54 protein-coding genes and 1 pseudogene (2 of these 55 only partly in view) are annotated in these 56,464 nt (G+C 63.0%); 35 read left to right on the top strand and 20 right to left on the bottom strand.

What is annotated here, in order from left to right; all coding sequences use genetic code 11:
- Both NP945_RS30610 and efp read right to left on the bottom strand, forming a co-directional pair.
- Positions 1-3,266, bottom strand: partial view of an NACHT domain-containing NTPase gene (locus NP945_RS30610; RefSeq protein ID WP_256748391.1) — the 5' portion only. 895 nt of this gene lie to the left of the window's left edge; only the first 3,266 of its 4,161 coding nucleotides appear in the window; the start codon lies at positions 3,264-3,266; the stop codon falls past the left edge of the window.
- Between the two features lie 502 nt (positions 3,267-3,768).
- The gene (efp, locus tag NP945_RS30605; RefSeq protein ID WP_027038615.1) at positions 3,769-4,338 is read right to left on the bottom strand and encodes an elongation factor P; all 570 of its coding nucleotides are present in this window, start codon (positions 4,336-4,338) and stop codon (positions 3,769-3,771) included.
- A gap of 117 nt (positions 4,339-4,455) precedes the next feature.
- Here efp and epmA point away from each other — a divergent pair, with 117 nt between their 5' ends.
- Together epmA and NP945_RS30595 are read left to right on the top strand one after the other, a co-directional pair.
- Positions 4,456-5,496 (top strand): EF-P lysine aminoacylase EpmA, encoded by a 1,041-nt coding sequence (gene epmA / locus NP945_RS30600; RefSeq protein WP_256748390.1) that lies wholly within the window; start codon positions 4,456-4,458, stop codon positions 5,494-5,496.
- 113 nt (positions 5,497-5,609) lie between these two features.
- Positions 5,610-6,860, top strand: a complete 1,251-nt coding sequence (locus tag NP945_RS30595; protein WP_256748389.1) for an FAD-dependent oxidoreductase — start codon at positions 5,610-5,612, stop codon at positions 6,858-6,860.
- Positions 6,861-6,883: 23 nt separating this feature from the next.
- Here the strand turns inward: NP945_RS30595 and NP945_RS30590 are convergent, their stop codons facing one another.
- Positions 6,884-7,300 (bottom strand): VOC family protein, encoded by a 417-nt coding sequence (locus tag NP945_RS30590; RefSeq protein WP_127266861.1) that lies wholly within the window; start codon positions 7,298-7,300, stop codon positions 6,884-6,886.
- A 166-nt stretch (positions 7,301-7,466) separates the two neighbouring features.
- Between NP945_RS30590 and NP945_RS30585 the strand changes: the two genes are divergently transcribed.
- The 6 genes from NP945_RS30585 (at position 7,467) to lpxK (ending at position 13,086) form a co-directional block, all read left to right on the top strand.
- A complete protein-coding gene (locus tag NP945_RS30585) occupies positions 7,467-8,810 on the top strand; it encodes a TldD/PmbA family protein (protein WP_256748388.1) in 1,344 nt (447 codons plus the stop codon).
- On the top strand, positions 8,797-9,600 hold the full coding sequence (locus NP945_RS30580; RefSeq protein WP_256748387.1) for a 3'(2'),5'-bisphosphate nucleotidase CysQ: 804 nt from the start codon (positions 8,797-8,799) through the stop codon (positions 9,598-9,600). The genes NP945_RS30585 and NP945_RS30580 overlap by 14 nt, the downstream gene beginning before the upstream one ends.
- Positions 9,601-9,703: 103 nt before the next feature.
- On the top strand, positions 9,704-9,949 hold the full coding sequence (locus NP945_RS30575; protein ID WP_127257990.1) for a DUF4170 domain-containing protein: 246 nt from the start codon (positions 9,704-9,706) through the stop codon (positions 9,947-9,949).
- A gap of 5 nt (positions 9,950-9,954) precedes the next feature.
- Positions 9,955-10,746: a lysophospholipid acyltransferase family protein gene (locus NP945_RS30570; RefSeq protein WP_127266858.1), complete on the top strand. Its 792-nt coding sequence runs from the start codon at positions 9,955-9,957 to the stop codon at positions 10,744-10,746.
- Entirely contained in the window at positions 10,743-12,059 is a 1,317-nt protein-coding gene (gene waaA, locus NP945_RS30565; protein WP_027038607.1) for a lipid IV(A) 3-deoxy-D-manno-octulosonic acid transferase, read from the top strand. Before NP945_RS30570 ends, waaA begins: the two co-directional genes overlap by 4 nt.
- Before the next feature lies 1 nt (position 12,060).
- Positions 12,061-13,086: a tetraacyldisaccharide 4'-kinase gene (gene lpxK, locus NP945_RS30560; RefSeq protein ID WP_256748386.1), complete on the top strand. Its 1,026-nt coding sequence runs from the start codon at positions 12,061-12,063 to the stop codon at positions 13,084-13,086.
- Here the strand turns inward: lpxK and NP945_RS30555 are convergent.
- The gene (locus tag NP945_RS30555; RefSeq protein WP_128288671.1) at positions 13,083-13,316 is read right to left on the bottom strand and encodes a DUF2093 domain-containing protein; all 234 of its coding nucleotides are present in this window, start codon (positions 13,314-13,316) and stop codon (positions 13,083-13,085) included. The two genes, lpxK and NP945_RS30555, sit on opposite strands and share 4 nt — an antisense overlap.
- Positions 13,317-13,441: 125 nt before the next feature.
- Between NP945_RS30555 and NP945_RS30550 the strand changes: the two genes are divergently transcribed.
- Complete coding sequence (locus tag NP945_RS30550) at positions 13,442-14,029, top strand: hypothetical protein (protein WP_128308912.1); 588 nt, start codon at positions 13,442-13,444, stop codon at positions 14,027-14,029.
- Positions 14,030-14,071: 42 nt separating this feature from the next.
- Here NP945_RS30550 and NP945_RS30545 read toward each other — a convergent pair whose 3' ends face one another.
- Entirely contained in the window at positions 14,072-14,998 is a 927-nt protein-coding gene (locus tag NP945_RS30545) for a LysR family transcriptional regulator (protein ID WP_127381835.1), read from the bottom strand.
- A gap of 91 nt (positions 14,999-15,089) precedes the next feature.
- Between NP945_RS30545 and NP945_RS30540 the strand changes: the two genes are divergently transcribed.
- The 4 genes from NP945_RS30540 (at position 15,090) to NP945_RS30525 (ending at position 17,463) form a co-directional block, all read left to right on the top strand.
- Positions 15,090-15,983: a DMT family transporter gene (locus NP945_RS30540; RefSeq protein WP_256748385.1), complete on the top strand. Its 894-nt coding sequence runs from the start codon at positions 15,090-15,092 to the stop codon at positions 15,981-15,983.
- An 85-nt stretch (positions 15,984-16,068) separates the two neighbouring features.
- Positions 16,069-16,944, top strand: coding sequence for an alpha/beta fold hydrolase (locus NP945_RS30535; protein WP_256748384.1), 876 nt, complete (start codon positions 16,069-16,071; stop codon positions 16,942-16,944).
- Positions 16,945-17,001: 57 nt separating this feature from the next.
- Positions 17,002-17,328, top strand: a complete 327-nt coding sequence (locus tag NP945_RS30530) for a hypothetical protein (protein ID WP_256748383.1) — start codon at positions 17,002-17,004, stop codon at positions 17,326-17,328.
- A gap of 12 nt (positions 17,329-17,340) precedes the next feature.
- Positions 17,341-17,463, top strand: coding sequence for a hypothetical protein (locus NP945_RS30525; RefSeq protein WP_256748382.1), 123 nt, complete (start codon positions 17,341-17,343; stop codon positions 17,461-17,463).
- A 133-nt stretch (positions 17,464-17,596) separates the two neighbouring features.
- Here NP945_RS30525 and mutL read toward each other — a convergent pair whose 3' ends face one another.
- On the bottom strand, positions 17,597-19,465 hold the full coding sequence (gene mutL / locus NP945_RS30520) for a DNA mismatch repair endonuclease MutL (RefSeq protein ID WP_256748381.1): 1,869 nt from the start codon (positions 19,463-19,465) through the stop codon (positions 17,597-17,599).
- 147 nt (positions 19,466-19,612) lie between these two features.
- On the bottom strand, positions 19,613-20,515 hold the full coding sequence (locus tag NP945_RS30515; RefSeq protein ID WP_127269035.1) for a LysR substrate-binding domain-containing protein: 903 nt from the start codon (positions 20,513-20,515) through the stop codon (positions 19,613-19,615).
- Between the two features lie 90 nt (positions 20,516-20,605).
- Between NP945_RS30515 and NP945_RS30510 the strand changes: the two genes are divergently transcribed.
- The 5 genes from NP945_RS30510 to NP945_RS30490 all read left to right on the top strand — a co-directional run bounded on the left by NP945_RS30510 (position 20,606) and on the right by NP945_RS30490 (position 25,923).
- Complete coding sequence (locus NP945_RS30510) at positions 20,606-22,156, top strand: trimethylamine methyltransferase family protein (protein WP_127330649.1); 1,551 nt, start codon at positions 20,606-20,608, stop codon at positions 22,154-22,156.
- Between the two features lie 42 nt (positions 22,157-22,198).
- Positions 22,199-23,848 carry an ABC transporter substrate-binding protein gene (locus NP945_RS30505; protein WP_128308610.1) on the top strand — a complete coding sequence of 550 codons (1,650 nt, stop codon included), beginning with the start codon at positions 22,199-22,201 and terminating at the stop codon, positions 23,846-23,848.
- Positions 23,849-23,944: 96 nt separating this feature from the next.
- Positions 23,945-24,424: a DUF3828 domain-containing protein gene (locus tag NP945_RS30500; protein ID WP_256748380.1), complete on the top strand. Its 480-nt coding sequence runs from the start codon at positions 23,945-23,947 to the stop codon at positions 24,422-24,424.
- Between the two features lie 4 nt (positions 24,425-24,428).
- Positions 24,429-25,040, top strand: a complete 612-nt coding sequence (locus NP945_RS30495; RefSeq protein WP_256748379.1) for a hypothetical protein — start codon at positions 24,429-24,431, stop codon at positions 25,038-25,040.
- A gap of 7 nt (positions 25,041-25,047) precedes the next feature.
- Entirely contained in the window at positions 25,048-25,923 is an 876-nt protein-coding gene (locus NP945_RS30490) for an alpha/beta hydrolase (protein WP_127272152.1), read from the top strand.
- A gap of 7 nt (positions 25,924-25,930) precedes the next feature.
- Here NP945_RS30490 and queF read toward each other — a convergent pair whose 3' ends face one another.
- The gene (queF, locus tag NP945_RS30485) at positions 25,931-26,392 is read right to left on the bottom strand and encodes a preQ(1) synthase (protein ID WP_010915503.1); all 462 of its coding nucleotides are present in this window, start codon (positions 26,390-26,392) and stop codon (positions 25,931-25,933) included.
- A gap of 101 nt (positions 26,393-26,493) precedes the next feature.
- On the opposite strand from queF, the gene NP945_RS30480 reads away from it, so the two are divergent.
- Together NP945_RS30480 and NP945_RS30475 are read left to right on the top strand one after the other, a co-directional pair.
- On the top strand, positions 26,494-28,539 hold the full coding sequence (locus NP945_RS30480) for an NADH:flavin oxidoreductase (RefSeq protein WP_256748378.1): 2,046 nt from the start codon (positions 26,494-26,496) through the stop codon (positions 28,537-28,539).
- A gap of 212 nt (positions 28,540-28,751) precedes the next feature.
- Positions 28,752-29,489, top strand: coding sequence for a hypothetical protein (locus tag NP945_RS30475; protein WP_256748377.1), 738 nt, complete (start codon positions 28,752-28,754; stop codon positions 29,487-29,489).
- A gap of 55 nt (positions 29,490-29,544) precedes the next feature.
- Here NP945_RS30475 and NP945_RS30470 read toward each other — a convergent pair whose 3' ends face one another.
- A complete protein-coding gene (locus NP945_RS30470) occupies positions 29,545-30,285 on the bottom strand; it encodes a polysaccharide deacetylase family protein (protein ID WP_256748376.1) in 741 nt (246 codons plus the stop codon).
- Between the two features lie 131 nt (positions 30,286-30,416).
- A complete protein-coding gene (locus NP945_RS30465; protein ID WP_306283336.1) occupies positions 30,417-32,483 on the bottom strand; it encodes a bifunctional diguanylate cyclase/phosphodiesterase in 2,067 nt (688 codons plus the stop codon).
- Positions 32,484-32,814: 331 nt separating this feature from the next.
- Here NP945_RS30465 and NP945_RS30460 point away from each other — a divergent pair, with 331 nt between their 5' ends.
- Positions 32,815-34,002 (top strand): glycine C-acetyltransferase, encoded by a 1,188-nt coding sequence (locus tag NP945_RS30460; protein WP_256748374.1) that lies wholly within the window; start codon positions 32,815-32,817, stop codon positions 34,000-34,002.
- Positions 34,003-34,054: 52 nt separating this feature from the next.
- Positions 34,055-35,089: an L-threonine 3-dehydrogenase gene (gene tdh, locus NP945_RS30455; RefSeq protein WP_013533376.1), complete on the top strand. Its 1,035-nt coding sequence runs from the start codon at positions 34,055-34,057 to the stop codon at positions 35,087-35,089.
- Positions 35,090-35,096: 7 nt separating this feature from the next.
- On the opposite strand, the gene NP945_RS30450 is transcribed toward tdh, so the two are convergent.
- Together NP945_RS30450 and NP945_RS30445 are read right to left on the bottom strand one after the other, a co-directional pair.
- On the bottom strand, positions 35,097-35,603 hold the full coding sequence (locus tag NP945_RS30450) for a DUF2380 domain-containing protein (RefSeq protein WP_256748373.1): 507 nt from the start codon (positions 35,601-35,603) through the stop codon (positions 35,097-35,099).
- A gap of 154 nt (positions 35,604-35,757) precedes the next feature.
- Positions 35,758-36,231 carry a MarR family winged helix-turn-helix transcriptional regulator gene (locus NP945_RS30445; RefSeq protein ID WP_256748372.1) on the bottom strand — a complete coding sequence of 158 codons (474 nt, stop codon included), beginning with the start codon at positions 36,229-36,231 and terminating at the stop codon, positions 35,758-35,760.
- A gap of 88 nt (positions 36,232-36,319) precedes the next feature.
- Between NP945_RS30445 and hmgA the strand changes: the two genes are divergently transcribed.
- Genes hmgA through NP945_RS30420 form a run of 5 tightly spaced genes read left to right on the top strand, consistent with a single transcriptional unit; the run spans position 36,320 to position 40,375 of the window.
- A complete protein-coding gene (gene hmgA, locus NP945_RS30440) occupies positions 36,320-37,633 on the top strand; it encodes a homogentisate 1,2-dioxygenase (RefSeq protein ID WP_256748371.1) in 1,314 nt (437 codons plus the stop codon).
- A gap of 11 nt (positions 37,634-37,644) precedes the next feature.
- Complete coding sequence (locus NP945_RS30435; RefSeq protein ID WP_189526191.1) at positions 37,645-38,532, top strand: MBL fold metallo-hydrolase; 888 nt, start codon at positions 37,645-37,647, stop codon at positions 38,530-38,532.
- Entirely contained in the window at positions 38,529-39,542 is a 1,014-nt protein-coding gene (locus NP945_RS30430) for a fumarylacetoacetate hydrolase family protein (RefSeq protein ID WP_256748370.1), read from the top strand. Before NP945_RS30435 ends, NP945_RS30430 begins: the two co-directional genes overlap by 4 nt.
- A 4-nt stretch (positions 39,543-39,546) precedes the next feature.
- Complete coding sequence (locus NP945_RS30425) at positions 39,547-39,834, top strand: hypothetical protein (RefSeq protein ID WP_256748369.1); 288 nt, start codon at positions 39,547-39,549, stop codon at positions 39,832-39,834.
- Positions 39,835-39,838: 4 nt separating this feature from the next.
- A complete protein-coding gene (locus NP945_RS30420) occupies positions 39,839-40,375 on the top strand; it encodes a DinB family protein (protein ID WP_256748368.1) in 537 nt (178 codons plus the stop codon).
- Here the strand turns inward: NP945_RS30420 and NP945_RS30415 are convergent.
- Both NP945_RS30415 and hppD read right to left on the bottom strand, forming a co-directional pair.
- On the bottom strand, positions 40,372-40,560 hold the full coding sequence (locus NP945_RS30415) for a type II toxin-antitoxin system Phd/YefM family antitoxin (protein WP_127270132.1): 189 nt from the start codon (positions 40,558-40,560) through the stop codon (positions 40,372-40,374). The two genes, NP945_RS30420 and NP945_RS30415, sit on opposite strands and share 4 nt — an antisense overlap.
- A gap of 57 nt (positions 40,561-40,617) precedes the next feature.
- On the bottom strand, positions 40,618-41,733 hold the full coding sequence (hppD, locus tag NP945_RS30410; protein ID WP_256748367.1) for a 4-hydroxyphenylpyruvate dioxygenase: 1,116 nt from the start codon (positions 41,731-41,733) through the stop codon (positions 40,618-40,620).
- A 139-nt stretch (positions 41,734-41,872) separates the two neighbouring features.
- Between hppD and NP945_RS30405 the strand changes: the two genes are divergently transcribed.
- Positions 41,873-42,340, top strand: coding sequence for an Lrp/AsnC family transcriptional regulator (locus NP945_RS30405; protein WP_023762149.1), 468 nt, complete (start codon positions 41,873-41,875; stop codon positions 42,338-42,340).
- Between the two features lie 12 nt (positions 42,341-42,352).
- On the opposite strand, the gene NP945_RS30400 is transcribed toward NP945_RS30405, so the two are convergent.
- The 4 genes from NP945_RS30400 to aztA all read right to left on the bottom strand — a co-directional run bounded on the left by NP945_RS30400 (position 42,353) and on the right by aztA (position 45,495).
- On the bottom strand, positions 42,353-42,691 hold the full coding sequence (locus NP945_RS30400) for a TIGR01244 family sulfur transferase (RefSeq protein WP_127321732.1): 339 nt from the start codon (positions 42,689-42,691) through the stop codon (positions 42,353-42,355).
- Positions 42,692-42,841: 150 nt separating this feature from the next.
- The gene (gene aztC, locus NP945_RS30395; protein WP_256748366.1) at positions 42,842-43,783 is read right to left on the bottom strand and encodes a zinc ABC transporter substrate-binding protein AztC; all 942 of its coding nucleotides are present in this window, start codon (positions 43,781-43,783) and stop codon (positions 42,842-42,844) included.
- 27 nt (positions 43,784-43,810) lie between these two features.
- A complete protein-coding gene (gene aztB, locus NP945_RS30390) occupies positions 43,811-44,686 on the bottom strand; it encodes a zinc ABC transporter permease AztB (protein ID WP_031212890.1) in 876 nt (291 codons plus the stop codon).
- Entirely contained in the window at positions 44,686-45,495 is an 810-nt protein-coding gene (gene aztA / locus NP945_RS30385; protein ID WP_127322948.1) for a zinc ABC transporter ATP-binding protein AztA, read from the bottom strand. The genes aztB and aztA overlap by 1 nt, the downstream gene beginning before the upstream one ends.
- A 226-nt stretch (positions 45,496-45,721) precedes the next feature.
- On the opposite strand from aztA, the gene NP945_RS30380 reads away from it, so the two are divergent.
- The gene (locus tag NP945_RS30380; RefSeq protein WP_127271894.1) at positions 45,722-46,066 is read left to right on the top strand and encodes a RidA family protein; all 345 of its coding nucleotides are present in this window, start codon (positions 45,722-45,724) and stop codon (positions 46,064-46,066) included.
- 148 nt (positions 46,067-46,214) lie between these two features.
- On the opposite strand, the gene hutC is transcribed toward NP945_RS30380, so the two are convergent.
- Both hutC and NP945_RS30370 read right to left on the bottom strand, forming a co-directional pair.
- Complete coding sequence (gene hutC / locus NP945_RS30375) at positions 46,215-46,952, bottom strand: histidine utilization repressor (protein ID WP_127329851.1); 738 nt, start codon at positions 46,950-46,952, stop codon at positions 46,215-46,217.
- Positions 46,949-48,301, bottom strand: coding sequence for a formimidoylglutamate deiminase (locus NP945_RS30370; protein WP_256748365.1), 1,353 nt, complete (start codon positions 48,299-48,301; stop codon positions 46,949-46,951). Before NP945_RS30370 ends, hutC begins: the two co-directional genes overlap by 4 nt.
- A 98-nt stretch (positions 48,302-48,399) precedes the next feature.
- On the opposite strand from NP945_RS30370, the gene hutI reads away from it, so the two are divergent.
- The 6 genes and pseudogenes from hutI to NP945_RS30340 form a co-directional block, all read left to right on the top strand.
- Positions 48,400-49,635, top strand: coding sequence for an imidazolonepropionase (hutI, locus tag NP945_RS30365; protein ID WP_256748364.1), 1,236 nt, complete (start codon positions 48,400-48,402; stop codon positions 49,633-49,635).
- Entirely contained in the window at positions 49,632-51,173 is a 1,542-nt protein-coding gene (hutH, locus tag NP945_RS30360; protein ID WP_256748363.1) for a histidine ammonia-lyase, read from the top strand. The genes hutI and hutH overlap by 4 nt, the downstream gene beginning before the upstream one ends.
- The gene (hutG, locus tag NP945_RS30355) at positions 51,173-51,991 is read left to right on the top strand and encodes an N-formylglutamate deformylase (RefSeq protein WP_256748362.1); all 819 of its coding nucleotides are present in this window, start codon (positions 51,173-51,175) and stop codon (positions 51,989-51,991) included. The genes hutH and hutG overlap by 1 nt, the downstream gene beginning before the upstream one ends.
- A gap of 26 nt (positions 51,992-52,017) precedes the next feature.
- On the top strand, positions 52,018-53,688 hold the full coding sequence (gene hutU, locus NP945_RS30350; RefSeq protein WP_256748361.1) for a urocanate hydratase: 1,671 nt from the start codon (positions 52,018-52,020) through the stop codon (positions 53,686-53,688).
- A 12-nt stretch (positions 53,689-53,700) separates the two neighbouring features.
- Positions 53,701-54,289 (top strand): annotated as a pseudogene (locus NP945_RS30345) (HutD family protein).
- Between the two features lie 267 nt (positions 54,290-54,556).
- A protein-coding gene (locus NP945_RS30340) for a GH36-type glycosyl hydrolase domain-containing protein (protein WP_256748360.1) crosses the window boundary here: on the top strand, positions 54,557-56,464 show its beginning. The gene runs 6,675 nt beyond the window's last position; 1,908 of the gene's 8,583 nt are visible here — the first part of the coding sequence; the start codon lies at positions 54,557-54,559; its stop codon lies off the right edge, out of view.

Below are 56,464 nucleotides of genomic sequence, written 5' to 3'. Positions count from 1 at the left end.
ATCAGGCTCTTGAGAAGCTCTCGTTTCGAGAGAACGGGAAGTGTTAGATCAACTAGTGACGCTATGAGGTCTGATTTGTCCGCATACGGCATCGCTGTCGCTACTAGGGCGAGTTTCAAGGCTTGCCTTTGCTCTCTTTCTGAACATCCCGGTTGAACGAGCTCCTGAATGACCGCGAAAATGGCCTCACCAAACGGCGAAGTCGATTCCGAAGCGTTCGACTTCTCATTGCGTCTGGTCTTTACCTCAGAGAAAGTCCGCCCGCCCATAGATCGTGCAAGGGGAATCACACCCTCTCGATCAAGCCAGATCTGCAGAAGAGCAACTGCCGCTTGATGCCCAAAGAGTGGATCACGAAGGAACTCTATTAGCGAATTGACAGCATGGTCGTCTCCGATTGCAGCGAAGGCACTACAATACTGTCGCGAGTAGTCCATCGCTGCATCGCTGCGGTCTCCGTGGCTGCGCGCAAATTCGTCCTGCGCCGCGCGCCACTGCGTCAAATCTTTCGCCACCAATTTCTTGAGAACGTCAATCAATTCGGCGCTTCTTATGCGTCCTATAGCCCGCGCGAGCTCTGCAAGATTGCTGCGGTTGATCTCCGACTCTGCCAATAAGATATCTGCGTGCCGCCTCAAAGCGACAGCCACATTTCGTTGTGATGATTTTTTGAAAGGCGGACCTTCCATATCTGTGCCACGCCCGTGACGGGCGATCAAATCGCTAAGAGCCGCTATTGCAGTCGGGTCGTCAGTGTCAGATTGTGCAAGCCATGCTTCAACGAATGCATCCTGACGCGAACGCTGAAGCAAGTCGCGTATCCGGCGATCCTTATCCACCTGGCTTTCCAACCACCTGCCACGAGATCCATGCACATCGCGGCGTAACTCCAGCAACTGTTCAATAAGAATAGCTAGCGACCTTGGACCGACGATCCCTGCTGAATCGCGGGACACGCTTTCAGGATTGCCCAGATTGGTTACATAGGCGGCGATCGGACCCGCATCGACAAGAGCGACCTCTGTTAGCAGTTCATCGCTGCCGTCTGGAATGGTGAGTCCCTTCTCCAGGCGCGCTAACAGTCCCAGCACCACAGCATTTGGATGGTGTTTACTGGCTTCGGCAAGAGCCCAACCAATCTCTGGTATGTTCGTGGAAAATGCATCCGATGCGATGAGCGCAGAAATCGCCTTGTCCGTCTTGCCGTTTCCCGTGCGTGATAGATACTCAAGGCGACGACGGGGATTAAGATCGCGCTCTGCGATTGCGTGCTCTTCACGTCGCAGTCGTGCCACTGCTTCAGGGTTCGAAACCTCGTCAGCGTAACCCTTCGCAGCAAGTTCCGACCATACTTCCGGCGGCGCAGTATCTAGCATCTTGCTAACCAGCCGGTCGCCACGCCTGAATTGCAAAGCCTGGATGACACCGACTTGGACTTGGGGGTTGGGATCGGAGCTTGCTACTGTCGCGGCGAGTTCCATACCCTCCATGCCGCTGTTTGACGCTATCTCGCTAAGTACATGCTGACGAGGCACATCTGCCAGCCGAGATAGCCGTTTCGCAGCGTCGCTGCCAAGCGCGCTCGGCATGAACAGGTCGGCGAGGCTGAGAGCCTGCAAATACACCTGATCGTCGGTATTCTCGATCAACCGCCATATCTGCTGTGCGAACTCTTCCTTTCCGGTTACGATCATGAAGCGCGCTGCGCGATCGACGGTGCCTTCTTTATGCCACCGCATCGCGAAGTCGATGACGTGGTCCCTGATCTGCTTCCATGTAGCTGCTGATGACCGATGGATCATTTCTGCCGCAAGCATCGGATCAATCGTCAACGCACTAAGTACGGCAGTGGCAATCGCGGTTTCACCGGTGGGGTCAGCACGCGATGCCCGTTCGCAAGCGAACAATATCGCCTCTCCCCACGACGGTAAGTTGATGATCGTTTCCGCTAATGTTCTTGCGGCGCCCTGGTCGTTTGCCGCCACAGAGCGCATGAGCCTTTCCGCTTCAAATGAAGCATACCACTCCTGAATCTGCTGATGCTGGAAAGACACCCCGCCCTTGCCGCCTGGCCGAGTGAGTACGTGATGGTTCACGAGGGTATCCAGTGCCAGGCTAGGTTGGGGCGGAGTGGTCCACTGTCCTTCGTTCTTCAAGTGATTTCCGACCATGCTAACGACGGTACGCGCTCGCGTGTCAGAGATTGCGGTATTGGAGGTCGTCGTGGCTTCCACCGCCAGCCCGACTAGCAACTGGTCTTGGAAGTCATGCAGATCCGCGTAAAGAACTTCGGTGTGCGCTCGTTCATATTCTGTCACAAACAGCCGAAGGACTTCTTCCTTCGTCGTCGGCATCGCACCGCCTGGCACCTGTGTGAGCAGCGCGTTCAGGTAAAGAGGGATCGAAACAAGATCGCGCAACCCAGAGATGCGCCACGCGTGATCAAGCAGCGCTTCTCCCTTCGTCCCCGCTACCGCCCTTGCAATCTCTAACTGCTGCTCATCAGAGAGTGATTGAAGTTCGATCCTTGGGCCCGCAATAGGCACGTCCAGCGCCTGTCGGCGCGTGCTTACTGCCAAATCCAAGAGCGGAAAGTCCCGGCGCAGACGCTCAATATCCGCGATGGCGCGCTTCCTGGACGCAAGGTCTAGCTCGTTCCAACCGTCCAAGACGAGCACGAGCCTTCCATGCAGTGCGAGCAGCATGAAATCTTGCTCGCGTACAGCGCGAAAGGAGGCGCGGTGCGTAAGTGACTGCAGGATGCCGTCACTTTGCCCCGACCATTCGTTGAGGGGCACGAAAACCGCGACCTTTCTTTCAGAAGAAAGCACTGCACTAGCGAATTGCACCAAGGTCGTTGACTTGCCCGTTCCCGGTGGTGCGACGATGGAGAGCTCGCCGCTCGCATCGACACCTGCCGCACATGCGGCCACGTCGAATCCCGGTCCATCTCCGCCGACTATCTGCAAATTGAGAGATATGGCATGTCGCGGCCAACTCGTCCCTGCCTTGAACCCAGAGAGGTCTGAGATTGCTGCTTTGTGAAGACGGGCGATCAAGTCCTCCAGATCGTCGCCGGGCGACCATCCAAGTTGCCTTAGCAACTCAGGATCGACATCCAGCTTCACGATTGGAGCAGGAGCCACGCGGCCATAGGTTAGGGCTTGGTAAGCTTCATTCTCGGCGCTCTCCTTCCACTGTCGCAGAAGTGGGATGGTGAAGTTCTTTTCATCTGAATCCACCTGCTTGGCATGGATAGCGCACATCCAAATGCCGTTGGCATAACTACGCCTCTCCTCCGTCGTTAGGAATCTATCGTATCGTGGACCATCGGGCGCCGCCGCTGTTATATGTGCTGCTTCACCAATGCTTACGGCTTTTTCTTCGCCCCGCGCAGGGCCAATTGTTGGGCGCGTACAGCCTCGAAACGAGCATTGGTATCCCACACGCTTCGCGAGAAGCGCTTTGGTCGGTGCGGTAAATTCGTCCCGTCTCGTCATTGGCTGGAGAGTGGTCGTTGTTAGGCGGGTTAGGGCAAGAACTCCGGCCCAGCTGAATTGCGCAAGTGGGCATGCGAAGCCGACGACAATGCCAAGGAAGCTACCGCGTGAACAATTTTAAAACTACTAAAAGTTGACGAGTTATTTGCTCGTGCCGTGCCGACTAGTGACGCATCTTCATGCCACCGTCAGCTGCACCAGAGGCACAGCCATCACAACAGCAGGCAATCACTCTCCCAGGCCGTCGTCACCCGGACATCACGGTAACTCAGTCCTTCGCCCGCTCCACATAAGCCCCATCGGCCGTCATCACCACCACGCGGGTGCCCGGTGCGATGTGCGGCGGCACCAGCGTACGCACGCCGTTGGACAGCACGGCTGGCTTGTAGGACGACGAGGCCGTCTGGCCCTTGGTCGTCGGCTCGGTTTCCACCACTTCGAAGGTGGCGCGCTGCGGCAGCACCAGGGAAATGGCAATGCCGTTGAACTGCGACACCTGCACGGCCATGCCTTCCAGCAGGTAAGGCGCCATGTCGCCGACCACGGCTTCCGACACCGCGACCTGGTCGTAGCTTTCCGGGTTCATGAAATGAAAGCCTTCGCCATCACGGTACAGGAAGGTGTGCTCGCGCTCTTCCACATAGGCGCGCTCCACCTGCTCGGTGGTGCGGTAGCGCTCCGAAACTTTCACCCCGTCGCCGATGCGGCGCATGTCGAGCTGCGTTACAGGCGTGCCCTTGCCGGGGTGGATGTTTTCGGCAAAGAGGATCACATAAAGCTTGCCGTCCTTGTCGACGACATTGCCTTTGCGGAGCGAACTGGCGATGACTTTCACCACGGTTTTAAATCCTGCAAGAAGAGTTGACTGGCATTTGCCGGCTAGTGCGGCGCTGGATGGGGGCCTAGCGCATCTTGGCCGCCGCCGCCAGCCCCCTTGCGCCATGAACCGAGCCGCATGACCGAAGCTTCGCCCTGGTGGACGCCTGACGTTCATGCCGACCGCCGCCCGCGGCTGATGCTGCGCAACGGCATCGCCGCCAGCCTGCGCGACTGGTTCGCCGCCCATGATTTCGTCGAGGTTGAGACAGCCGCCCTGCAGGTCTCGCCCGGCAATGAGGCGCATCTGGCGGCTTTCGCCACGGAGGCGGTGGGGCCGGATGGTGCCCAGTCGCCACTCTATCTCCACACCTCGCCGGAATTCGCCTGCAAGAAGCTGCTCGCCGCCGGTGAGGTCAGGATATTCAGCTTCGGTCCGGTCTATCGCAACCGCGAGCGCGGCCCCTTGCACCATCCCGAATTCACCATGCTCGAATGGTATCGGGTCGGCGAAGCCTATGAGAGCCTGATGCTGGATTGCGCCGCGTTCCTGGCGCTCTCCGCGACAAGGGCAGGGGCTACTCTCTTCTCGTTTCGTGGCCGCGACTGCGATCCGTTCGCCGAGCCGGAACGGCTGAGCGTGGCGGACGCCTTCACCCACTATTCCGGCATCGACCTGCTGGCCACGGTCGCCGCCGACGGAAGCACCGATCGCGACGCGCTATACGCCGCCTTGATCCGGGCCGGCATGCGTACCGCGCCCGACGACAGCTGGGCCGACCTGTTCAGTCGGGTGATGGTGGAAAAAATCGAGCCATTCCTCGGGCAGGGACGAACGACCATCCTGTGCGAATATCCGGTGGCCGAGGCGGCACTGGCACGGCCGAGCCCACGCGACCCGCGCGTGGCGGAGCGTTTCGAGCTCTATTGCTGCGGCGTCGAACTCGCCAACGGCTTTGGCGAACTGACCGACGCCGACGAGCAGCGCCGGCGCTTCGTCATCGAGATGGACGAGAAGCAGCGCATCTATGGCGAGCGCTATCCGCTGGACGAGGATTTCCTCGCCGCCCTTGCCATCATGCCGCCGGCCAGCGGCATCGCGCTCGGCTTCGACCGGCTCGTTATGCTGGCGACAGGCGCGCAAAAAATCGAGGACGTGATCTGGACGCCTGTTGCCTGAGGCGCGGAAAGATCTGGCCTATTCGATTCCAGGGATCAAGACTGGACCGTGATCCCGAACCAAGAGACCACATGATCGGTACTGGATTTCAAGGTCAATCGGGAAGTTCTACAGTGGCTGCTTCTGAAACGGTCGAAATCGCCATTGTCGGCGCCGGAGTTGTCGGGCTGGCGACGGCACTTCGCCTTGTCGCGGACGGCCGCGAAGTCCTGCTCATCGATCCGAACGAGCCGGGCTCCGGCGCGTCATCAGGCAATGCCGGAACGATCGCCGAATATGCCTGCATGCCGGTCGGCACTCCTGCGGTGCTGCGGGCGTTGCCAAAGCTGCTGCTTGATCCCGACAGCCCGTTTTCGCTGCGCTGGCCGGCGCTGCTGCAGCTGGCGCCATGGCTCGTTCGGTTCATGCGGCAATCGCTGCCGGCGGCCACCCGGGCCAATGCGCTGGCGCTCGCCGGACTGCTGGCCGACGCCCTCCCGGCCTGGGAAGACATGGCCGGGGAGGCCGGCCTGGAGGACCAGCTGCGCCGCAATGGCTGTCTTTACCTCTATCGCCGCGAGAGCGATTTTGCCGCTGGCGCCAGCGGCCGGGCAATGCGCGCTGGGTTTGGCATCCGCCAAGAGGTGCTGACTCCCGAAGAGGTGGCGGCGCTTGAGCCGGGCCTGCCGGCGACAGCAGCGCATGGCGTGTATTTTCCCGACTCGATCAATGTCACCGATCCGGCAATGGTGATGCGGCGGTTGCTGGGCGCGGTGAGTGCCCGTGGTGCATCGGTGAAGCAGGCTGAGATCACCGGACTGCAGGTCGAGGCTGACGGTGTCCAGCTCAGCGGACCCGGCGTTCGCATCAAGGCTGGCACGGTGGTGATCGCCGCCGGTGCACGGTCGCGCGCACTGGCCGCGCAGGCCGGCGACAGGATTCCGCTCGAGACCGAGCGCGGCTACCATCTGGAATTCCAGACCGACGCGCCGCTGCTCAACCGACCTGTCTGTCCCGTCGATCTTGGTTTCTACCTGACGCCGATGGCTGGCCGCTTGCGGGTCGCCGGCACCGTCGAACTCGGCGGCCTGGTCGCGCCGCCAAATCCGCGCCGGCTGGCGCTGCTTGACCGTGGCGCCAGGCAAATTTTTCCCAGGCTCGGCTCGCCTGCCTCGCATTGGCTCGGCTTCCGGCCGTCCCTGCCGGATTCCAGGCCGGTCATCGGCGCTTCGCACGGCAGCTCCCGCGTAATTCATGCTTTCGGGCACGGCCATCTCGGCCTGACGCTGGCTCCGATCACCGCGCGGCTGGTCGCCGACTTGATCGGCGGACGCGGCGATCCGGCTCGGCTCGCACCTTTCGCGGCGGGCCGTTTCGGCCGTTGATCGACCGATGCCCTCGATCTGAGTTAGTGCGCGAAAACCTGCTCCAGCGAGCGAAAACCCTTGAATTCCAGGGCATTGCCCGAGGGGTCGCGGATGAACAGCGTTGCCTGTTCGCCGGGTTCGCCCTTGAAACGCACCATCGGCCGTTCCAGCCAGTCGATGTCGTCGCGCGCCTCCAGCCGCGTCGCCAGGCGCTGCCAGTCGTCCATCAGCAGCACCGCGCCGAAATGCGGAATCGGCACGACAATGCCGTCGACCCTGCCGTCACTGGGGGCCTGTGCGGCCTGCGGACGCAGATGCGCCGACATCTGGTGGCCGTAGAGGTCGAAATCGACCCAGGTCGCGGATGAACGGCCGATCGCACAGCCCAGCACCTCGCCATAGAAAACGCGGGTTTCATCGAGATCACGGACCGGGAAGGCGAGATGGAAAGGCGTCATCGAAATGCTCCGTGCAGGCTGCGAACCGATTTTGCGTGACAGGGTTCGCGATTTGAACCGCCCACCCTGCATTTTGATTGAAGCCTATGCCATTGCACAAGCCGGACCGGAACAATAGATGGGTGGGCAACGGCCGCACACCGGCCGCACCAGCAGGATTTCAGGCATGACCGATATATCAGACGCAGCAAAATTGACCGACCGCGTCGCGGCTCTGGTCGAGGCTGCCAAAAAGGCCGGCGCCGATGCCGCCGACGCGGTGGCCGTGCGCGGCCGCTCGACCGGCGTGTCGGTGCGTCTCGGCAAGGTCGAGGCTACGGAAGCCTCCGAGAGCGAGGATGTGGCGCTGCGTGTTTTCGTCGGCGGCCGCGTGGCGAGTGTCTCGGCGACAGCGGCGTCCGACCCGAAAACGCTGGCCGAACGCGCTGTTTCCATGGCGAGAGTCTCGCCTGAGGATCCCTATCAGGGGTTGGCCGACCCGGCATTGCTGGCCAAACAGACACGCGATCTCGATCTGTTCGACGCCACCGAGGTGTCCGCCGACCAGTTGAAGGAAGCCGCATTGGCGGCGGAGGCGGCAGCGCTTGGCGTCAAGGGCGTGACCAATTCGGCCGGCGCCAGCGCCGGTGCCGGCCTCGGCGGCCTGGTGCTGGCCACCTCGCACGGCTTCCTCGGCCACTATGTCGGCTCGCGGTTCTCGCGCTCGGCCAGCGTCATCGCCGGCGAGGGCACCGGCATGGAGCGCGACTATGAATTCTCATCGCGCCAGCACTTTGCCGATCTCGATGCGCCCGAGGACATCGGCCGCAAGGCCGGAGAACGCGCGGTGCGCCGCATCGGCGCGCGCAAGGCAGCGACCGGGCCGGTCGACGTGGTGTTGGACCCACGCGTCGCGCGCGGCATTGCCGGCCATCTGGCCGGCGCCATTAACGGCGCCTCGGTCGCGCGCAAGACCTCGTTCCTGCGTGACATGATGGGCAAGCAGGTGGCCGCCTCCGCCATCACCGTCACCGACGAGCCGCTTAGGCGGCGTGGCCAGGCCTCGCGTCCGTTCGATGGCGAAGGCGTCGAAGGCGAAAAGCTGTTGATGGTCGAGAAGGGCGTGCTCAACCACTGGTTCCTGTCGACCTCGGCTGCAAGGGAACTGGGCCTCGTCACCAACGGCCGCGGCGCGCGCGGCGGCTCCTCCGTGACGCCATCCTCCACCAATCTCGCCATCGAACCGGGCGAGCGGTCGCCGGAAGAGCTGATCAAATCGCTCAGGACCGGCTTCTACGTCACCGAAGTGTTCGGCCAGGGCGTCGACATGGTCACCGGCGAATACAGCCGTGGCGCCTCGGGTTTCTGGATCGAGAACGGTGAACTGGCCTATCCGGTCGCCGAGGTCACCATCGCCTCGAACCTGAAGACGATGTTCCTCAACATGGTGCCGGCCGATGACCTCGACCGCAATTTCGGCACCGCCGCCCCAACGCTCCTGATCGAAGGCATGACCCTTGCCGGAGCATGACCTGACCACTGCCGGGGCCACCGAAGATTTGCCGCTGCTGCGCGATGCCGCCCGCGAGGCGGGGCTCATCGCCATGCGCTACTTCGGCAACAGCCCGCAAGTCTGGATGAAGGGCGGCACATCGCCGGTCAGCGAGGCCGACCATGCCGCCGACGCCTACCTGCGCGAAACGCTGCTGGCGGCGCGACCGGATTATGGCTGGCTGTCGGAAGAGACCGTCGACGATCCGGTCCGGCTTTCGGCACGCCGCACCTTCGTCGTCGACCCGATCGACGGAACGCGCGGTTTTCTGGAAGGCCAGCGCACCTGGTGTGTCAGCGTTGCCGTCGTCGAGCATGGCCGCACGCTGGCCGGCGTGCTGGAATGCCCGGCGATGGAGGAGACCTATTGGGCGCTGCCCGGCCAGGGCGCCTTCCGCAACGGCAAGCGCATTGCGGTTCGCAAGCTGGCGGAAACAGCCGAGATTTCCGGGCTGAAGCAGTTGACCGACCTGATGCCGGCCGAATGGCAGGCGCGGCTGAAGCGAGCGCCCTACAGCCCTTCGCTGGCTTATCGGCTGGCGATGATCGCCAATGGCGCGCTGGATGCCACTTTCGTCAAGCCGAATGCGCATGACTGGGATATTGCGGCGGCCGACCTCATCCTGCGCGAGGCCGGCGGCCAGCTGCTCGACCAGCACGGCCGCGCTCCGCTCTATGCCGGCGAGGTGACCCGTCACGGCGCCCTTGCTGCCGGCAGCGGTGAATTGCTGGCCGTGCTCGCCGGCGTCATCGCCGGCCTGGACGCGTGAAGGCGTTTTCCCCGGCGAGATGAATTCATCTCGCCCTAAAGGTTCCAAAGTTGGCGGCTTTGGTCTAGACCTGTGACAAACTCACGATATGTGAAGGACCGACATGGCCGCGGAAGACGGAAAGAAACAGCTTTTGCATCTGGTGTTCGGTGGCGAACTCAAGAAGCTTGGCGGCACCGAATTCCGCGATCTCGAGGGCCTCGATATCGTCGGCATCTATCCCGACTATCAATCCGCGCACACGGCGTGGAAAGCCAAGGCGCAAGCCAGCGTGGACAACGCCCACATGCGTTACTTCGTCGTTCATCTGCACCGGCTGCTGGACCCCGACAACAAGGCTGCCGGTTGACTTCGATGGAGCATGACCTGGCGAAAGGGCCAGCAAGCGATGCCGCGCCCACGGGCAGGGGACGCAGCCGCACGACCAAGGCCTTCTGGCGCAAGATACGCCAACCGCTGGCGCAGTCGCGATTCGTCAAGAACGCCATCGCCAGCCTGTTCGCCCAGTTCGTGCGCTTCGTGCGCCTCACCAATCGCGTCGTCGAAGGATCGGCACGGTTTTCGGGCGGTGCCTATACCGAGTTCGAGCCTGGCATCATCGCCTTGTGGCACGGCCAGCATCTGCTGACGCCGGCCTATTACCCCAAGCGCAAGCCGCTGGTCGCCATGGTTTCGCGCAGTGCCGATGCCGAGCTCAACGCTTTGATGCTGGAGAAATTCGGCATCGAGGCAGTGCGCGGCTCCGGCGGGCGGGAAAATGCCAGGCATCTCGACAAGGGCGGGGCAAAAGCGCTTATCGCCCTGAAAAAGTCGCTCGCCGTCGGCAAGAACGTCGCCATGATCGCAGATATTCCGCACGGCACGCCGCGAGACGCAGGGCTTGGTATCGTTCTCCTGGCTCGCCTCTCGGGTCGGCCGCTAGTGCCCGTCGCCATCACCACCAGCCGTCGCAAGGTGCTGGAGAAGAGCTGGGACAAGACCACCATCAACCTGCCGTTCGGCCGTTCGTCGATCGTCATCGGCCAGCCGATCTTCGTGGCGGCCGGCGCCGATGAGGCCGAAATGGAGCGCAAGCGCCAGGAAGTGACGACCGCGCTCAATGCCGCGACCGCCGAGGCCTACCGTCTCGTGGATGCCCCGCGATGAGCGGCCGCTGGGCGCGAGCCATGCTGTCGGCATACCGTTTCGCGGGTGCGGCCGCCTATCCGCTGGTCGGGCCCTATGTGGCCTGGCGCACCTCACGCGGCAAGGAAGACCGCTACCGCCGCCGCGAGCGCTATGGCGTCGCCGGCCGCGCGCGCCCCGACGGGCCGGTGATCTGGATCCATGCCGCGAGCGTCGGTGAGACCATAGCCGTCGTGCCGTTGGTCGAAAGCATCCTCGACTATGGCGTCAACATCGTGCTGACGACCGGCACGGTCACCTCGGCGCAGGTCGCCGATGAGCGTCTCGGTGACCGGATCATCCACCAATACGTACCGCTCGATCTCAAGCCGGCGGTTAGCCGGTTTCTCGATCACTGGCAGCCGGATCTGGCGATCATCGCCGAATCCGAGATCTGGCCGATGACCATCCTCGAGCTTGGCGCGCGCCGCGTGCCGCAGGTGCTGGTCAATGGCAGGCTGTCCGACCGCTCATTCAAGTCGTGGAAGAAACGGGCCAACATCGCCGAGGCGTTGTTCGAGAACCTGGCTCACGTCGTGGCGCAGTCGGATGTCGATGGCGAGCGGTTTCTGGCGCTCGGCGCCCGGCCGGTCACCGTGTCGGGCAATCTCAAGGTCGATACCTCGCCGCCGCCCGTCGACGAACGGGCGCTGGCGACGCTGCGGCGGCAGATCGGCACGCGCCCGACCTGGGCGGCGATCTCGACCCATGACGGCGAGGAAGTGGTCGCGGCTGAAGTCCACGCGACGCTGCACAAGCGCCACCATGGTCTCCTGACGATCGTCGTTCCGCGTCATCCCGATCGCGGCGAGGCGCTTGCGGCACAAATTTCCGGCATGGGCCTGAAGGTCGCGCGGCGCAGCAAGGGCGACAGGATAGCCGCCGACACGGATATATTGCTCGGCGACACGATCGGCGAGATGGGGCTCTATCTCCGGCTGACCGAAATCGCCTTCGTCGGCCGCTCGCTGACCTCCGAGGGTGGCCAGAACCCGCTGGAACCGGCCATGCTCGACACCGCGGTTCTCGCCGGGCGCAATGTTCAGAATTTTCGCGAGGCCTACCAGCGTCTCCTCGACAGCGGCGGCGCCAAGCTGGTGCGCGATCGCGACATGCTGGCCGGCGCCGTCAATTTCCTCCTGACCAACGAAGTGGCGCGCCACGAGATGATGGCGGCGGGTGTGGCGACCGTCGACGAGATGCGTGGCGCGCTGGCGCGCACGCTGAAATCGCTTGAGCCCTATATCCAGCCGCTGGTCGTCAAGTCGCGCCTGAAGGGCGCGAACGGTCGCTAGCGTGGCCTCTGAAGCGCCACCATTCTGGTGGGAAGAGCCGGACTGGCGGGTCCTGGCACTGTCGCCGCTATCGGCCATCTATGCGGCCGCCGCCGGCCGCGGCATGCGGCGGGCCAAGCGCGAGAAGATCGAAGCACCCGTTCTGTGCATCGGCAATTTCACGGTTGGCGGCACCGGCAAGACACCGGTGGCCATCGCGCTCGCCGAGCAGGCGAAGCGAATGCATCTGAAACCAGGCTTCCTGTCGCGCGGCCATGGCGGCTCGTTCGCCGAGCCTCACGTGGTCGATATCGACCATGACAGTGCCAGGCATGTCGGTGACGAACCGCTGCTGCTCGCCGAACACGCGCCGGTGGCGGTGACGCCGAACCGCGCCGCCGGCGCCCGGCTGCTGCTGGAACGGCATGGCTGCGATTTCCTGATCATGGATGATGGCTTCCAGAGCGCCCGCATCCACATCGACTACGCGCTGGTCGTCGTCGACGCGCGCTATGGGATCGGCAATGGCCGCGTCATTCCGGGCGGGCCGCTCAGGGCCAAAATCGTCGACCAGCTGGTTTTCACCAGCGGGCTGTTGAAAATGGGCGAGGGCACTGCCGCCGACAGCGTGGTCCGCCAGGCGGCACGCGCCGGCCGGCCGATCTTCGAGGCCCATACAGAGCCAAGCGGCAAGGCAGGGCTTGCCGGCAAGCGGTTCCTCGCCTTCGCCGGTATCGGCCATCCCGAGAAATTCTTCGACACGGTGCGCCAAGCCGGCGGCGAGCTGGTGTTGACGCGGCCGTTTCCGGACCACCATTTCTATGCCGAGGACGAACTTGCCGAGTTGGCGGCGACCGCACGCACTGAGGGGCTGGTGCTCATCACCACCGCCAAGGACGCCGCCCGGCTGCGCCACGGCGCCTCACAGGACTTTCTCGACCGGCTCGAGGTGCTGGAGATCGACACGGTCTTCGAACTCGATCACGTTCCCGAGCGCATCATCGACGAGACGCTCGATGCCTGGCGCCAGCGCAAGCTGAAGGGTTAACCGCGCTTGCGCAGCTCCGGATGCATCTCGATTTCGCGGCGCAGCGAGGCGGTGGCGCTGATGTAGGGCTCCTGCCTGGCGACGCTCCAGTATTTCAACTCGTCGAGCGGAATGGTTTCGCCTGTCACCGCGCAACGCACGAACGCGCCGGGACTGGTAACCTGGAAGTCGCCATCCAGATAGCGGATGCGGGCTTCCTTGCCGCCGGGGCCTTCGAAACGGTTCATCATGCGGGGACGCCAGGGTTCATGAGGATTTCATCGCCATAAATTCCCGGCGAGGTCAAGCATGCGACAAGCCTGAGACAATGCTGAACGCTTATTGTGAGGCGGAAAAATGGTGTTGGTGGGCCGCAATGGACATTTCCTCCACTCGTCTTCCCGCCTTGCTCAGGGAAGTGATGACGCCGCAGGCCGTGCCCTCGGGGCAGGCTGATCCAGTCATGACGGCACTGGTCAAGGCGCTGGTCCAACCGCCGGCGCCGTCTCTGCTCGCACAACAGACAGCGCCAGCGCTGTTGACTTTGCCGGCCGCGCCAATGGCCGTCAAATCGCAGCAGATCGCATCGGCTGGCATCGTCGATGCCTATCTTGCCCAACTTGAGACGGGCGAAGAGGCGGCGTTGGCAACGATCGCGGCGAGAAAGGCAAAACCCGAAGCCGAAACGCCGCGAGCCTTCTTGCCGCCTTCGACAACGGCCAATGATAATGCTCCTGCCAGGGTTGCGGGGCTGTCATTGCTGTCGCTTATCCCGCCGCAGGCTCCAGTCCCGCGCAACGCTGCCGCTTTGGGTGCATTGGCGGGCAGGCACAGGCCGGCCAATCAATCCCATGGTGCGGCGCCGAACCCTGAGCACTTGCTGGTGAAGGTCGGCTTTGTTTCGATAGTGGCCGGTTTGCTGGGAACCGTGATCCTTGGGTTCGTTCTGTTGTTGCTTCGCTGAGCTTCGAATCGGCTGGTTCTCGATATATGCCCGGCGGAAGGCCTACCGCTCGGCTTCGATGAACGCCTCGATCTTTTCCGGCGCCAGCCCGGCCTCCGCCGCGATGCGGCGGGCGAGGTCGGCGGCTGCGGTACGCGGCCGCCCGATCGGCCGGTCGAGCCAGTAGGACACCGGATTGAGCGCGGTGCGCTCATCGACGGGCGTGATGCGGCCCGATTGCAATTGATGCCCGGTCAGGGGTGGGCGTGCCAGCGCGATGCCGAGCCCATAGGCGGCGGCGTCGAGCACCAGATTGTAGTCCTCGAAGCGACGGTCCTGCGGGCGCGGGCGATAATCCATGCCTTGCGCGGCAAACCAGGCGCGCCAGGCAGACGCGTCGGAATCGTTGATCAGCGGATATTTGAGCAGCCGGGCAGGGTCGCCGCGGCCGATCTCGCAGGCAAGCTCGGGTGACGCGACGGGGAAGACATGTTCCTCGAAAAGCTGCACCGAGACGCGGCCCGGAATGCCGCCGCGTCCACAGCGGATGGAGAGATCGATGCCCTCATCGGCAAGGTCGGCCTGGCGGATATCGACATCGAGCACGATGCGCAGCTTCGAGGGATTGTTCTCCAGAGCCGCCATGCGCGGCATCAGCCACAGCCCGCTGACCGAGGGGATCGAGGTCAGCCGCACCACCGCCGTGCCACGCGGCTCGACCCAGCGGTCGGAATGGGTCGATATCAGCGCAAAGGCTTCCGCCGTGCGCAGATGCAGCCGGTTGCCCTCGATCGTCAGCGAGACGCCGCGCGCCCCACGGTCGAAGACTTTCAATCCCAGCCAGTCCTCGAGCTTGGCGATCTGCCGGCTGACGGCGCCATGGGTGATGTTGAGCTTTTCGGCGGCCGCCGAAAAGCTGCCTGTCCGCGCCGCCGCATCGAAGGCGCGCAGTGTTTCGAGCGGTACCATTGTGTCCGAGCTGTGATCCATAGTCACAGCTGATCCTCGATTTGGTCGTTTGTCAACTGGCCTGGAATGGCGTTTTCTGCCTTTCAGGACCGAAGAATGCGAGGGCAGTGAGATGAGCGCGATGACGGGCACGTTGAATTCGACACAGCGGATGGACACCACGGCAGCCATTGCTGTCGCGCTGACGGTGGTTGGCTGGGCCTCCGCCTTTCCGGCGATCCGCGCCGGTCTCGCTGCCTTCGGACCGCTGGAACTCGGCGCGTTGCGCTTTGCCATCGCCGCGGTGCCGGCGGCGATCTTCCTGGCCATCAAGCGCCCGGCGCTGCCAAGGCTCGACGAAGTGTGGCGCCTGGTCTTTGGCGGCGCCATCTTCGTCGCGCTCTACACCGTCATGCTCAATTTCGGCGAACTGACCGTCTCTGCCGGTGCCGCCGGCTTCATCATCAATGTCAGCCCGATCTTCACCGCCATCATGGCGATGGTCCTGCTGGGCGAGCGCTTTTCGGGTATGGCCTGGGCCGGCACGGTGATTTCCTTCGCCGGCATTGGCGTCATCGCCATGGCCGACGGCAATGGACTGTCTTTTAACACCGGTGCTCTTCTGGTGCTTGGTTCGGCCTTGTGCTCGGCCGTCAACACCATCGTCCAGAAGCCGCTGTTTGCCCGCCATCATCCGTTGACCATCTCCGCTTCGAACATGGTGCTCGGCGCACTATGCCTGGCGCCCTTCCTGCCGTCGGCCTTTTCGCAGGCGGCGATTGCCGACGCAGCAGGCCTCGGCGCCGTCATCTTTCTTGGCATCGTGCCCAGCCTGATCGCCTATGCCGCCTGGGCGACCGCGCTGTCGCGTCTGCCCGCCGCACGTGCCTCCAACTTCCTCTATCTGGTCTCGCCGATGTCCGCGCTGATCGGCTTCTTCTGGCTGGGCGAAGTTCCGACGCTGCTCGGCATAATCGGCGGCGCGCTGGCGCTGGGCGGTGTCATCGTGGTGAATTTGAAGAGATGAATATTGCCGGCCGTCCGCTTCCCTCATTCGGGAACGATGCCTCGGTCAAACGCGTTTAGCCGGTGTTTATTCGACGGAGGTCCGAATGCCGGGTGCAACGACGCACCGACGCATGCAACTGGGTGATCTATCCATTTTCTATCGCGAGGCAGGGCCGCCAGAAGCACCTGTCTTGCTGTTGCCGCACGGCTATCCCTGCTCTTCGTTCCAATTCCGCCGACTGATGCCGGCGCTCGCCGACCGCTGGCGAACGATTGCATTCGACTGGCCGGGCTTCGGATACAGTGGCACACCAGATCCGGCCGCCTTTGGCTATGATTTCGACGCCTATTGCGACGTGCTTTCCAAACTTGCCGATGAAGTCGGTCTCGAACGCTACGCCTTGTGGCTGCATGATTACGGCTCGCAGATAGGACTCCGGCATTCGATCTCGCACCCCGAGCGGATCAGTGCCCTGATCATCCAGAACGGCGACATCTACGAGGACGTGCTTGGTCCGAAATACGCCACGATCAAGGCTTGGTGGGCCGACAAGACGCCCGACAAGCACCGTCCGCTCGAGGCCGCGGTAAGTGAGGACGGGTTCCGGGCCGAATTCATCGGAGAAGTGGCTGACGACATCGCCACGCGCGTGGCGCCCGATCTCTGGAGCCTTCACTGGCCACTGATGAACACGCCGGTTCGTCGGCAGATCGCCGTCGGTCTGATGGAGAAGCTGGAAGCCAATCTCACCTGGTTTCCGCGCTACCAGGCTTATTTGCGTGAACACCATCCGCCCACGCTGATCGTTTGGGGGCCAGAGGACGGCTATATGCCCGCGGCGTCGGCACGGGCCTATCATCGCGATCTGCCCGATGCGGAACTGCATCTGATCGAGGGGGCGGGTCACTGGCTGCTGGAGACACATTTCGACGACGCGCTGCCGCTGGTCCGCGATTTCCTGGCTCGTGTTCACGGCTGATCACAGCCGGCGTCCGCCATGCTCAGTTTGCTGTCCGCCTGACTGAAGGAGAACCTCATGCCGACCAAACCGACCATCGCGCGCATCTGGCGCGGCCGCACCCGCCGCGATGTCGCCGACGCCTATGAGCCATACCTGCGTGCCGAGGGTATTCCGCCCCTCGAGAAGACAGCGCTTGGCGTCCAATTGCTGCGCGCGGACCGCGATGCCGAGACGTGGTTCACAACCATCTCGTATCGGGCCGACATGCAGGCGATGACCGCCTTTACCAAAGGCGAACCGACCAAAGTCCATCATCTGGACCGCGATGCCGAGTTCCTGATCGAACTGCCGGAGCGGATCGACATCCACCGGATATTCGTCGATCGCCAGGGACTGCGCTGAACGGCGAATCTGGTGGTTCGCAATCTCGCCTTCTTCGCGGTGATGTCGCTGATCTGGGGTCTGACCTGGGCGGCGATCAAGCTCGGTCTCGATGACGTGCCTCCGCTCCTGCTGGCGGCGGCGCGCTATTGCTGACCGCCGCGCTTCTGGCAACAGCGGTGCGTGGAGCCGGCGCGGCATTCGCCCACGGGCGAACGGTGGTCTCGGCATTGCTGGTCAACACCGGCACCTACGAGCGGTGAAGCGATGGCCCGCAATCCGTCCGCAGCTACCGCCGCCCGAAAAGCCGTTCGATGTCCGCCAGCTTGAGTTCGATATAGGTTGGGCGGCCGTGGTTGCAGGTGCCCGAACCGGGCGTCGCCTCCATCTGCCGCAGCAGCGCGTTCATCTCCTCGGCCTTGAGCAGGCGGCCGGAGCGCACAGAGCCGTGGCAGGCCATGGTCGCGGCTATTTTGTCCAGCCGCTCCTTCAGCGTGTCGACCGTGTCGTTGTCGGCGATCTCGTCGGCGAGGTCGCGCACCAATTGCCCGACATTGGTCTCGCCCAGCATCGACGGCGTCTCGCGCACCGCGACGGCGCCGGGGCCGAAGCGCTCGATGCCGAGACCGAAGCGGGCCAGCGTTTCCGAATGCAGCGCAAGCCGCTCGGCATCCTCTTCCGGCAGGTCGATGATTTCGGGCAAAAGCAGCATCTGCGAGGGCACCGGGCGCGAGTGCAGCGCATTCTTCAGCGCCTCGTAGACCAGCCGTTCATGCGCCGCATGCTGGTCGACGATGATGAGCGAATCCCTGGTCTGGGCGACGATGTAGTTCTCATGCACCTGGGCGCGCGCCGCGCCCAGCACCGCGCCGAGCAGTGTCTCGGCCGCTTCATCCTGCCCTGCGCGCGCATCGGCACTGGCGCCGGCATCGAACGCCGCCTGCTCGTTATCACGCAAGCCGCGCTGATCGAATCCCGCGCCCTCGAAACCCATGTCGAGTGGCCGCTGCGGCGACCGGGCGGCGTCGAAGCCGGACGGGCCCGACGCGCAGTAGGCCGCGTCGTAGCTGCGGTGGCCGTTTGCCGGTCCGCCGTGGCCGTAGGATGCGGCCCCTGGCCGGAACGCCGCCATCATGCCGGCGGCACCCGTGGTGGCGGCGCGGACGCCGGCATCGGCCAGTGCCTGTCGAATTGCACCGACGATCAATCCGCGCACAAGGCCGGGATCGCGGAAGCGCACATCGGCCTTGGCTGGATGGACATTGACGTCGACGATGGCCGGGTCGAGCGTCAGGAACAGCACCGTCACCGCATGGCGGTCACGCGGCAGGACGTCGGCATAGGCACCGCGTATGGCGCCGGCGATCAGCTTGTCGCGCACCGGGCGGCCGTTCACATACGCATATTGCTGCAGCGCGTTGGCGCGGGTGAAGGAGGGGATCGACACGTGGCCGGTCAGATGCACGCCTTCGCGCATCGCATCGATGGCAATCGAATTGTCGGGAAAGTCGGCGCCCATCACCTGGGCGACACGGCGCAGGCTGCCTTCCGCACTGTCATCCGTCGCCGGCAATTCCAGCGTAGAGCGGTCCGAGCCGGCCAGCGTGAAGCGCACGGCGGGGAAGGCGATGGCGATGCGCTTGACCACATCGCTGGTGGCCGAGCTTTCGGCGCGCTCGCCCTTCATGAACTTCAATCGGGCCGGCGTTGCGAAGAACAGGTCGCGCACCTCGACCGTGGTGCCGCGATTGGCCGCCGCCGGCCTGACAGGCAGGACGCGGCCACCCTCGATGCCGATCTCGGCGGCGCTGTCACTTGCTGCCGTGCGCGAGCGGATCGACAGTCGCGACACCGAGCCGATCGACGGCAGCGCTTCGCCGCGGAAGCCCAGCGAGCGGATGTCGTTGATATCCTCGGTGAGCTTGGAGGTGCAGTGACGTGCGATCGCCAGCGCCAGCTCCCGTTCGGGAATGCCGGAGCCGTCATCGGTGACGCGGATGAGGTTCAGCCCGCCGCCGGCTGTGACGATCTCGACGCGCGAAGCGCCGGCATCGAGCGCATTCTCAACCAGTTCCTTGACGACGCTCGCCGGACGCTCGATGACTTCGCCGGCGGCGATCTGGTTGATCATCGTTTCGGAAAGCTGGCGGATGGGCATGGCAGCACTATAGGCGGATTCGAGACGGATGCGGAAGGATTCGGTGTTGCGGAACAGTGGATAGGCTGGCGAGACAGCACCTCCCTCTGGCAGGCCGCAGGGAGGTGCTGTCCCGCCGACTTCCAAGGGACTGGGAGGCGCTGCCCCTCACGCTTGCTCCGCCAGCCAGTCTCGCACCTTGCGGGCGTTGTCGCTGAGTTCCCGGTTCTTCGGCCAGACGACATAGAACGCCTTGCCGGTCTTCAGCACATGATCCGTCACCGGCACCAGCAAGCCCGACGCCAGCAGCCGCTCGGCGAGGTGCCGCCAGCCGAGCGCGATGCCCTGGCCTTCCATGACGCCCTGGATCACCAGGCCGTAGTCGTTGATGCGCAGGCCGCGCGCGGTATCGCTGAGATTGGCGCCCGCCGACTGGAACCATTCGTCCCAGCTGGCCGCCTCGCGATACGGCTCCTCCAGATGGATGAGGCGGTGCGTGGCCAGTTCGGCAGCGGATTGGGGCAGGCCGAACTTTGCCGCATAACTGGTGCCGGCGACGGGAAATATCTCCTCGTCGGCCAGCGGCAACGAGTGATAGTCCGGCCAGTCCAGCGGCGCGCCGCCGCGCACGCCGAGCGGAATGCCTTCCGCGATGATGTCGAGGTCACGGTCGGCGGTCTGGATACGCAGGTCGATGCCCGGCAGTTCGTCGCGGAACTGCTGCAGGCGAGGCATCATCCAGAACGAGCCGAACGCGGTCGAGGCAGCCAGCGTGACATGACCGCCGGTTGCCTGCAGGCGCAGATCCTCCGCCGATTTGCGAATATGCGAAAGGCCGAGCGAGACATCGGCATGGAAGCGCTCGCCGGCCTCGGTCAGGAGAACCTGGCGGTGGCGGCGCTGGAACAGCTTGGCGCCAAGCCGTTCTTCCAGCCCGCGCACGGCATAGGAGACGGCGGCCTGCGTCATGCCGAGCTCGCGCCCGGCGGCGGTGAAGCTCGACAGCCGCCCGGCCGCCTCGAAGACGATCAGGCTGCCGGCCGAGGGCAGGAGGTGGCGCAGGCTTCGCATAAGCTGAGCTTATACAAGAGATCAGGATTTTCCAGCGTCACATCACCATTTTGTCGCGTTAGGCTCCTTCATGAGTGGAATGGAGTTGCCATGAACGCACCGGCCCCTGAAGTGACCGAACATGCCAACCGCCGCAGTGGCGGCCGCCTGGGACGCAAGGCCCTGCGCGGAGCTCCGGTAACGTCGTTTCCGACCCTGGTCCGCCAGATCCCCGTCTACCAGATGGTCCCCGATGAGGCGGTCGAGCTGATCCACGAGGAGTCGCTCTTGATCCTCGAAGAGGTGGGATGCGAATTCCGCGACGACGAGGCTATCGCACTGTGGAAGGCGGCGGGCGCGGATGTCTCGGAAACTCGTGTGCGGATCGACCGGGCCCTGCTGATGGAACTGGTATCGAAGGTCCCGTCGGAGTTCACGCTCAATGCGAGGAATCCGCAGCGTACGGTGCGGGTGGGCGGCAACAATACCATCTTCGTGCCGATGTATGGCGCGCCCTATGTGCGTGACCTCGACAACAACAGGCGCTACGGCACGCTCGCCGACCTCAACAATTTCCACAAGCTCGCCTACATGGCGCCGGCGCTGCATTCATCGAGTTCGGTCATTTGCGAGCCGATGGAAATCGCGGTACCGAAGCGTCACCTCCACATCATCCATTCCGCGCTTAAGCATTCCGACAAGCCGTTCATGGGCATCGTCACGTCCAAGGAGCGGGCGGAAGACACGATGGCGATGGCAGGCATCGTGTTCGGCGAGGATTACGTCCGCGACAACCCGGTCCTGGTGTCGATCACCAACTGCAATTCGCCGCTGGTGTGGGACGCCACCATGCTGGACGCGATGAAGGTCTATGCCCGAAGCAACCAGCCGCTGATCCTCGCACCCTTCGCACTGTGCGGCGCCTCGACTTCGGCGTCGGCCGTCGGGGCAGTCGCGCAGGTCAATGCGGAAGCGCTGGCGGGCGTCGCCTTCACGCAACTGCTGCGCCCAGGGTCGCCACAGATCTACGGACAGTTCATGGTCACCGTGGACATGAAGACCGGCGCTCCGATGGGCGGCACGCCGGAGGCGGCCCAGATGATGTACCTGATGGGCGCGCTGGCGCGGAAATACAAACTGCCGTGGCGCACCTCGGGCTTCCATGTCGGATCGAAGCTCAACGACGCCCAGGCGGGCTACGAGGCCAACATGCTGATGCATGCCGCCATCCTCGCCGGCGCCAACTACATCTGGCACTCCGCCGGGTGGCTGGAGGCCGGCCTGAGCTGCGGCTATTCGAAGTTCGCTACGGACTGCGAACAGCTGGTTGGCTGGTACAAATATGCAGGCGGCCTTCCGTTCGACGATTTCAAGGAAGCGATGGCAGCGGTTCGCGAAGTCGGGCCGCAGGGCCATTTTCTCGGCACCAAACACACGCTCGAACATTTCGAGTCGGCCTTCTTCATACCCTCGATCATGGACTTCAATTCGTACGAACAGTGGAAGGCAGAAGGGGCGAAGGACCACGACACGCGCGGTCGCGAGAAGGCGCGCAACATGCTGGCGGATTACGAGGAGCCGAAGCTCGACGAAGGCATCGCCGATGGCCTGATGGATTTCATCGCGCGGCGCGAGGAGAGGCTGCCGGACAGCGTCAGTTGACGCGAAGAACCAAGATCAAAGGGAACCAGACGGGAGGAAAAAATGGCATTCTTCAGAAGCAGTGGCGATCGCGTGCCGAGCGCTATCGAGGCAATGGCGGTCGAAGCACGCGCGGGTCGTGTCGATCGGCGCGAGTTCCTGGCGCTGGCAAGCGCCTTCGGCGCATCGACGGCGCTTGCCTACGCCATGATCGGCCTTGCCGTGCCGGATCGGGCCTTGGCCGAAGAGCCGAAGAAAGGCGGAACGCTGCGCGTCTCGATGTCGGTGAAGGGGCAGAAGGATCCGCGCACCTACGACTGGGTTGAGCTGGCGAACATTTCGCGCTGCTGGCTGGAGCCGCTTGTCCGCTATACTAGGCAGTTCACCTTCGAGCCGGTTCTGCTCGAAAGTTGGGATATCAATGACGACGCCACCGAATACGTGCTGCATGTGCGCAAGGGCATCACATGGAACAATGGCGATGCCTTCAACGCCGATGACGTCGCTCACAATCTGACGCGCTGGTGCGAGAAGAATGTCGCCGGCAATTCCATGGCCGCCCGTGTCGGCGCGCTGATCGACGCAAAGACCGGCAAGGCCAGGGATGGCGCGATCACCAAGGTCGACGACAACACGGTCAAGCTGAAGCTAAGCGAACCAGACATTTCACTGATCCCGAATTTCACCGACTATCCGGCGCTCGTCGTGCATCGCAACTTCGATGCCGACGGTGCCGATCCGATCAAGAAGCCGATCGGCACGGGACCGTTCGAACTGGTCTCCTACGATGTCGGCCAGAAGGCGGTCGTCAAGCGTCGCGAGAATGGCAAATGGTGGGGTGGTGAAGCGCCGCTCGACAGCGTCGAGTTCATCGACTACGGCACCGATTTCAACGCCACCGTGAACGCGTTCGAATCCGGTGAGATCGACCTCAATTTCGAGTCGCCCGCCGACTTCATCGACATTCTCGACAAGATGGACCTGGTGAAATCGGAGGTGGCGACGGCGACGACGCTGGTTGCCCGCACCAACATCACCCACAAGCCTTATGACGACAAGCGGGTGCGCAACGCCCTGCAAATGGCCGTCGACAACAATGCGGTCCTCCAACTCGGCTATGCCGGGCGAGGCACCCCTGGCGAAAACCACCACGTTGCCCCGATCCATCCGGAATACTATCCGCTGCCCAAGAAGACACGCGACGCCGCCGGCGCCAAGAAGCTGATGGCGGAAGCCGGACAGGCTGACTTCGAGCATGAGCTGATCACCATCGAGGACGATTGGCAGAAGAATACCGGCGACGCCATTGCCGGCCAGCTGCGCGATGCCGGGATCAAGGTGAAGCGCACGGTACTGCCAGGTTCGACCTTCTGGAACGACTGGACGAAATATCCCTATTCGATGACGATCTGGTACATGCGCCCGCTTGGCGTCCAGGTGCTGGCGCTCGGCTATCGCACCGGCGAGGCCTGGAATGAATCGGCATATTCCAACCCCGATTTCGACGCCAAGCTCAAGCAGGCGCTATCGCTCATCGACGTGGAGAAACGACGCGAGGTCATGAAGGATGTCGAGCAGATCCTGCAGGATTCGGGCGTCATTATTCAGCCGTTCTGGCAGAAGCTCTACAGCCACCAGAACAAGAAGGTGAAGAACTACGGTGTCCACCAGACATTCGAGATGGACCTTCAGAACGTCTGGCTGGACGGCTGAAACAAGGCGCGGCAGGACTTCATGAGCCGCAAAAAAGCCGATATGCAGGATGCGTGGTATTGATAGGCTCAAGCCATCAAAAGCCGGAGATTCTGCATGAGACTGACAGTGCTCGTTGCCGCCCTTTCGATAGCCCTGCCGGCCGTCGCCGTCGCCGGACCGGCGTCCGACGCGGTGAAGTTCTTCTATGTCCCGGCGGTCAAGTTCGAGGCCGACGAACAATATCGGGACCGGTTCACCGAACCGGTCACGAAACTGTTCGAGCTGAACGACCAGGCAACGAAGACGAACCCGGATCAGGTCGCCTGCATCGATTTCGATCCTGGTCTCGACGCCCAGGATTTCGATCAGAAAACCGTCTCGAAAACGCTGAAACTGTCTGAGAAGCTGGATGGCGATAACGCACAGGTCACGGCATCCTTCAGCTTGTTTTCGGAAGGCGATGATTCCAAACGTGAAATGCTCTGGTCGCTCAAGAAGATCGACGGCAAGTGGAAGATATCGGACATCGCTTCCAAGACCAGCGACTGGACGCTCAGCGCGCTGGAATGCATGGCCGGCCAGACGCCGGAGTGAAGCGATGGCCCATCGCCGGTTCCTGGCGCTGTCGGGTGTGTGCCTGCTGGCGGCTCTGAGCGGCGCCGCCGCGCAAGGCCTGTTGGGTGCGCCGCCGGCAGACGCCCCGGCCGGCACCCAGCCGGGCGACAGCGGGGCACCGCCCGCGAATGCGCCGGGCGGAGCGGCGGAACCGGCCACGCCGCCGGTGGGATGGTCGCCAGCCGAAGCCGCGCCCGCCGCACCGATCCAGCCGGGCTCGCCGACCGCCGTGGTGCGGCCGTTTTACGATCAGGTCGGACTGGAGATCGATCCGGCCGAGCGAAGCCATTTCATCGACCCGGCCAAAACCGTGCTCGACAAGAGCGACGCGTTGCGCAAATCCGGGCAGGGCGAGTGCCTCGACCCCAACATGGCGCTCGACAATGCCGATTACGACAAGGCCGAGATCGACAAGAGCCTGAAGACGCTCGAGGCGATCAACGGCGACCAGGCCAAGGTCATCGTCGCCTTCGTCATATCGGGCAACCCGCACCGGCTGGAATGGAAATTCAAGAGGGTCGACGGCGACTGGAAGATATCGGACCTATTGTCGGTGACCGGCGAATGGGCACTCAGCCAGTATCAGTGCGAATGAACCGGCGATGAAGCTTTGCTTTTCGCTAGCCATCGTGCTGGTCGGACTCGGCGTTGCCGGGGGCGTGTTCGACTGGCACATCGGCACGATACTGGTCGCTCGCCAGCCGCGGCAAGCTCTGGCAGCGCCTGGCGACTTCTCCGTCGAGCGCGTCGTACTCGACCAGGCCGATGCGCCCGAGCTTGTCGGCTGGGTAGCCGATCGAAAGGGCAGTTGCGGTGCGATTGTGCTGCTACATGGGCGCGGCGCCAACAGGCTGGCCTTGGTTCAAAGGGCGAAGCTCTTGTTCGACGCTGGCTATTCCGTTGTCTTGTTCGACCTCTCCGGTCATGGAGAGAGCGGTGGCGCCGTTCAGGGCTTCGGGTATTCGGAAGGCCCGGACGCCGCCCGTATTATTACCTTTGCTCGGCAACGCTTTCCAGGCCAGAAGCTTGGCGCCATCGGCTCGTCGCTTGGCGCCGCCGCACTTGTCTTTGCCGCGCCGCAAGCGCCTGCCGATGCCTATGTGCTGGAGCAGCTCTACGCAACCTTGCGCGAAACCACAGCGTGGCGAATGCCTTTCCACTTCTGGCGCGGTTTCCAAGCCGATGTCCTTTTGGCACAGATGCCGCTTCGTCTCGGGTTGAGCGCCGATGATGTCAAGCCGGTCGACCATCTTGCTGCTATCGGCAAGCCGCTGATGCTGCTTGCAGGCAGCAACGACCCTTTCATCGATCATGGACAGGTGCTGGCGCTGCAGAATGCTGCCGTTGGTTCACAACTCGTCTGGTTTGGAGGCGCAGGCCATGTCGATCTGCTGCGCTACGACCAACTGCGCTACAGCGATGCTATCTTTTCCTTTCTTGCAACAAAGCTCTGCCGGACGGGTGCCATCCATGGTTGACGTTCGCTCAACCCCGCCCGCGATAAGGCGCTACCCCGGTGTCCGGCAGCCATGCGCCTTCGGGCGGAGCGCCGGTTTGCCAGAACACATCGATCGGAATGCCGCCGCGTGGATACCAATAGCCGCCTATGCGCAACCACAGCGGCTTGGTTGCCGCCACGATGCGGCGGCCGATCATGACGGTGCAGTCTTCATGGAAGGCGCCATGGTTGCGGAACGAGGTCATGAACAGCTTGAGCGACTTCGATTCCACCAGAGCCGCGTCGGGTGCATAGTCGATGACGATATGGGCGAAGTCCGGCTGGCCGGTGACTGGGCACAGCGAGGTGAATTCCGGGCAGGTGAAGCGCACGATCGCCGGCGGGCCGTCGCCGCGCGAAAACGGTACGGTCTCCAGGACCGCTGCTTCGGGGCTTTGTGGCGTCTCGACGTGCGCGCCGAGTTGGGTGAGGGTTTTGGTGTCGATCATGGGCGCTATCCTTGTCGCATGCGCCCGGAGTGCGTGCGGGACGACATGCTTGAAAACGAATTTTGCCGCTCATTAGCACAATTTGAAACCGCAGGAAGACGATGACCAGCAACGATCCGCTTCTCCAGCCCTACCAGCTCAAACACCTGACGCTGAAGAACCGGGTCATGTCGACCAGCCATGAGCCGGCCTATTCCGAGGACGGCATGCCGAAACAGCGATACCGGCTCTACCATGCCGAGAAGGCCAAGGGCGGCATGGCGCTGACCATGACCGCCGGCTCGGCGATCGTCTCGCGCGACAGCCCGGCCGCTTTCGGCAATCTGCACGTCTATGACGACAGGATCGTGCCATGGCTGGCCGAGCTCGCTGACGCCTGCCACGAGCACGACTGCAAGGTGATGATCCAGATCACCCATCTCGGCCGCCGTACCGGCTGGAACAAGGCCGACTGGCTGCCGGTGCTCTCGGCCTCGCCGGTACGTGAGCCGGCGCATCGCGCATTCCCGAAGACGATCGAGGACTGGGACATTGAGCGCATCGTCGCCGACTATGCTTCGGCCGCCCAGCGCTGCGAGGCCGCCGGCCTCGACGGCATCGAGTTCGAATCCTACGGCCATCTGATGGACGGCTTCTGGTCGCCAGCCACCAATCATCGCGACGACGAATTCGGCGGCTCGCTGGACAATCGCCTGCGCTTTACCAACATGGTGCTCGATGCCGTGCGGGCAGCCGTCGGCGACAAATTCGTCGTCGGCATCCGCATGGTCGCCGACGAAGATTTCGAAAAAGGCCTGTCGAAGGCGGAGGGGATCGAAATCGCCAGGCGGCTGGCGGGCTCCGGCAAGGTCGATTTCCTCAACATCATTCGGGGCTCGATCGAGAGCGATGCGGCGCTGACCAAGGTCATCCCGGTGACCGGCATGCGCTCTTCGCCGCATCTCGATTTCGCCGGAGAGGTGAGGGCGGCGACGAAATTCCCGACCTTCCACGCGGCGCGCATATCCGACGTGGCCACCGCACGCCACGCCATCGCCACCGGCAAGCTCGACATGGTCGGCATGACCCGCGCCCATATCGCCGATCCGCACATCATCAAAAAAGTGATGGAGGGGCGCGAGCATGAGATCCGCCCGTGCGTGGGCGCCACCTATTGTCTCGACCGCATTTATGAGGGCGGCGAAGCGCTTTGCGTCCACAATGCCGCGACCGGCCGCGAGGCCGAAATCCCGCATATCATCGTCAAGACCGAAGGACCGAAGCAGAAAATCGTGGTCGTCGGGGCCGGCGCCGGCGGGCTGGAGGTTGCGCGGGTCGCAGCCGAGCGTGGCCACAAGGTGATGGTGCTTGAAGCATCGAGCCAAGCCGGCGGCCAGGTGCGATTGGCGACGCAGAACCCGCGCCGCAAGGAGCTGATCGGCATCATCGACTGGCGGCTGGCCGAACTCGACCGGCTCGGCGTCGAGATCCGCTACGACACCTGGGCGGAAAAAGACGATGTCCTGGCGCTGTCGCCCGATGTGGTGGTGGTCGCCACCGGCGGCCTGCCGCAGAACCCGCCGCTGACATCAGGCGACAACCTTGTCACCTCGAGTTGGGACATCATGGCCGGCAGCGTCAAGCCGGCCGAAAATGTGCTGCTCTATGACGACAATGGCGGCCATCAGGGCATGGGCGCCGCCGAACTGATCGCCAATGCCGGCTCGAAACTCGAGCTTGTATCGCCGGAGCGTTTCTTTGCCCCGGAAATGGGCGGCATGAACCATGTGCCCTATATCAGGGCCTTCCAGGAAAAGGGCGTCACCATCACCATCAACACGCGGCTGCGTTCGGTGCGGCGTGAGGGCAACCAGCTGATCGCAGAGCTGGCTTCGGATTTCGCCGATGGCTGGCGCGGCGAGCGCAGGGTCGACCAGGTGGTGGTCGAGCACGGTACGCTACCGCTCGACGATCTATACCTCTTGCTGAAGCCGCTGTCGAAGAATGGCGGCGCGGTCGACTACGAGCGTCTGGTGAGCGGTGGCGACATCTTTCCCAAGCGCAATCCAGAAGGCGGCTTTGTTCTGTTCCGCATTGGCGACGCGGTCGCCTCGCGCAACATTCATGCCGCCATCTATGACGGCATCAGGTTCGGCTTGCGGATCTGAAATTAGCTATCGCCAGGATCGGTAGCGCGCGGCCGAAGCTTCCTGCAAGAGCCCTTAGACTGGACTTTCCCTGTCGTACTTGTAACGATCTAGGGTGATCCAAACGCTTGGGATCAGTTTCATTCTACTGCAAGTCTGCAGGGAAATCGCGAAGCAGTGCGTCTTCTGCCGAGAAAAGTTGACGAAAACCTAAGAAAGTCCGGGGGGACAAGTTGACCACAGAAGATCTGTTCGTTCCGCGCCAGACCAATACGGCGCTCTACATGCAGCTATACGAGGCTGGATATCCGGTTGCCGATATCGCCCGGGTGCAAAAGGCGTATCGTGTGTGTTGCGCGATGTTCAACGGCCGCTACCGCAAGACAGGACGGCCGTTCATCTGCCATGCGGTGGGAGCTGCGTCATCGGCCGCGCATTTCGATAAAAGCGTCGATCTTGTCCTGGCCGCGATGTTTCACGCTGCCTACGACAGCGGCCACTATCCGGACGGAAAGTCCAGCAGGCGCACCGATGCACACCGCAGATGGCTGGAGCAAATAATCGGTCCCCGGGTTGAAGGTCTTGTCGCCCGCCTGGTCGGACTGAAATTCGATACCGGAGACCCCGAGCGCCTTGTGGATGCCGGTGTGCCGGCCGGCGACGAGGACATCTTGTTCCTAGTGCTTGCCCATGAGGTGGATGACCTGGCGGACGGAGGATTGGCGTTTGCGCCCAAATACGGTCAGTCCATACGATCGAGGGTTGCTGCCTGTGCCACTCTGGCGAGGTATCTGGGCCGCGAAAATCTTGCCGTCACCATCGAAGGTTACGGTGCCCGCTACGAGACGATGGCGTGGGCTGCTCCCCTCCAGGAGACGAAGCTGATTGGCTTTCAGATTACGCCAAATTTACGCACATACATCAAATTGCGTCGCCACAAGTTACGCGGCGAATCAGTCGAGGTGCTTTGACACCTTGCTGGTCCCGCGATGCGCAATCCGCTGAGAAGTGGCCGTCCTTGCCGGCTCAGTCGTCATAGCCCTGGATTGCCCCAAAGCTGTAACGGCGCAGCTTCAGCGCGGTGATCAAATTGGTCAGCTTCGTCTTGCCGTCGAAACCGTCCTGGAACATTTCGTCATGCATCAGCAGGATCAGCTTGCCGGGCTTGACGAAGCGGCCATAGCCGAACAGGTGATCGATCTCGCTGACCAGATGATCGACGCTCTGCACCGGCTCGCCGTTGTCCTTGTGCACCCATTCATGGTCCCAGCCGTAGAGATAGAAGCCTGAGGCCGCGACAAACTCGTAGTCGGGCTCTTCACGCCCCTCCTGGGCGAGCCCAAGCGAGGTGTCGTTCTTCGACATGGAGGGCAGCCTGAACACGTCGCGCCCCGGTAGCCTTGCATGCACCACGGGCTTCAACCCGAGCACCGCGTTTGCCCTTACCATGTCGGCGACGACACCTTCGGTGTCGCCGTAGAAATGCCGGTAGTGATTGTAGGCATGGCTGTAGCTGTGGTTGCCGAGCGTCACCAGAGGAAGCTGCCTGGCGCGCTGGACGAGCGCTCTGTTGGCGGCGCTCGCCTGTGCGTGCATGCCGACCATGAATAGGGTTGCAGGAACCTGCTCGGCTTCCAGCACATCGAGGATGTTGCTTGTGCCGTTCAGCGGCCCATCGTCGAAGGTAAGATAGATTATGCGATCGGCCCCTTGGGCGGGAACCGCAAAAATCAAAAGCGCCGCCAGCACAAACCGAAACGGTGTCATCAGCCCCGATATCCGGTTGCGATCACGACAAGGCCGCCATCTTCACACGCGGTTGTCAAGGCGAGCCGGTGCATGTCGCCCAAAGTGCGCAGCGGTTTTGGGACAACGATATGCACGAACAAAAAAGCAACCTATCCCAGGCTTCCTTGCAGCACCGTCAGCTTGGCCTTCTTGGGCATGCGGGCGGTCAGCCATTCCAGCGCCTTGTCGTGCGGCATCGGGAAGGCGATGGAGTAGCCCTGCACCTGGTCGCAGCCGATCGCCATCAGCGAATCGAGCTCGGCCTCGGTTTCGGCGCCCTCTGCGACGATCGAGATGCCAAGGCCACGCGCCAGCTCGGTGATGGCGCGGACGATCTTCGAGTTGTCGCCATTCTCATGGATGTTCTGGACGAAGCGGCGATCGATCTTCAGCCGGTCGATCTCGTTCGGGTTGACATGGCTGAGCGAAGCATAGCCGGTGCCGAAATCATCGAGTTCGAGATGGACGCCGGCTGCCCGGATGTGCCGCAGCTTGGCCGCGATGCCCGTCTTTTCGTCATCGAGGATGACGGATTCGACGATTTCCAGCGACAATTTCTGCGGCGGCAGCCCGGCCTTTTCCAGCGTCTCGAACAAGAACGCATCGAAATCGTGCTCGCGCAGCTCGGTGCCGGAAACATTGACTGCAAGCCGTCCGAAGGCAATGCCGGCGCGATTCCATTCGGCCGCCTCGTTGATCGCCTTGGTGATGACGATGCGGCCGATCTCGGGCATGAAGCCGCATTTCTCGGCGACCGGAATGAACTCGCCGGGCGGGATCATGCCGCGCTCCGCATGGTTCCAGCGCACCAGCGCCTCGATGCCGCTGATCGTGCCGTGGGTCAGTGAGACCTGCGGCTGGAAATAGACCTGGAACGCCCGCTCGGCGATGGCGACCTTGATGTCGTGCTCGAGCTGCTTGCGATAGTCGAGTTCGCGGCGCAGCTCCTCGGAGAAGAAGGAGAAGTTGCCGCCGCCAAGCTTCTTGGCGGAGTAAAGCGCCAGATCGGCGTGGACCAGCAAATCCCCGGCATTGTCGGCGTCGATCGGATAGACCGCGATGCCGGCGCTGGCGCCTGGGAGAATGGTCGTGCCCTGGAAGACGATCGGCTCGTTGATATGTGCCAGGATGCGTCGCGCCAGCATATTGATGTCTTCGGTGCCGCCGGCGCCGCCGAGGATCATGACGAACTCGTCGCCGCCCAGGCGCACGCACAGATCCGACGCCCGGCAGGAATCGCGCATGCGCTGTGCCGTCACGACCAGCACATAGTCGCCGGCGGCGTGGCCGAGCGTATCGTTGATCTGCTTGAATCGGTCGAGATCGAGCTGGACGACGGCAAGGCGTTCGCGACGCCGGTGCGTGCCCTTGATCAGCGTGTCGAAATGATCGGTCAGGAACGTGCGGTTGTGCAGGCCGGTAAGGCCGTCATGCACCGCGATGAAGGCCATGGAATTGCGCGCGTCGATCAATTCATGCGTCTTGCGCAGGATGGCGTTCGACATCGGCCTGAAGATGAAGAGCGCCACCAGTATGATGACGCCGATTGTGGCGTAGAACAGAGTGCGATGGAGAGCGAGCAGCTTCTCGGAGCGGTCGTCGGCGTCGGCAGTGATGCGCTGGCCAAGCGCGGCGTAGCCCGACAAGGTCGCATTGGCGACGGAGGCGTCGAGATTGACGCGTTCGTCACCGCCTTTGTAACCGCCATTGCCGCTGAATTGCGATTCATAGGCCGAGATCAGGCGGTCGCCATTGGCGATCAGCCCGACCGAGAAATAGTCGAGGTGGAAGGGCTTGGCGAAAAGGACGCTTTCGATCGACTTCGGGTCAAGCTTGGCCGGCGATTGCGGATCGGCTCCCGTCTGATCGAGCAGCAGGTCGTAGTTCGTCTCGAACTCCGCCGTTGCCTGCTTGAGCGCGCTGACCAGCGCCGGTTGCTTGTCGCGTGAGCCGGCGCCCGTTGCACCGGCAAGGAAGACGATGCGCTGCGACAGCGTCTTTTGTGTGCTGACGATGTCGAGCAAGGTGTGATTGTGCTGTTGGGTGGCCATCATCTGCTGCAGCAGGATGAAGGAGGCGATCACCATGGCCGCAATGATCAGCAGGGCCAGCCAATAGCCGGCCTTGATCAGCAGTATGAGCTTGCCTGAAACGGTTTGCACCGGCTGCTGCGACATTTTCGGGGGCGGCCCTCTCGCCTACGGATTCTTGCCTAAAGATTCTTGTATGAGCACCATTGAACTGCAAACGTTAACAGGACCGGAAATCGACGGCTGCCCGGCGAGGGGCGGCTGTCGAAAGATCGCGAAATGGTTATCGGCTCGTTTAGCGCCGTACCGGCATTTGAGCGGTCATCGGCCAGAACCCTTGTCGCGGCGTCGTTTCCGCCGCCGCATGATGATCGACATCGGGGCGGCATCGTGCTGCTTGCCACCGATCCGGTCGTTTTTGCGATGGATTTTTCACGCGGACGAGACGACAGTCAGCCCACATCAAACGAGGCCGACCATGACCGCAGCATTCCTCTCCCACATCGACAGCGAGCTCGCGGGGCTCAAATCGGCAGGCCTCTACAAGTCGGAGCGGGTGATCACTTCGACGCAGTCGGCCGAGATCGAGGTCGGCGGCGACAAGGTGCTGAATTTCTGTGCCAACAACTATCTCGGCCTCGCCGATAGCGCCGATTTGCGCAATGCTGCCAAGCAGGCGCTCGACCGCTATGGCTACGGCATGGCATCGGTGCGCTTTATCTGCGGCACCCAGGAAGAGCACAAGCAGCTCGAATCCACGATTTCCTCTTTCCTCGGCATGGAAGACACCATCCTCTACGGCTCCTGTTTCGATGCCAATGGCGGCCTGTTCGAGACGCTGCTGGGCGAGGAAGACGCCATTATCTCGGATGCCTTGAATCATGCCTCGATCATCGATGGCGTGCGGCTGTCGAAGGCCAAACGTTTCCGCTACGCCAACAACGACATGGCCGATCTCGAGGCGCGACTGAAGGAAGCCCGGGACTGCCGCTTCCGGTTGATCGCCACCGACGGCGTGTTTTCGATGGATGGCATCATCGCCAATCTCAGGGGTGTCTGCGACCTCGCCGAGAAATACGACGCCATGGTGATGGTCGACGACAGCCATGCCGTCGGCCTCGTCGGCCGGAACGGCCGCGGCTCGGCCGAACATTGCGGCGTCGAGGGCAGGGTCGACATCATCACCGGCACGCTCGGCAAGGCGCTTGGCGGGGCCTCCGGTGGCTACACCTCGGGCAAAGGCCAGGTGGTCGACTGGCTGCGCCAGCGCTCACGGCCGTATCTCTTCTCCAACACGCTCATGCCGGCGATCGCCGGCGCTTCGATCAAGGTGTTCGAACTGATCAAGGACGGCGATGGGCTGCGCAGCAAACTCTACGACAATGCGGCGCGCTTCCGGTCGCAGATGGGCAAGCTCGGCTTCACGCTGGCCGGAGCCGATCATCCGATCATACCGGTGATGCTGGGTGATGCCAGCCTGGCGCAGGAGATGGCCGCGCGCATGCTGAAGCGCGGCATTTACGTTATCGGCTTCTCCTTCCCGGTGGTGCCGAAAGGGCAGGCCCGCATCCGCACGCAGATGTCGGCGGCGCATTCCAGTGCGGATATTGACAGGGCGGTCGAGGCGTTTGCCGCCGTCGGGCGCGAACTCGGGGTCATTTCCTGAAAGGCTGGAATCGAAAAGCGATTCCGGATCAAGAGATTCAAGGGACAAAAGCATGTCGAACATGATGAAGGCGCTGGTGAAGGCCAAGGCCGAACCAGGCATCTGGATGGAAGAGGTGCCGGTGCCGGAGATCGGCCCCAACGACGTGCTGATCAAGATCAAGAAGACGGCGATCTGCGGCACCGACGTGCACATCTACAATTGGGACCAGTGGGCGCAGAAGACGGTGCCGGTGCCGATGGTGACCGGCCATGAATTCGTCGGCACGGTCGCAGATTTCGGCGCCGCGGTCACCGAATACAAGGTCGGCCAGCGCGTGTCGGGCGAAGGCCACATCGTCTGCGGCCATTGCCGCAACTGTCGCGCCGGGCGAGGGCATCTGTGCCGCAACACGCTCGGCGTCGGCGTCAACCGTCCTGGCGCCTTCGGCGAGTATCTGGCGATCCCGCAGCACAATGTCGTGCCGATCCCCGATGATGTGCCCGACGAGATCGCCGCGATCTTCGACCCGCTGGGCAATGCCGTCCACACCGCACTCTCCTTCGATCTGGTTGGCGAAGATGTGCTGGTGACCGGCGCCGGGCCGATCGGCATCATGGGCGCGCTCGTCGCGCAATGCGTCGGCGCGCGCAAAGTGGTCATCACCGACATCAACCCGGTGCGGCTGGCGCTGGCCAAGAAACTCGGCGTCCAGCATGTCGTCGACGCCTCGAAGGAAAAGCTGCGCGACGTCATGCCGGTGCTCGGCATGACCGAGGGATTCGACGTCGGCCTCGAAATGTCGGGCGCCGCCCCCGCTTTCCGCGACATGATCGACACCATGAACAATGGCGGCAAGATCGCCATTCTGGGCATCGCGCCGACCGGCTTCGAGATCGACTGGAACAAGGTCATCTTCAAGATGCTGCATCTCAAGGGCATCTACGGCCGCGAGATGTTCGAAACCTGGTACAAGATGATCGCGCTTGTGCAGGGCCCGCTGGATGTCTCCGGCCTGATCACCCACCGCATCGGCATCGACGATTTTCAGGCCGGCTTCGATGCGATGCGCAGCGGCAGTTCCGGCAAGGTGGTGATGGACTGGTAGATGCCGCCTAGCGCAGGATTCTGTTTTTCATCAGCCATTTCACGGAGCGGGGCCATGCGTGGTTCGCACCCATGCGAAGATCGGTAAACCCCTCCGAAACATGTCTCCCGGTTTCGGCGTCAAGGATGCGAATGAACATAGTATGTTCCGTTCGGTTGACGCGCGTTACGACGCCAAGCAAGGCAAGCGACGCGCCGTGCTCCTTGGCAGTCGGTCCTTCACAACCAGCGCAGTTGCGCAATCCGTGCGGCGCAGCAGCCTGTGTATCCCTCGCCGGCACATCAATTACTGTAAAGCGCCCAGACTGGGAGAGCATGTCCTTTGCAACTTGTGCCGATTCCGACAGATAGCGCCTGTCATATTCATCCGGGGGAATTATTCCCGCCCCGGCGCTCTTGTCCTCCAATTCGAAAGGGAACACTTCGATCGACATCGGCTTTGTCTGCTGGGCCTGCGCAAATGTGCAGGTGCCTACAAGTAGCGTCACCAGGACACTTAATGCGCGAATGCTCATCGTAGTCCTCCCGTCGGTGTAATGGGCATTATACGCGGCTTGACAACGCAAATCACGAACAAATCGAAGGCAATGCTATGCTTTGGCTGCGGTGGGAGCTCCCACGCAGTCTCGCTCGAACTCCGTCGTTCAGAGTGATTGGCTTGATCTTGGACTAACCCTTGCTCGGGACCAGACTGGTCTCCAATGCAGCCAGTCCGCTGGTGATCGCCTTGCGCTCTTCAGCGCTGAGCCTTGCCAGCAAATCCCGTTCGAACGCCTTGGCCAGCGGCACCATCTCGCGATAGGCGGCAAGCCCCGTTCCGGTCAGCGTCAGATGTTCGATACGGCGGTCTTTTTCGTCCGGCTTTCGCGTCAGCCAGCGACGCCGTTCGAGCTCGGCGACAGCGCGCGAAACCTTTGTCTTGTGCATGGCCGATTGCTCACCGATTGCAGACGCCGTCATCGTTCCATGCTGCCCCAGCCCCGAAAGGGTGCGCCATTCCGGCCGCGTCAGGCCGTGGCTATCCTTGTAAATCCGCGAAAATTCGCGGCTGACGGCGTCGGCAAGCCGGTAGAGCCGGTAGGGCAGGAAATTTTCCAGATTGAGAATTTCAGGCGCGTCGGACGCTTCGCTCTTGATCGCCATTTTTCAAAGCCGCCATTGATGGTTACATTTTCAATGGTTACAAATGAAACCAGTTTGGTCAATTGAGATCCATTCCGGGGAGGAAGCGATGGCCTTTTCCTACATGCCGGGCTTCGGCAACGACTTCGAAACCGAGACGCTGCCCGGCTCGCTGCCGCAGGGACGGAATTCGCCGCAGCGGCCGGCCTACGGTCTTTACGCCGAACAGCTTTCCGGCTCTCCCTTCACCGCGCCGCGCGGCACCAATGAGCGCTCCTGGCTGTACCGCATCCGACCGAGCGTCAAGCACACTGGCCGCTTCAAGCCGGCGAATTATCCCTTGTGGAAGAGCGCGCCCAATGTCGGCGACCATGAGTTGGCGCTTGGGCAATACCGCTGGAATCCGGTGCCGATGCCGAAGGAGCCGACCGATTTCATTCAGGGCATGCGCAGCATCACCACATCAGGCGACGTGCTCGGCCAGACCGGCATGGCGGCACATGTCTATGTCGCCAACCGCTCGATGGTCGACGACCATTTCTTCAACTCCGACGGTGAATTGCTGGTCGTGCCGCAGGTCGGCGCATTGCGCTTCGTCACCGAGATGGGCGTCATTGAGCTGCGGCCCGGCGAGATCGCGGTGCTGCCACGCGGTCTGGTCTTCAAGGTCGAGCTGGTCGACAAGGAAGTGCGCGGCTACGTCTGCGAGAACTACGGCGCCAAGTTGACGCTGCCCGACCGCGGCCCGATCGGCGCCAACTGCCTGGCCAATCCGCGCGATTTCAAGACGCCTTGCGCCTGGTTCGAGGAGAAGGAAACGCCGTGCCGGCTGACGGTGAAATGGTGCGGCAATTTCCATGTCACCGAGATCGGCCATTCGCCGCTGGACGTCGTTGCCTGGCACGGCAATTACGCCCCCTACAAATATGATCTGGCTACCTTTTCGCCTGTCGGCGCGCTGCTGTTCGACCATCCCGACCCGTCCATCTTCACTGTGCTGACGGCACCCAGCGGCGAGGAGGGCACGGCCAATATCGACTTCGTCATCTTCCCGCCACGCTGGCTGGTGGCCGAAGATACCTTCCGGCCGCCCTGGTACCACCGCAACATCATGAGCGAGTTCATGGGCCTGATCCATGGCCAGTACGACGCCAAGGAAGAAGGCTTTGTGCCCGGCGGCATCAGTCTGCACAATCTGATGCTGGCCCATGGACCGGATGCGCCTGGCTTCGAAAAGGCCTCGCGCGCGGACCTGAAACCGGTCAAGCTCGACAACACCATGGCGTTCATGTTCGAGACCCGATTTCCGCAGATGCTGACCCGCTACGGCGCCGAACTCGAAACCCGGCAGGACAATTACATCGACTGCTGGGCGGATCTGAAGAAGCGTTTCAACGGCACGCCCGAGGGCGACTGGTCTTGAGCACCGAGCCAATGCCGGATCGGCTGGTGCTTTTGGGCTCGAAGGGCGGCCCTGCGCTGCGGCCAGGCGGTCCGTGGCCGAGTTCGTCGCTGCTGCAGATCGGAGGCCGCAGCATCGTCGTCGACTGCGGGCTTGGCGTGACGCGCGGTCTGGTCGACGCGGGCATCGGCCTGAAGGCGCTCGACCTGATCTTCATCACGCATCTGCACTCCGACCATGTCCTGGAACTGGGGCCGTTGATCCACACCGCCTGGACGGCGGGTCTGGCCACGCCCGTCGGCGTCTTCGGTCCGCCCGGCACTGGCCACTACTGGCGGCGCTTTTGCCAGGCGATGGAGTTCGATATCGAAATCCGCATCGTCGACGAGGGCCGGCCGGATATTCGAGGCCTGGTTTCGATCGTCGAATTCGGGGAAGGCCAGGTACTCGAGCAGGGCGGCTTGACGGTTTCGGCGCTGCGCGTCGAGCATCCGCCGGTGACCGACTGTTTTGCCCTGCGCTTCGAACACGGCGGGAAAAGCGTGGTGTTCTCCGCTGACACGGTCTTTTATCCGCCGCTCGCGGAGTTCGCCCGGAGTGCGGATATCCTCGTCCATGAAGCCATGCTGGAGGAAGGCATCGAGCGGCTGGTGGCCAGGACCGGCAATGGCGCGCGGCTGAAAGACCACCTGCTCGCCAGCCACAGCTTTGCCGAAGAGGCCGGCAGCATCGCCAGCGATGCCGGCGTCAAGAGACTGGTGCTCAATCATCTCATTCCGGCCGACGATCCCGGGATCGGCGAGGCCGATTGGACTGCCGCTGTCAGGAAAACATGGGCCGGCGACTTGACGATCGCCCGCGACGGTCTTGTTGTGGGCTTAAGCAGCGCCAAAGCTGCAGCAGGAGAGGAAACCGCATGAAGCTTGCCACATTGAAGGACGGGACGCGCGATGGAAAACTCGTCGTCGTCTCGCGCGACCTGACACGCTTCACAGACGCCTCGTTCCTGGTGCGCACGCTACAGGCGGCGCTCGACGACTGGCGCCGCATCGCCCCGCATCTCGCGACAATAGCGGAATCGCTTGAGAACAATGCGATGCCGGCGGAGCGCTTCCACGAGCATGACGCCCACTCGCCGCTGCCGCGCGCCTATCAATGGGCCGACGGCTCGGCTTATGTGAATCATGTCGAACTGGTGCGCAAAGCGCGCGGCGCCGAGATGCCTGCGAGCTTCTGGACCGACCCGCTGATCTACCAGGGCGGCTCAGATTCTTTCATTCCGCCACGCGATCCGATCCGCATGGCTGACGAAGCCTTCGGCATCGACATGGAAGGCGAAGTCGCCGTCATTGTCGACGACGTGCCGATGGGCGCCAGTGTCGATGAGGCGCGCGCGGCGATCCGGCTGGTCATGCTGGTCAATGACGTCACGCTGCGCGCTCTCACCGGACCGGAACTGGCCAAAGGTTTCGGGTTTTTCCAGTCAAAACCGTCCTCGGCGTTTTCGCCTGTCGCGGTCACGCCGGACGAACTGGGTGACGCCTGGGACGGCGGCAAGGTCAGCCTGCCGCTGCTCGCCGATCTCAACGGCAAGCCGTTCGGCCGCGCCAATACCGGTATCGACATGACCTTCGATTTTCCGGCGCTGATCGTTCACGCAGCAAGGACACGGCCATTGGCGGCCGGCACGATCATCGGCTCGGGGACCGTCTCCAACAAGCTCGACGGCGGGCCGGGCAAGCCTGTTTCGGCCGGTGGCGCTGGCTATTCCTGCATCGCCGAACTGCGCATGATCGAGACCATTGTGTCAGGCGAACCCAAAACGCCGTTCCTGCGCTTCGGCGACACGGTGCGCATCGAGATGAAGGACAAAACCGGGCATTCTATCTTCGGCGCCATTGAGCAGAAGGTCGAGAAATACGAGAGGTAAGGGCATGACGGGGGACTATCTTCTGGCCGGTGTCTGGGCACTCGCCATACTGGCGGCCTTCATCCAGGCGATCCGGCTGAGCTACCGCATTGAGGCGCGATCGCCCGGCCTGACCAACCGCAGCGGCTTTCCGCGCAAGGCGATGATGTTCCACACCATCACCAACATGAACGTCGCGCGCGACGAGGAAACGCAAGCCATGCGGCGGCGCATGAACCGGCTTCTGCTGATCGTTCTTGCCGGATTCGCGATCATGGGGGCAGGCTTGCATCTGATGCGGGCAGGGGGATGATCTCGTGAACCTGCTCGACCATCTGCGCCGTATGGCCGGCAACAATCTGTGGTCGAACGACCGGCTCTACCGCGCGGTGCTGTCGCTCCAGCCAGGTGAGTTCGAGGCCGAACGCACCAGCTTCTTTCCATCGATCAAGGCGACGCTCAACCACATCCTTGCGGTCGATCTTCTCTATCTCGATTTTCTCGAAGAGGGTGGTCTCGGTGCTGCCGCCCATGACGACTTCGTGCCCCTCGACGAGCCGGGGGCGTTGTTTGCGGCGCAGGTCGCAGCCGACCGGCGGCTGATCGCCTTTTGCGATAGACTGTCGGCCGACGACCTCGATCGGCAGGTTATCACCGACCGGCGCGAGGACGGCATGATCCCCGAGCGCATCGGCGACATCCTCGCCCATGTCTTCCTGCACGACATCCATCATCGCGGCCAGGTGCACGCCATGCTTTCGGGGACGTCGGTCAAGCCGCCGCAACTGGATGAGTTCTTGCTCGATTATGATTTGAAGCTGAGGGAGAGAGAGGTCGAGCGGTTGGGGCTCTAATTAATCGTCAAGCCGCTCGGCCCTTTCAGAGCAGCGGTGGCGCCGATAGGTCTTTCCTTGCCGGGGGGCGGCAAGAGACGCGCTACGACCCTGCCGCGCCGGGTGATTACGATCTCCTCGCCGGCATTTGCACGCCTGACGAGTTCCGACAGTTTGGCTCTGGCTTCCGTAATAGAGACGTGCACGGCTCGACCTCGCTAGGCCCAACCTTAAGCCAAAGCCGGGCCGCAGCGAGAGTAACCTTACGCCGCTTTGCCGTCCACCTTGATCACCCCGCGCTTGATCTGGTCCTGCTCGATCGATTCGAACAGCGCGCGGAAATTGCCTTCGCCAAAACCTTCGTCGCCCTTCCTCTGGATGAACTCGAAAAAGATCGGCCCGATCACGGTTTTCGAAAAGATCTGCAGCAGGATCTTGGTCGTGCCGCCATCGACGACGCCTTCTCCATCGATCAGGATGCCGTGCTTCTTCATGCGCTCGATCGGTTCGTCATGGCCGTTCACGCGGTCGTACGACATGTCGTAGTAGGTCGCCGGCGGACCGGGCATGAATTTCAGCCCGTTCTCGGCCAGCCTGTCGGTGGCGGCATAGATCTCGTCGGTGCCGACAGCGATGTGCTGGATGCCCTCGCCATTGTATTTCTTCAGATACTCGGCGATCTGGCTGGTCTCGTCCTTAGACTCGTTGAGCGGAATGCGGATCTTGCCGCAGGGCGAGGTGATGGCGCGGCTCACCAGGCCGGTGATCTTGCCGTCGATGTCGAAGAAATGGATCTGCTTGAAGCCGAACAGATTGCGGTAGAAATCCCACCATTTGTCCATCTGGCCGCGATAGACATTGTGGGTCAGGTGATCGAGATAGTAGAAGCCGACGCCTTCCGGCCGTGGGTCGCGAGCGCCCAGCCATTCGAACTCGGCATCATAGGCCGAACCCTTCTTGCCGTAGGTCTCGATGAAGTAGAGCAGCGAGCCGCCAATGCCGATGATTGCTGGCACGTCGAGCGCTTTGTCGGCGCCTTCGTAAGGCGTGGCGCCCTTGGCAACCGCATGATCGAAAGCGTGTTTGGCATCCACCACCCGCCAGGCCATAGACGCAGCACAGGGGCCGTGCTTGTCGGCGAACTTCATCGCATGCGAGCCGGGCTCGGCATTGACGACATAGTTGATGTCGCCTTGGCGCCAGATGGTGATGTCTTTTGTGCGGTGCTTGGCCACCGCGACATAGCCCATACGGGTGAACAGTTGAGCCAGTTTTTCCGGTTCCGGATGCGCGAATTCGACAAACTCGAAACCGTCGGTGCCGGCGGGGTTGTCCTTGCTGATCGTGGCGGGCGGGGCGTCGTGCGGGAAGGGACCCATGATATTCCTCCGAAAGCTGGCCTGGCCTGAAAAGGCTCATCTTGCACGATCATAACGCGGAGGAGGCGCACGGTGCTTGCATTCAAACGCTTGAAATGATGATGTCGCGCGTGAAGCGTGCATGATGTGAGAAAAAACCATGGATGAGACGCGCATTGATCAGTTCGACCGCAAGATAATGGCGCTGTTGCAGGGTGATGCGCGGCTGACCAACAACGATCTTTCGGAGCGGGTGAACCTGTCGGCGTCGCAATGCTCGCGCCGCCGCCAGCGGCTGGAGGAGGACGGCTTTATCAAGGGCTATCGCGCCGTTCTCGACCGCGACAAGCTCGGTTTTTCCCTGGTCAACGTCATTTCGGTCACGCTCGCCACGCACAACCGCGACAATGCGCGGCGCTTCGGTGAACTGGTGGCGCGGCTGCCTGAGGTGCAGGAAGCGCACGCGCTGACCGGCGAGATGGATTACATCCTGAAAGTGGTGACGCCCGACCTGAAATCGCTGTCTGAATTCGTCAACGGCGTGCTCCTGCCGCACGAATCCGTGCAGCATGTGAAGACGGCGATCGTGCTTGAGACACTCAAGGAAACCGGCGCGCTGCCAATCTAAATCTTCGGCGGATCAACCCTTCGACTGTTGGATCAGCCCATAGAGATTGGTGCAGCGGGCGCCGGAGCGGCAATAGGCGAAGACCGGGCCGTCGAGTTCGTTGAGCGCTTCGGCCTGATCCTCGACATTCTCGGCGGTGATCTGGCCGCTGATCACCGGAATATAGCGGAAAGCGAGCCCTGCGGCTTCCACCGCCGCCTTGACGGTGTCGGCAGAAGGCTGGCCGGGCTGTTCGTCATCGGGCCGGTTGCAGATGACACTCTTGAAGCCGGCTTCCTTGATGGCGGCGACGTCCTCAGGCTGGATCTGGCCCGAAACCGAATAGTCCTCGCTGATTTCGCGGTATTCCATGGCAGCATCCTCGCAAACTGGTCAGGCGGCAGTCTTGCCACTCCCCGACATGGGCGGCAATCCGTACCGAAGGAATTCTCTGCCAAATAGACATTGCGTGGCGGAAAATCCAACCGGGCCGATGCGGCCCGGCTGGACGATCCTTCAAACTCAGCTGCCGAGAATGGCGCCTTTGATCTGACGGATGTTGTTGTGCATCATGTCGATATAGGTCGCGGCCGGGCCGTCGGGCTGCGACAGCGCATCCGAATAGAGCGTGCCGCCGACCTTGATGCCGGTTTCGCTGGCGATCTGCTCGATCAGGCGCGGGTTGGTGATGTTCTCGACGAAGATCGCAGCCGCCTTGTCCTGCTTCACCTGCTTGACCAGCTTGGCGACATCGGCCGCCGACGGTTCGGAGTCGGTCGAGACGCCTTGCGGGGCGATGAAGGTCAGGCCGTATGCGTGTTCGAAATAGCCGAACGCGTCGTGCGATGTGATGACGACGCGCTTGCTCTCCGGGATCGAGGCGATCGCCGTTTTCACTTCGCCTTCGACCGCGTCGAGCTTCTTCGTGTAGGCGGCGGCATTGGTCTGGTAGCTGACGCAGCCTTCCGCATCCGCCGCGCAGAAAGCCTCGGCGATGTTCTTCACATAGATCCTGGCATTGGCGATCGACTGGAAGGCGTGCGGGTCGGTGACCGTCTTGCCGCCGCCGGTGCCGGCACCTTCGGCCGCGTCGGCATCGGCGAATTCAGGTTTGAAATCGATCGGCGTCACGCCCTTGGTCAAGGTGATGATAGACGCCTTGGTGGCGCTGGCATCGACCAGCCGCTGCAGGAAACCTTCGAAATGCAGGCCGTTGACCAGCACGATGTCGGCCTTGGCCATGGCCACCGCATCGGCCGGGCTCGGCTCGTAGACATGGGCGTCGCCATCCGGCCCGACAATGGTGGTGACGTCGATGCGGTCGCCGCCGACATTTTTGGCGAAATCGGCAATGACGGTGAAGCTGGCGACCACTTTCAGCGGTGCGGCCAAGGCCGACGATGCGCCAAAAGCGGTTAATGTTATAACGCTCATCGCCAGGGCGGCATGGATCGATTTCAGCATAGACGGGTCTCCTTCTAGGGGCGGGGATCAGGCCGTTCTGTGACGGTGATGGATGATGCGCGCGCGCAGAATGCCGCGCGTGCCAAACAGGATCGAGGCGAAATAGACGACGCCGGCCGACAGGATGATGGCCGGGCCGGATGGCAGCGACGCGTGATAGGACAAAAGCAGCCCGGCGACGCAGGACGCAAAGCCGATCAGCACCGCCAGCACGCACATCGGCTCGACGCGAACTGTCCAGAAGCGGGCGGCTGCGGCCGGCAGCATCATCAGCCCAACCGACAGAAGCGTGCCGAGTGCCTGGAAGCCGCCGACAAGGTTGAGCACGACAAGGCCGAGGAAGATGAAATGCACCGGACTGCCGAGCCGGCTGACCGAGCGCAGGAACAGCGGGTCGAGGCATTCGGCGACCAGCGCCCGCCAGAAGATGGCGAGGCTGACCAGCGTCACCGCGACGATGCCGCCGATCAGCGTCAGGGCCTCATCGTTGAGCGCCAGCACGGTGCCGAACAGCACATGCATGAGATCGACGCTGGAACCGCGGATCGACACCATCAGCACGCCGATGGCGAGCGAAATCAGATAGAACGCCGCCATCGAGGCGTCCTCGCGCTGTATGGTGAAGCGCGAGACGGCGCCGGCGCCGAGCGCGACGATGACGCCGGCGATCAGGCCGCCGATGGTCATCGGCAGGATCTCCAGCCCATAGAACAGGAAGCCGGCGGCCGCGCCGGGCAGGATGGCATGCGCCATCGCGTCGCCCGACAGGCTCATGCGCCGCAGCATCAGGAAGACGCCGATAGGGCAGGCGCCGAGCGACAGCATCAGCGAACCGATCAAAGCCCGCTGCATGAAGCCGAAATCGGCGAAGGGCGCGATGACAAGACCGTAAAGCATGTCCATCAGGCAGCCCTCGGTCCGACGCCGTGTCGATGGTCATGGTGATCGTGGCCATGGTGATCGTCACCATGAGCGTCCTCGCCCGGCTCGCACCAGGGTGCATTTTCTTCCCAGGCTTCGTGGAAGCGGCGGGCGCGCAACAGGTTGTCAGGTTTCAGCGTTTCCCTGGTTTCGCCCCAGGCGATCGGCTGGCGGGCGAGAAGCAGCGTTTCGGGGAAATTCTGCCGCACCAGGTCCAGATCGTGGACGACAACCATGATGGTGCGTTCCTCGCCGTGCCAGTGCTTGATCAGGGCAATGAGGTCGCCGACCGTCTTGGCGTCGACAGCGTTGAAGGGTTCGTCGAGCAGGATGAGGTCGGCGTCCTGCAGCAGGACGCGCGCAAACAGCGTGCGCTGCAACTGGCCGCCTGACAGCGTGTCGATCGGGCGCTTTTCAAAGCCGCCGAGGCCGACCGCCATCAGCGCCTTGCTGACGTCATCGCGATCTTCCTTGGTGTAGCGGCCAAGCAGGCCGCGTCGTGGCCACAGGCCGAGCGAAACCAGATCGACCACGCGCGCTGGAAAAGAGCGGTCGAGCTCCGATTGCTGCGGCAGATAGGCGGCACGTACACCGGGCGCGCGGATAACCTCGCCGGCCATTGGCTTCAGGACGCCGACAATGCCTTTCATCAGCGTCGATTTGCCGGAGCCGTTGGCGCCGACCACAGCGGTCAGCGAGCCCTTGCGGATGGTGCCGTCGAGATGATGGATCGCCGGATGGCTGCCGTAGCCAAGCGTCAGGTCGCGGAATGTCAGGCAGGTATTTGTCATTCTGCGATCCGTAGGCGGCGAAATCCGGCTGCTGGCAGCGGCCGATTGGATATGTGATGTTATTACATTAGTCAACAAGCCAATCCGGCGGAATTGCGGCCGCAGGGTCAACTTGCCGTGTGTGCATGCCATATGCCGTTGGCCCAAGGGGATTCGACCTGGCGACCTTGCCCCAAGCCGGCCGCGACTCTAAAGAAGCGCAACCGTCACAGGAAGGAACCATCCAATGAGCATTCGTCGCATCGATGTCGGCCCGCGCATGAGCCAGATCGTCATCCATGGCAATACCGTCTATCTGGCTGGTCAGGTCGGCCAGCCAACCGGCAACGTCGCTTCGCAGACCAGGGACATTCTGGCGGCTGTCGACGAACTGCTGGCCAAGGCTGGCTCCGACAAGACCAAGATCCTGCAGGCGATCATCTGGCTGGCCGACATGAGCACCTTTGCCGAGATGAACGCGGAATGGGACAAGTGGGTGCCGCAGGGCAACACGCCAGCCCGTGCCACCGGCGAAGCAAAGCTCGCCACCCCGGACTATCTGGTCGAGATCATTATTACCGCTGCGATTTGATCGGCGGCCTTTTACCTCCCCCTTGTGGGGAGGTCGGACTGAGGGTCCGGGTGGGGGTCGGCGCCGCTGCCCTCCGCTATGGCTCCGGGCGTTCGGCGTTCGAAAAGCCAAATCGTTGGCTTTTCGCCAGCCTGCGGCTGGACACGCCTCACCCCTGCGGCCTGAACCTTGCCACCAGCGTGTGGCTCTCGGCCGCGTAGGTAAAGCGCACATGGGTGACCGGATGTTCGGCGCTCCATGTCCGTCGCTCGACCACCAGGCACGGCGCGCCGGCTTCGATGTCGAGTGCGGCCGCTATATGTCTGTCGGCGGCGACAGCGCGAATCCGGTGCTCGGCTTCGCTCCACGGCACGCGGCCGATCAGCCATGGTCCTGGTGCGATGGCCACGAATTCCTCGTCCGCTGCCTCGGGTACGGCGGTGAGGTTGATCAGCCGCTGTTCATGCGCGAACGGCCGCTCGCCGGCGAAATGCCCGCATTCCAGCGCCAGAACCGGTCCGGCCAAGCCCAATTCCAGCAGGGCGCGATCCTCGGCGCTGCTGCGCCTTTTGTGCCGAGCGACGCGCTCGTAGCGGTAAGGCAGGCCGAGCGCTTCGACCTCGATGCGGATATCGTGGATTTCCAGCACCGCCGCTTGCGACTGCGGCCGGCGCACAAAGCTGCCTGAGCGGCGGCGACGTTCGATCAGCCCGGCCTTGGCAAGCTGTGATAGCGCCTTGTTCACCGTCATGCGCGAGCAATTGTATTGCACGCTCAGTTCGTGCTCGAACGGGATGCGATGGCCGGGCGCCCAGGCACCGGACGTGATCTTCTCGCTAATGTCGGTCAGGATGCGCTGGTGCAGCGAGCCGCCACCGTCCGCTACCACTGTGCCGGCCATGCTCATGCCGAAAGCGCCGTCATCACGCTGCGAAACCGCTCGGCGATAGCCTCTCGCTTCACATGCCTGCCGCCGCTGACCTGCTTGAACCCATGCACCCAGACGCAGTCGACCTTGCCGCCATTGGCGAAGATCCAGGCGTCCAGGATCGCGTCGCCGCTCTTGCCGGCCAGCGAGGGATTTTTGGGATCGAGCGAGACGAGATCGGCGGATGCGCCGGCGGCGATCTGCGAGATGCCGGCGCCAAGGGCGAGGCTGCCCCCGTCCAGCGCGGCGTCGAACAGCGCCCGGCCGGTCGAGCCGCCCGCGACCGCCAGCACATTGCGGGCGCGGTGGGCGAGGCGCTGTGAATATTCGAGCTGGCGCAATTCGTCGGGCAGGCCGATGAGCACGTTGGAATCGGAGCCGACGCCATAGCGGCCGCCATGTTCCCTGAACAGCGGCGCGGCAAAAGTGCCGTCACCGAGATTGGCTTCGGTGATCGGGCAGAGACCGGCGATGGCGCCGCTCCTGGCCATGGCAACGGTTTCAGCATCGGTCATGTGCGTGGCGTGGATCAGGCACCAGCGCTTGTCCACCTTGGCATTGGCGAGCAAAAACTCCACGGGCCTCGCGCCGGACCAGGCAAGACAGTCCTCGACCTCTTTCACTTGCTCGGCGATATGGATGTGAATCGGCCCCTCCGGCGCCAGCGCGGCGACTTCGGCTAGCTCCTGCGGCGTCGCGGCACGCAAACTGTGCGGAGCGACGCCGACGACAGCCTGATTCAACGCGCGAACCAATTCGCGGCATTTCTCAACAAGCCGCGAGAACCGATTCACATCGTTGATGAATCGCCGCTGGCCTTCGTTTGGCGCGGCGCCGCCGAAAGACGAGTGCGCATAAAACACCGGCAAAAGCGTCAGGCCGATACCTGTTTCGCCGGCCGCCGCCGCGATGCGCTCGGCCATCTCGGCAAGATTGGCGTAGGATTTTCCATCGCGGTCGTGATGCAGATAGTGAAACTCGCCGACGCGGGAAAACCCGGCCTCCAGCATCTCGACATAGAGTTGTGCTGCAACCGCCTCGACCTGATCGGGCGTCATCGACAGGGCAAAGCGGTACATCACCTCGCGCCAGCTCCAGAAACTGTCGGCGGAGGGGCCGCGAAGCTCGGCAAGGCCGGCCATGCCGCGCTGGAAGGCGTGGCTGTGAAGGTTAGGCATGCCGGGCAACAGGATCGCGTGGCGTTCGTCGCCGGCTGCCGCTGCGGCGCCAGGCTGAACGGCTGTAATGCGTCCCTCGGCCAGGGTGAGCCGCACATTATCGCGCCAGCCATCGGGAAGGAGCGCCTGTTCCGCAAAGATCGCTGCCACTTTTCTCTCCGGTTCTCTGTCTCTCATGCGATGATGGCACTTGCAGTGCGTTTCAATATGTATATACATAATCGTCATCGATTGAAACGGAAAAGATGATGGCTGGACATAGCAAAAGCCGGGCAGGGGATCTTCGTCTGTGGCGCAATGCGCGGCTGGCGACAATGGCCGACGGGTCTGCCGGACTTGGCGTCGTCGAACATGGCGCGGTCGCTGCGCGTGACGGCCGCATTGTCTATGCCGGCCTCGAGTCGGAGCTGCCCCCAACACTTGCCCAGGGCGCCGAGACGGTCGATTGCGAGGGCCGCTGGATCACGCCTGGCCTGATCGACTGCCACACCCATCTGGTCCATGCCGGCAACCGCGCCAACGAATTCGAGATGCGGCTGGCCGGCGCCACCTATGAAGAGGTCGCCCGGGCCGGCGGCGGCATTGTTTCGTCGGTCAAATCCTTGCGCGCCGCCAGCGAAGATGAACTGGTCACTCAATCGCTGCCGCGCCTCGATGCGCTGATCGCCGAAGGCGTGACCACCGTCGAGATCAAGTCCGGCTATGGCCTCGATCTCGAAAACGAGAAGAAGTCGCTGCGTGCCGCACGGCAGTTGGGCAACCAGCGGCCGGTGACAATCCGCACCACCTTCCTCGGCGCTCACGCGCTGCCGCCGGAAGCCAAGGGCGACAAGGACGCCTTTATCGATCTGGTCGCCAATGAGATTCTTCCAAAGATTGCCGCCGAGGGGCTGGCCGATGCGGTCGACGGGTTTTGCGAGGGCATCGCCTTTTCGCCGGAACAGATGGCGCGCGTCTTCGATGCGGCCAAGGCAGCAGGCCTGCCGGTCAAGCTCCATGCCGACCAGCTGTCCAACCTGCATGGCGCCGAACTCGCCGCCCGTTACGGTGCGCTGTCGGCCGACCATCTCGAATACACCGATGATGCCGGTGCAGCGGCGATGGCCAAGGCCGGAACCGTGGCGACGATCCTGCCCGGCGCCTACTATTTCATCCGCGAAACCAAGAAGCCGCCGATCGGCCTGTTTCGCCAGCACGGCGTCAAGATGGCTGTCGCCACCGACAACAATCCCGGCACTTCGCCGCTGACCTCACTGCTTCTGACCATGAACATGGCCGCGACCCTGTTTGGCCTGACCGTCGATGAATGCCTTGCCGGCGTCACCCGGGAGGCCGCCCGCGCGCTTGGTTTGCTGGGAGAAACCGGCACGCTTGAGGTCGGAAAATCCGCCGACCTGGCGATCTGGAACATCGAGCGCCCCGCCGAACTCGTCTACCGCATGGGCTTCAACCCGCTGCATGCCCGCATCTGGAGAGGACAATGACCGAACTGACCCTGAAGCCCGGCAATGCGACGCTGGCCGACTGGCGCGTCATCTATCGTGGCGCCGTGCCCAAGCTGGACGATGCCTGCCGGCCGAAAATCAAGGCGAGCGCCGAGGCCGTCGCCAGGATCGTTGCCAAGGGCGAGCCGGTCTATGGCATCAACACCGGCTTCGGCAAACTGGCCAGCGTCCGCATCCCGGCCGAGGATCTCGAGACCTTGCAGCGCAACATCGTCCTGTCGCACGCCGCCGGCGTCGGCGAGCCGATGCCGGTTGCTGTCTGCAGGCTGATGATGGCGCTGAAGCTCGCCAGCCTGGCGCAGGGCGCGTCGGGTGTGCGGCCGCAGACCATCGAGCTGCTCGAAGCGATGCTGGCCAACGACGTCATCCCGGTGGTGCCGGCGCAAGGTTCCGTCGGCGCCTCCGGCGACCTCGCTCCGCTGTCGCACATGACGGCGGTGATGATCGGCGTCGGCGAGTGTTTTACCCCACATGGCCGTTTCCCGGCCAAGGTCGCCTTCGTCTCGCATGGCCTGGAACCGGTGACACTGGGCGCCAAGGAGGGCTTGGCGCTGCTCAACGGCACCCAGTTTTCGACCGCCTATGCGCTGGCCGCCTTGTTCGAGGCCGAAGTGCTCTACCAATCGGCGCTGGTCGCCGGTGCCCTGTCGACCGACGCGGCAAAAGGCTCCGACGCCCCCTTCGACCCGCGCATCCATGTGCTGAGAAAGCATCCCGGCCAGATCGAGACGGCCGACGCCCTGCGCAATCTGATGGCCGGCAGCGCCATCCGTGAATCGCATCGGGTTGGCGACGAACGTGTGCAGGACCCTTATTGCCTGCGCTGCCAGCCGCAGGTGATGGGCGCTGCACTCACCGTGCTGCGCCAGGCGGCCGACACGCTGGGCACCGAAGCCAATGGCGTCACCGACAATCCGCTGATCTTCGCCGAGGATGACACCGCGCTTTCCGGCGGCAATTTCCACGCCGAGCCGGTGGCCTTCGCCGCAGACATGATCGCGCTCGCCATCTGCGAAATCGGTTCGCTGTCGGAACGCCGCATCGCCATGCTTGTCGATCCGGCGCTGTCCGGCATGCCGGCCTTCCTGACGCCGAAGCCCGGTCTGAACTCCGGCTTCATGATCCCGCAGGTGACGGCGGCGGCCCTCGTTTCGGAGAACAAGCAGAAAGCCTATCCGGCCAGCGTCGATTCGATCCCCACCTCGGCAAACCAGGAAGACCATGTTTCGATGGCGGCGCACGGTGCGCGCCGGCTGATCGGGATGGTCGAGAACGCCACCGCCGTGATCGGCATCGAATTGCTGGCCGCGGCCCAAGGCTGCGATTTCCATGCGCCGCTGGCCTCGAGCGACGCCCTGGAGGCAGTGCGCAAGCTGGTCCGGGCCGAAGTGCCGCATCTCGACAATGATCGCCATTTCCACCCCGATATGGAAAAAGCCATCGCCATGGTGCGCAGCGGTGCGGCCATCGAGGCCGCCGGCGGCGTGGCTCTGCCGTCGGTTTCCGGAGCGATGTGATGGCAAACGCGCCCTGGCTGACGGTCATGCCCGGCACAGCGCCGTTGCTGGTGTCGATACCGCACACCGGCATCGACCTCGCCGGCCTTGAGAATCGGCTGGTCTCGCCCTGGCTCGGCCGCCGCGACTGCGATTGGTGGATCGACAATCTCTATGACTTTGCTGCCGGCCTCGGGGCGACGGTGGTGCACACCGCGATCTCGCGCACCGTCATCGACGTCAACCGCGATCCCTCCGGCGCCTCGCTTTACCCCGGCCAGGCGACGACCGGCCTTTGCCCGACCGAGACTTTCGATGGCGATCCGCTCTATCGCGAGGGCGAAGAACCGGGGCCGTCGGAGATCGACGAGCGTCGCGAGAAATTCTTCGTGCCCTACCATGCCGCCTTGCAGGTCGAAATCGACCGGTTGCGTGGCTTGCACGAAAAGATCGTCCTCTATGACTGCCACTCGATCCGTTCAGTGCTGCCGCGCCTGTTTGAAGGTACGCTGCCGGTTTTCAACCTCGGCACCAATGACGGTAGGAGCGCCGATCCGACGCTGCAGGCGATGGTCGGCCAGATCATGGCCGAAACCGGTGAAACCTTTGTCATCAACGGCCGCTTCAAGGGCGGCTGGATCACACGCCATTTCGGCCAGCCGCAACAAGGCGTGCATGCGCTGCAGATGGAACTCTCCAACCGCGGCTATATGCGCGAGCCAGATGGCAAGGGTACGCCGGACAATTGGCCGGTGCCCTATGACGCCGAGTTCGCAGCACCGATCCGCGCCACGCTGCGGAAAATCCTCGAGACCGCGACGTCCTGGGCGCGCGTCTGACATCAGGCCTTTTATGGAGTGACGCCATGAACAATCCTCGCCACAACATCCGCGAAGTCCGCAGCCCGCGCGGCACCGAAATCAGCGCGCGCTCCTGGCTGACGGAAGCGCCGCTGCGCATGCTGATGAACAATCTCGACCCGGATGTTGCTGAAAATCCCAACGAGCTGGTCGTCTATGGCGGCATCGGCCGGGCGGCGCGCACCTGGAACGACTTTGACCGCATCGTCGCCTCCTTGAGGACGCTGGCCGATGACGAGACTTTGCTGGTCCAGTCCGGCAAGCCGGTTGGCGTGTTCCGGACCCACCCGGATGCCCCGCGCGTGCTGATCGCCAACTCCAATTTGGTGCCGCACTGGGCGAATTGGGAAAAGTTCAACGAGCTCGATAAGAAGGGCCTGATGATGTACGGCCAGATGACGGCCGGCTCGTGGATCTACATCGGCACGCAAGGCATCGTGCAAGGCACCTACGAGACCTTCGTCGAGGCCGGCCGCCAGCACTATGGCGGCAATCTCAAGGGAAAATGGATACTGACCGGCGGTCTCGGCGGCATGGGTGGCGCCCAGCCGCTCGCCGCCGTCATGGCCGGCGCCTGCTGCCTGGCGATCGAATGCAACCCGGACTCGATCGATTTCCGCCTGCGCACCCGCTACGTCGACGAGCGCGCCGACACGCTCGACGAGGCGCTGGAAAAGATCGAACGCTGGACCAAGGCCGGCGAGGCGAAATCGGTCGGCCTGCTTGGCAATACGGCCGAGATCGTCCCGGAAATGTTCCGGCGTGGCATTCGCCCCGATATGGTCACCGACCAGACCTCGGCGCATGATCCCATCAACGGCTACCTGCCGAAGGGCTGGACGATGGCCGAGTGGCGCGAGAAGCGCGTCAGCGACCCCAAGCTGGTCGAGAAGGCGTCACGCGCTTCCATGCGCGAACATGTCGAGGCGATGGTGGCGTTCTGGAACGCCGGCGTGCCGACGCTCGACTACGGCAACAACATCCGCCAGGTGGCCAAGGAGGAGGGGTTCGAGAACGCCTTTGCCTTCCCCGGCTTCGTGCCGGCCTATATCCGTCCGCTGTTCTGCCGCGGCATCGGGCCGTTCCGCTGGGCAGCCCTTTCCGGCGATCCCGAGGATATATACAAGACCGACGCCAAGGTGCGCGAACTGACGCCCGGCAACACCCATCTGCACAACTGGCTCGACATGGCGCGCGAGCGCATCGCCTTTCAAGGGTTGCCGGCGCGCATCTGCTGGGTCGGCCTTGGCGACCGCCACAGGCTCGGCCTCGCCTTCAACGAAATGGTGGCCAAGGGCGAGCTGAAGGCGCCTGTCGTCATCGGCCGCGATCACCTCGATTCCGGCTCGGTCGCCTCGCCGAACCGCGAAACGGAATCCATGAAGGACGGCTCGGACGCTGTGTCCGATTGGCCGCTGCTCAACGCGTTGCTCAACACGGCGTCCGGCGCCACCTGGGTGTCGCTGCACCATGGCGGCGGCGTCGGCATGGGTTTCTCGCAGCACGCCGGCATGGTCATCGTCGCCGACGGTACGCGGGACGCCGCCAGGCGCCTGGAGCGGGTGTTGTGGAACGATCCGGCGACCGGTGTCATGCGCCACGCCGATGCCGGCTACGAAATCGCCGTCGAATGCGCCAAGGAGCACCAGCTCAATCTGCCCGGCATTCTCGGCTGATTGGCTGAGCCGATGCGCATCCTGCGGGGCAGCCGAATACCGGTCGATGCCGTGGAAGAACGGCGGCGGCGTGACGACGGAAATCGCCGTTTCGCCCTCGGGTGCCGGTCTCGACGACTTCGACTGGCGCGTCTCGATGGCGCGCGTCGAACTGAGCGGTCCTTTCTCGCAATTTCCCGGGATCGATCGCACCCTTGCCGTGCTCGAAGGCGAGGGCATCGTCCTTGAGATTGCCGGCCACCCGCCGACATCCATAAACAGGACGACCGACCTGTTTTCTTTCCCTGCCGACGTGCAGACCTCGGCTGCGCTGATCGGCGGGCCGATCACCGATCTCAATGTCATGACCCGCCGAAGCCGGGTGACGCATTTGGTCGAACGCCTGGTGATTTCCGCCCCCGTGGAAATCCGGACTGAAGCCGGCACAACGCTCATCCTGTGCTTGGACGGCGACGTCAGCGTGCCCGCCGCTGAACCGGTTCGCCTCGGGCCGCTCGACACGCTGCTGTCCGGTCCGGTCAGCACCGGCCTGCTCGTCCAACCCGCCCATGAGGCAACGCTGTTCGTGATCCGGATAGGCTCTGTCGCCGGCAACGATTAACGCTTGTTTCCAAACATGATCGCGGCACCGGCGAAATATAGCGTAAGCTGCTGGCGGCATCACGAAAAAGCCTGAATCCTCTCCGCCGATCTGGCCTGGCGGGAAGTGGGGTGCTTGTCTTTGAGTTTTGCTGAGAGACGACGCCCTGTCGTGGTGCGGAAACAAACTTTCGGCAAGTGGGGTTTATGCAACCAATTGCATTTGAACCGGTTTTAGGGCCATTGCCGTGGCGGTGACGCCGCTCAGTGCCCGCTTACGGAATTTTCAATGAATATTCAGACGAATCCTGCCCAAATCGAGAAGACAAGCGCGAGCTTCCCGGCCATCACGGAAGAGCCGATTCGATCCAACTTTCTGCCCGAAGAGCGTCTTCGTGTGCTTGGCGAAAGCCTGGCAAAAGGCGACCTCACGGATCTGTTCGGCCTGACGCCCTTTGATTTTCAGGCCCGTATCCGGGACAGCGCCAAGAAGATCCTGGAAGTCTATCGGTCGACCAATGCGGCGCAGGCGAGGGGCGAGACGATCACGCCGGCGGCACAATGGCTGCTCGACAACAATTACCTGGTCGAAGAGACCATTTTCCAGGTCAAGCGCGACCTGCCGCGCCGCTTCTATCGCCAGTTGCCGACCTTGAAACTGCCTGACGGCGGCAGCGTGCCGCGCGCGCTGGCGCTGGCCTGGACCTATGTGGCGCATTCGGACAGTTCCGTTTCGGCGATGATGTTCAAGTCCATCGTCCAGGGTTTCCAGTCGGTCGAGCCGCTGAAGATCGGCGAACTCTGGGCGCTGCCTTCGCTGTTGCGCTTCGTCCTGATCGAAAATCTCCGCCGGCTGGCCGTCAGGGTCAATCGCACCCGCCAGATGCGCCAGATCGCCAACGATGTGGCCGACAAGGTCCTGGCGACCGACGACAGCGCCGACCGGCAGTCGATCCTGTCCAATTTCAGCGCGCATGCGCAGGACACCACCTTCGCCACCCAACTGCTCTACCGCCTGCGTGATGGATCGCAGAATGCCGGCAAGGCTCTGGAATGGCTGGAAGGCGAGCTCGAAAAGACCGGCTCCGATGCCGAGGAAATCATCATTTCCGAACATCACACGCTGTCCAGCGGCAATGTGACGACGGGCAACATCATCCGCGGCCTGCGCCTCATCAACGACGTCGACTGGACGGTGTGGTTCGAAGGCGTCAGCCGCATCGACACCGTGCTGCGCGAGCGCACCGATTTCGCCGCGCTCGACTTCTTCTCGCGCGATCAGTACCGGACCGCGATCGAGGAATTGGCGCGCCGCTCGAACCTTTCGGAATATCGCGTTGCCGAGAAGGCCATCGAATTGGCCGGCCACGCCGCCAGCGATGGCGACGGCGACGCCGTTTTAACCGGGTCCGCCCACACCGATGTCGGCTTCTTTCTCGTCGGCCCACGCCGGCTCGAGCTGGAGAAGGCGATCGGCTATCGACCCACCATCAGCCAGACAGTCAAGCGTGCCTTCCGCAAGACCGGGTGGCTCGGCATCGTCGTACCGGTGTTTGCGCTGACGGCGCTGCTTCTCGTTCTCTCAGGCAACGCGCTTGCCAATCTCGGCCTGTCGGTGCCCTCGATCGTCCTGATGCTGGCGCTTTTTGCCGTGCCAGCCAGCGAGGGCGCGCTCGCCTTCTTCAACACGGTCGTATCGCTGTTCCTGAAACCGACGCGTCTCGTCGGCTACGATTACCGACACGGCGTTCCGCCCGAGGCGCGCACGCTGGTGGTGGTGCCGTCGCTGATCGGCTCGCGCGACGACGTCGAGGAAAACATCCGCAATATCGAGGTGCATCATCTCGCCAACACGGCCGATGAAATCCATTTCGCGCTGCTGTCGGACTGGCCAGACTCGAAGACCGAGATCGATGCGGCGGACACCGAAATCCTCGAATTCGCCCGTGCCGAGATCGCCCGTCTCAACGCCCGCTATCCCTCCGAAGGCGCGCCCCGTTTCTACATCCTGCACCGGCGCCGGCTCTTCAACGCGGCGCAAGGGGCCTGGATGGGCTGGGAGCGCAAGCGCGGCAAGCTGCACGAGCTCGACCTTCTGCTGCGCGGCGACAGCGACACCACGTTCCTGCCGCTCGACGTGCCGCTGCCGGAGAACGTCGTCCATGTGATGACGCTCGATGCCGACACGCGCACCACC

It is taken from the genome of Mesorhizobium sp. LMG17149 (genome assembly GCF_024518695.1).
In the GTDB taxonomy this organism is placed as follows: Bacteria; Pseudomonadota; Alphaproteobacteria; order Rhizobiales; family Rhizobiaceae; genus Mesorhizobium.
Note: the sequence above shows the minus strand (reverse complement) of the source record. Positions and strands in the feature narration are given on the sequence as shown.

What these genes read in the sequence shown, in the direction of transcription:
- epmA (WP_256748390.1), top strand. Translation starts at nt 4,456, where the DNA reads ATGACCGAAGCTTCGCCCTGGTGGACGCCTGACGTTCATGCCGACCGC.
- NP945_RS30590 (WP_127266861.1), bottom strand. Translation starts at nt 7,300, where the DNA reads ATGACGCCTTTCCATCTCGCCTTCCCGGTCCGTGATCTCGATGAAACC.
- NP945_RS30585 (WP_256748388.1), top strand. Translation starts at nt 7,467, where the DNA reads ATGACCGATATATCAGACGCAGCAAAATTGACCGACCGCGTCGCGGCT.
- NP945_RS30575 (WP_127257990.1), top strand. Translation starts at nt 9,704, where the DNA reads ATGGCCGCGGAAGACGGAAAGAAACAGCTTTTGCATCTGGTGTTCGGT.
- NP945_RS30570 (WP_127266858.1), top strand. Translation starts at nt 9,955, where the DNA reads ATGGAGCATGACCTGGCGAAAGGGCCAGCAAGCGATGCCGCGCCCACG.
- waaA (WP_027038607.1), top strand. Translation starts at nt 10,743, where the DNA reads ATGAGCGGCCGCTGGGCGCGAGCCATGCTGTCGGCATACCGTTTCGCG.
- NP945_RS30555 (WP_128288671.1), bottom strand. Translation starts at nt 13,316, where the DNA reads ATGATGAACCGTTTCGAAGGCCCCGGCGGCAAGGAAGCCCGCATCCGC.
- NP945_RS30550 (WP_128308912.1), top strand. Translation starts at nt 13,442, where the DNA reads ATGGACATTTCCTCCACTCGTCTTCCCGCCTTGCTCAGGGAAGTGATG.
- NP945_RS30545 (WP_127381835.1), bottom strand. Translation starts at nt 14,998, where the DNA reads ATGGATCACAGCTCGGACACAATGGTACCGCTCGAAACACTGCGCGCC.
- NP945_RS30540 (WP_256748385.1), top strand. Translation starts at nt 15,090, where the DNA reads ATGAGCGCGATGACGGGCACGTTGAATTCGACACAGCGGATGGACACC.
- NP945_RS30535 (WP_256748384.1), top strand. Translation starts at nt 16,069, where the DNA reads ATGCCGGGTGCAACGACGCACCGACGCATGCAACTGGGTGATCTATCC.
- NP945_RS30530 (WP_256748383.1), top strand. Translation starts at nt 17,002, where the DNA reads ATGCCGACCAAACCGACCATCGCGCGCATCTGGCGCGGCCGCACCCGC.
- mutL (WP_256748381.1), bottom strand. Translation starts at nt 19,465, where the DNA reads ATGCCCATCCGCCAGCTTTCCGAAACGATGATCAACCAGATCGCCGCC.
- NP945_RS30515 (WP_127269035.1), bottom strand. Translation starts at nt 20,515, where the DNA reads ATGCGAAGCCTGCGCCACCTCCTGCCCTCGGCCGGCAGCCTGATCGTC.
- NP945_RS30510 (WP_127330649.1), top strand. Translation starts at nt 20,606, where the DNA reads ATGAACGCACCGGCCCCTGAAGTGACCGAACATGCCAACCGCCGCAGT.
- NP945_RS30505 (WP_128308610.1), top strand. Translation starts at nt 22,199, where the DNA reads ATGGCATTCTTCAGAAGCAGTGGCGATCGCGTGCCGAGCGCTATCGAG.
- NP945_RS30500 (WP_256748380.1), top strand. Translation starts at nt 23,945, where the DNA reads ATGAGACTGACAGTGCTCGTTGCCGCCCTTTCGATAGCCCTGCCGGCC.
- NP945_RS30495 (WP_256748379.1), top strand. Translation starts at nt 24,429, where the DNA reads ATGGCCCATCGCCGGTTCCTGGCGCTGTCGGGTGTGTGCCTGCTGGCG.
- NP945_RS30490 (WP_127272152.1), top strand. Translation starts at nt 25,048, where the DNA reads ATGAAGCTTTGCTTTTCGCTAGCCATCGTGCTGGTCGGACTCGGCGTT.
- queF (WP_010915503.1), bottom strand. Translation starts at nt 26,392, where the DNA reads ATGATCGACACCAAAACCCTCACCCAACTCGGCGCGCACGTCGAGACG.
- NP945_RS30480 (WP_256748378.1), top strand. Translation starts at nt 26,494, where the DNA reads ATGACCAGCAACGATCCGCTTCTCCAGCCCTACCAGCTCAAACACCTG.
- NP945_RS30470 (WP_256748376.1), bottom strand. Translation starts at nt 30,285, where the DNA reads ATGACACCGTTTCGGTTTGTGCTGGCGGCGCTTTTGATTTTTGCGGTT.
- NP945_RS30465 (WP_306283336.1), bottom strand. Translation starts at nt 32,483, where the DNA reads ATGTCGCAGCAGCCGGTGCAAACCGTTTCAGGCAAGCTCATACTGCTG.
- NP945_RS30460 (WP_256748374.1), top strand. Translation starts at nt 32,815, where the DNA reads ATGACCGCAGCATTCCTCTCCCACATCGACAGCGAGCTCGCGGGGCTC.
- tdh (WP_013533376.1), top strand. Translation starts at nt 34,055, where the DNA reads ATGTCGAACATGATGAAGGCGCTGGTGAAGGCCAAGGCCGAACCAGGC.
- NP945_RS30450 (WP_256748373.1), bottom strand. Translation starts at nt 35,603, where the DNA reads ATGAGCATTCGCGCATTAAGTGTCCTGGTGACGCTACTTGTAGGCACC.
- NP945_RS30445 (WP_256748372.1), bottom strand. Translation starts at nt 36,231, where the DNA reads ATGGCGATCAAGAGCGAAGCGTCCGACGCGCCTGAAATTCTCAATCTG.
- hmgA (WP_256748371.1), top strand. Translation starts at nt 36,320, where the DNA reads ATGGCCTTTTCCTACATGCCGGGCTTCGGCAACGACTTCGAAACCGAG.
- NP945_RS30435 (WP_189526191.1), top strand. Translation starts at nt 37,645, where the DNA reads ATGCCGGATCGGCTGGTGCTTTTGGGCTCGAAGGGCGGCCCTGCGCTG.
- NP945_RS30430 (WP_256748370.1), top strand. Translation starts at nt 38,529, where the DNA reads ATGAAGCTTGCCACATTGAAGGACGGGACGCGCGATGGAAAACTCGTC.
- NP945_RS30425 (WP_256748369.1), top strand. Translation starts at nt 39,547, where the DNA reads ATGACGGGGGACTATCTTCTGGCCGGTGTCTGGGCACTCGCCATACTG.
- hppD (WP_256748367.1), bottom strand. Translation starts at nt 41,733, where the DNA reads ATGGGTCCCTTCCCGCACGACGCCCCGCCCGCCACGATCAGCAAGGAC.
- NP945_RS30405 (WP_023762149.1), top strand. Translation starts at nt 41,873, where the DNA reads ATGGATGAGACGCGCATTGATCAGTTCGACCGCAAGATAATGGCGCTG.
- NP945_RS30400 (WP_127321732.1), bottom strand. Translation starts at nt 42,691, where the DNA reads ATGGAATACCGCGAAATCAGCGAGGACTATTCGGTTTCGGGCCAGATC.
- aztC (WP_256748366.1), bottom strand. Translation starts at nt 43,783, where the DNA reads ATGCTGAAATCGATCCATGCCGCCCTGGCGATGAGCGTTATAACATTA.
- aztB (WP_031212890.1), bottom strand. Translation starts at nt 44,686, where the DNA reads ATGGACATGCTTTACGGTCTTGTCATCGCGCCCTTCGCCGATTTCGGC.
- aztA (WP_127322948.1), bottom strand. Translation starts at nt 45,495, where the DNA reads ATGACAAATACCTGCCTGACATTCCGCGACCTGACGCTTGGCTACGGC.
- NP945_RS30380 (WP_127271894.1), top strand. Translation starts at nt 45,722, where the DNA reads ATGAGCATTCGTCGCATCGATGTCGGCCCGCGCATGAGCCAGATCGTC.
- hutC (WP_127329851.1), bottom strand. Translation starts at nt 46,952, where the DNA reads ATGAGCATGGCCGGCACAGTGGTAGCGGACGGTGGCGGCTCGCTGCAC.
- hutI (WP_256748364.1), top strand. Translation starts at nt 48,400, where the DNA reads ATGGCTGGACATAGCAAAAGCCGGGCAGGGGATCTTCGTCTGTGGCGC.
- hutH (WP_256748363.1), top strand. Translation starts at nt 49,632, where the DNA reads ATGACCGAACTGACCCTGAAGCCCGGCAATGCGACGCTGGCCGACTGG.
- hutG (WP_256748362.1), top strand. Translation starts at nt 51,173, where the DNA reads ATGGCAAACGCGCCCTGGCTGACGGTCATGCCCGGCACAGCGCCGTTG.
- hutU (WP_256748361.1), top strand. Translation starts at nt 52,018, where the DNA reads ATGAACAATCCTCGCCACAACATCCGCGAAGTCCGCAGCCCGCGCGGC.